Origin of the sequence: Promicromonospora sp. NPDC059942, from assembly GCF_042731755.1 — a bacterium.
Classification (GTDB): domain Bacteria; phylum Actinomycetota; class Actinomycetes; order Actinomycetales; family Cellulomonadaceae; genus Promicromonospora.
Genome location: NZ_JBHWLR010000030.1, coordinates 1 through 47,179, shown reverse-complemented (window position 1 = coordinate 47,179; position 47,179 = coordinate 1). Strand labels below are relative to the sequence as shown.

The 47,179-nt window shown below is 71.3% G+C and carries 31 protein-coding genes; 26 read left to right on the top strand and 5 right to left on the bottom strand.

The window, feature by feature from the left end; all coding sequences use genetic code 11:
* The first annotated feature begins 317 nt into the window (after window positions 1-317).
* Window positions 318-521: a cold-shock protein gene (locus ACFV9Q_RS27420; RefSeq protein ID WP_020016705.1), complete on the top strand. Its 204-nt coding sequence runs from the start codon at window positions 318-320 to the stop codon at window positions 519-521.
* A gap of 68 nt (window positions 522-589) precedes the next feature.
* Here the strand turns inward: ACFV9Q_RS27420 and ACFV9Q_RS27415 are convergent, their stop codons facing one another.
* Window positions 590-1,576, bottom strand: a complete 987-nt coding sequence (locus ACFV9Q_RS27415; protein WP_377237055.1) for a spermidine synthase — start codon at window positions 1,574-1,576, stop codon at window positions 590-592.
* A 178-nt stretch (window positions 1,577-1,754) separates the two neighbouring features.
* On the opposite strand from ACFV9Q_RS27415, the gene ACFV9Q_RS27410 reads away from it, so the two are divergent.
* The 3 genes from ACFV9Q_RS27410 to ACFV9Q_RS27400 all read left to right on the top strand — a co-directional run bounded on the left by ACFV9Q_RS27410 (window position 1,755) and on the right by ACFV9Q_RS27400 (window position 4,054).
* Window positions 1,755-2,222 (top strand): SAV_6107 family HEPN domain-containing protein, encoded by a 468-nt coding sequence (locus tag ACFV9Q_RS27410; protein WP_377237054.1) that lies wholly within the window; start codon window positions 1,755-1,757, stop codon window positions 2,220-2,222.
* A 58-nt stretch (window positions 2,223-2,280) separates the two neighbouring features.
* Window positions 2,281-3,522 carry a DNA polymerase IV gene (locus tag ACFV9Q_RS27405; protein ID WP_377237053.1) on the top strand — a complete coding sequence of 414 codons (1,242 nt, stop codon included), beginning with the start codon at window positions 2,281-2,283 and terminating at the stop codon, window positions 3,520-3,522.
* A 106-nt stretch (window positions 3,523-3,628) separates the two neighbouring features.
* Window positions 3,629-4,054 carry a DUF3040 domain-containing protein gene (locus tag ACFV9Q_RS27400; protein ID WP_377231349.1) on the top strand — a complete coding sequence of 142 codons (426 nt, stop codon included), beginning with the start codon at window positions 3,629-3,631 and terminating at the stop codon, window positions 4,052-4,054.
* Window positions 4,055-4,207: 153 nt separating this feature from the next.
* On the opposite strand, the gene ACFV9Q_RS27395 is transcribed toward ACFV9Q_RS27400, so the two are convergent.
* From ACFV9Q_RS27395 to ACFV9Q_RS27385, 3 genes are read right to left on the bottom strand one after another with little or no spacing between them, the layout of a single operon-like run.
* A complete protein-coding gene (locus ACFV9Q_RS27395) occupies window positions 4,208-6,499 on the bottom strand; it encodes a transglutaminaseTgpA domain-containing protein (protein WP_377237052.1) in 2,292 nt (763 codons plus the stop codon).
* A complete protein-coding gene (locus tag ACFV9Q_RS27390) occupies window positions 6,496-7,809 on the bottom strand; it encodes a DUF58 domain-containing protein (protein WP_377231919.1) in 1,314 nt (437 codons plus the stop codon). Before ACFV9Q_RS27390 ends, ACFV9Q_RS27395 begins: the two co-directional genes overlap by 4 nt.
* 20 nt (window positions 7,810-7,829) lie before the next feature.
* On the bottom strand, window positions 7,830-8,879 hold the full coding sequence (locus ACFV9Q_RS27385; RefSeq protein ID WP_377237051.1) for an AAA family ATPase: 1,050 nt from the start codon (window positions 8,877-8,879) through the stop codon (window positions 7,830-7,832).
* 397 nt (window positions 8,880-9,276) lie between these two features.
* Between ACFV9Q_RS27385 and mraZ the strand changes: the two genes are divergently transcribed.
* From mraZ to ACFV9Q_RS27365, 4 genes are all read left to right on the top strand, one after another.
* A complete protein-coding gene (gene mraZ, locus ACFV9Q_RS27380; RefSeq protein WP_357484605.1) occupies window positions 9,277-9,747 on the top strand; it encodes a division/cell wall cluster transcriptional repressor MraZ in 471 nt (156 codons plus the stop codon).
* A 181-nt stretch (window positions 9,748-9,928) separates the two neighbouring features.
* The gene (rsmH, locus tag ACFV9Q_RS27375; protein ID WP_377231917.1) at window positions 9,929-10,972 is read left to right on the top strand and encodes a 16S rRNA (cytosine(1402)-N(4))-methyltransferase RsmH; all 1,044 of its coding nucleotides are present in this window, start codon (window positions 9,929-9,931) and stop codon (window positions 10,970-10,972) included.
* Window positions 10,969-11,397, top strand: a complete 429-nt coding sequence (locus tag ACFV9Q_RS27370; protein ID WP_377231916.1) for a hypothetical protein — start codon at window positions 10,969-10,971, stop codon at window positions 11,395-11,397. Before rsmH ends, ACFV9Q_RS27370 begins: the two co-directional genes overlap by 4 nt.
* Window positions 11,394-13,460, top strand: coding sequence for a penicillin-binding transpeptidase domain-containing protein (locus ACFV9Q_RS27365; protein WP_377237050.1), 2,067 nt, complete (start codon window positions 11,394-11,396; stop codon window positions 13,458-13,460). The genes ACFV9Q_RS27370 and ACFV9Q_RS27365 overlap by 4 nt, the downstream gene beginning before the upstream one ends.
* 12 nt (window positions 13,461-13,472) lie before the next feature.
* Here the strand turns inward: ACFV9Q_RS27365 and ACFV9Q_RS27360 are convergent, their stop codons facing one another.
* The gene (locus ACFV9Q_RS27360; RefSeq protein ID WP_377237049.1) at window positions 13,473-14,117 is read right to left on the bottom strand and encodes a TetR/AcrR family transcriptional regulator; all 645 of its coding nucleotides are present in this window, start codon (window positions 14,115-14,117) and stop codon (window positions 13,473-13,475) included.
* 91 nt (window positions 14,118-14,208) lie between these two features.
* Here ACFV9Q_RS27360 and ACFV9Q_RS27355 point away from each other — a divergent pair, with 91 nt between their 5' ends.
* From ACFV9Q_RS27355 to murC, 18 genes are all read left to right on the top strand, one after another.
* Window positions 14,209-16,806: a beta-glucosidase gene (locus ACFV9Q_RS27355; protein ID WP_377237048.1), complete on the top strand. Its 2,598-nt coding sequence runs from the start codon at window positions 14,209-14,211 to the stop codon at window positions 16,804-16,806.
* Window positions 16,807-16,853: 47 nt separating this feature from the next.
* On the top strand, window positions 16,854-18,524 hold the full coding sequence (locus tag ACFV9Q_RS27350) for an ABC transporter substrate-binding protein (protein WP_377237047.1): 1,671 nt from the start codon (window positions 16,854-16,856) through the stop codon (window positions 18,522-18,524).
* The gene (locus tag ACFV9Q_RS27345) at window positions 18,524-19,624 is read left to right on the top strand and encodes an ABC transporter ATP-binding protein (protein WP_377237046.1); all 1,101 of its coding nucleotides are present in this window, start codon (window positions 18,524-18,526) and stop codon (window positions 19,622-19,624) included. The genes ACFV9Q_RS27350 and ACFV9Q_RS27345 overlap by 1 nt, the downstream gene beginning before the upstream one ends.
* The gene (locus tag ACFV9Q_RS27340; protein WP_377231268.1) at window positions 19,621-20,604 is read left to right on the top strand and encodes an ABC transporter permease; all 984 of its coding nucleotides are present in this window, start codon (window positions 19,621-19,623) and stop codon (window positions 20,602-20,604) included. Before ACFV9Q_RS27345 ends, ACFV9Q_RS27340 begins: the two co-directional genes overlap by 4 nt.
* Window positions 20,601-21,518, top strand: coding sequence for an ABC transporter permease (locus ACFV9Q_RS27335; RefSeq protein WP_377231269.1), 918 nt, complete (start codon window positions 20,601-20,603; stop codon window positions 21,516-21,518). Before ACFV9Q_RS27340 ends, ACFV9Q_RS27335 begins: the two co-directional genes overlap by 4 nt.
* Window positions 21,515-22,624, top strand: coding sequence for an ABC transporter ATP-binding protein (locus tag ACFV9Q_RS27330; protein WP_377237045.1), 1,110 nt, complete (start codon window positions 21,515-21,517; stop codon window positions 22,622-22,624). Before ACFV9Q_RS27335 ends, ACFV9Q_RS27330 begins: the two co-directional genes overlap by 4 nt.
* 318 nt (window positions 22,625-22,942) lie before the next feature.
* The gene (locus tag ACFV9Q_RS27325) at window positions 22,943-23,581 is read left to right on the top strand and encodes a hypothetical protein (protein WP_377237044.1); all 639 of its coding nucleotides are present in this window, start codon (window positions 22,943-22,945) and stop codon (window positions 23,579-23,581) included.
* On the top strand, window positions 23,578-24,060 hold the full coding sequence (locus ACFV9Q_RS27320; protein ID WP_377237043.1) for a hypothetical protein: 483 nt from the start codon (window positions 23,578-23,580) through the stop codon (window positions 24,058-24,060). Before ACFV9Q_RS27325 ends, ACFV9Q_RS27320 begins: the two co-directional genes overlap by 4 nt.
* Window positions 24,061-24,420: 360 nt before the next feature.
* Window positions 24,421-27,570 (top strand): hypothetical protein, encoded by a 3,150-nt coding sequence (locus tag ACFV9Q_RS27315; RefSeq protein ID WP_377237042.1) that lies wholly within the window; start codon window positions 24,421-24,423, stop codon window positions 27,568-27,570.
* Window positions 27,571-27,692: 122 nt separating this feature from the next.
* Window positions 27,693-36,638, top strand: a complete 8,946-nt coding sequence (locus ACFV9Q_RS27310) for a polymorphic toxin-type HINT domain-containing protein (protein ID WP_377237041.1) — start codon at window positions 27,693-27,695, stop codon at window positions 36,636-36,638.
* 1 nt (window position 36,639) lies between these two features.
* Entirely contained in the window at window positions 36,640-37,050 is a 411-nt protein-coding gene (locus ACFV9Q_RS27305; RefSeq protein WP_377237056.1) for a DUF4279 domain-containing protein, read from the top strand.
* Between the two features lie 340 nt (window positions 37,051-37,390).
* Entirely contained in the window at window positions 37,391-38,968 is a 1,578-nt protein-coding gene (locus ACFV9Q_RS27300) for a UDP-N-acetylmuramoyl-L-alanyl-D-glutamate--2,6-diaminopimelate ligase (RefSeq protein WP_377237040.1), read from the top strand.
* 70 nt (window positions 38,969-39,038) lie between these two features.
* The gene (gene murF / locus ACFV9Q_RS27295; RefSeq protein ID WP_377237039.1) at window positions 39,039-40,502 is read left to right on the top strand and encodes a UDP-N-acetylmuramoyl-tripeptide--D-alanyl-D-alanine ligase; all 1,464 of its coding nucleotides are present in this window, start codon (window positions 39,039-39,041) and stop codon (window positions 40,500-40,502) included.
* Complete coding sequence (mraY, locus tag ACFV9Q_RS27290) at window positions 40,499-41,581, top strand: phospho-N-acetylmuramoyl-pentapeptide-transferase (RefSeq protein ID WP_377237038.1); 1,083 nt, start codon at window positions 40,499-40,501, stop codon at window positions 41,579-41,581. Before murF ends, mraY begins: the two co-directional genes overlap by 4 nt.
* A complete protein-coding gene (gene murD, locus ACFV9Q_RS27285; protein ID WP_377237037.1) occupies window positions 41,578-43,071 on the top strand; it encodes a UDP-N-acetylmuramoyl-L-alanine--D-glutamate ligase in 1,494 nt (497 codons plus the stop codon). The genes mraY and murD overlap by 4 nt, the downstream gene beginning before the upstream one ends.
* Before the next feature lie 20 nt (window positions 43,072-43,091).
* Window positions 43,092-44,342, top strand: coding sequence for a putative lipid II flippase FtsW (gene ftsW / locus ACFV9Q_RS27280; RefSeq protein WP_377231466.1), 1,251 nt, complete (start codon window positions 43,092-43,094; stop codon window positions 44,340-44,342).
* A gap of 93 nt (window positions 44,343-44,435) precedes the next feature.
* Window positions 44,436-45,590 (top strand): undecaprenyldiphospho-muramoylpentapeptide beta-N-acetylglucosaminyltransferase, encoded by a 1,155-nt coding sequence (gene murG, locus ACFV9Q_RS27275; RefSeq protein ID WP_377237036.1) that lies wholly within the window; start codon window positions 44,436-44,438, stop codon window positions 45,588-45,590.
* Window positions 45,587-47,089, top strand: coding sequence for a UDP-N-acetylmuramate--L-alanine ligase (murC, locus tag ACFV9Q_RS27270; RefSeq protein ID WP_377237035.1), 1,503 nt, complete (start codon window positions 45,587-45,589; stop codon window positions 47,087-47,089). Before murG ends, murC begins: the two co-directional genes overlap by 4 nt.
* The last annotated feature ends 90 nt before the right edge of the window (window positions 47,090-47,179 follow it).

Genomic DNA, 47,179 nt, shown 5'->3' with positions numbered 1-47,179 from the left:
GGTCGGCACAGACCTGTGCCGACCTCGACGCAGACTGCCGACCTCCAGGCCGGTGCCCAGGAGAGTGCCGACTTCGGCGCCTGAAAACAGGCTCTGAGCTGGGTTTGCAGGTAACTCTGCGGCCCGGTGTGTCATAGCTGCGGCAGAAATGTGCGTGTTCCATGGCACATTTGAGTGGTCCATGCCACACTGGCGCACGTTGCAGTGACGTACCAAGGCCACGTCCGGCGTGTCGTGAGCAAGTCGGGAAAGCATTGCGGCACGGGGGCGGGCAACGGGCTCGCCGTCGGATCCCGGACGGAAGGTCGAAGGACAGCATGGCGCAGGGTTCTGTGAAGTGGTTCAACGCGGAAAAGGGCTACGGGTTCATCGCCCAGGACGGCGGCGGCGCCGACGTCTTCGTGCACTACTCCGCAATCCAGTCCAACGGGTACCGGTCTCTCGAGGAGGCCCAGCGGGTCGAGTTCGAGATCACGCAGGGTCCCAAGGGTCCGCAGGCGGAAGCAGTCGTGCCGCTCTGACGTAACTCGTGAGAAGGCCGTCCTCCCTCCGGGGAGGGCGGCCTTCTTCGCGCGCCCCGAAGGACGTGTCAGGCCGGGTCCGGGGCGGCGGTCACCAACGGGGCGGCCGTACCGGCGAACGCCGCGGCGTCGTCGCCCGCCAGGAGCGTGGCCGGCACCGCCAGGGTGCGCAGGGCGCGTCCCAGGCGCGCGTCCCGGAGGTCGGGGAGCTCGACGGCGTCGCGGGTCCCCAGAGGGCCCTGTGCGGCGTCCTGGGCGGCCTCGTGCGCGCCCTCCGCCCTGGCGTCGTGCCGGGTGCCGCCCGGGCCGTCCTGGTGGCTTTCGCCCGCGTGGCCGCCGTCCGGGCCGTCCGGCCGGACGTCGTCCCGCGGCGGGTCTTCGGGCAGCCCGCGGACGGCCGCGAGGACCAGGTTGCCGTACCGGCGCCCCTTGAGGATCGCGGGCTCGGCGACGGCGGCGAGCCGGCCCTGCGCCGCGGCGTCCGGCCCGAAGGCCTCGGCGAGGCTCGCGACCTCGCGCCGGGCGGTGGTAAGCGGCGGACGGTCGGCGCAGTTCACCAGGAGGACGCCGCCGGGCCGCAGCACGCGGTGGGCCTGCGCGGCGAACCCCGTGCCCACCAGGTGTTCCGGCGTGCGGTCGCCCGCGAAGACGTCCCGGACCACCACGTCGTAGGAGGCGTCGCGCGCGGCGGCCAGGGCGCGCCCCGCGTCGTCGGCGCGCAGGCGCAGCAGGGGCGAGCGCGGCAGGGCGAACCATTCGCGCACAAGCTCCAGGAGGCGGGGATCGAGGTCGACGCCGAGCTGGCGGGAGCCCGGCCGCTCGTGCTCCACGTGCCGCGCGAAGGCGCTGCCGGCGGCGCCGAGGTGCAGCACCCGCAGCGGCCCGGGCGGCAGGAGCGCCACGAACGCGGCCATCTGTTGCATGTACTCGAAGTCGAGAAAGCCGGGGTCGGCCAGGTCGAGGCTGGAGCTCGGCACGCCGTTGACGTGCAGCGTCACCCGCTGCGGGAAGTCGGGGTCGCGGACCACCTCGGCGGTGCCGGTGCTGATCGGCACGGGGCCGACGGGCAGCTCGGCGGGGAGTGTCAGTGGTGCGGAGGAAGATGGGCGGCGTCGGGCGGAGCGGCGGGCCATGAGCACAGTGTCTCCCGGACCGGCGGTGCGCTTGACAGGATAGAACGTATGTTCGATAGTGTCGCACAAGGGGTTCGATCGGAGGTTCGAGATGGGCACCATGCAGTCTCAGAGCGGGCGGGAAGTGGTCTCGGCACGCATGCTCGTGCCACGCGCCGTCCCGCCGGGCGTCAGCGCCCTGCTGCGCAAGGCGGACGCGGAGCTCGCCGAGGCCGCGCGTGCGGCCGACCCGGGTGACCGGTTCGTGCACGCGCACCTCGCGGCAATCCGGTCGGCCGCGGCCGTCGTGGCCCTGCGGGGCCGCCCGTCGGCGCGCTCCGGCGCACGGACGGTGTGGGACATGCTTGCGCACGCCGAACCGGACCTCGCGGCCTGGTCGGGCTACTTCGCCTCCGGCGCGCCCCTGCGGGCCGCGGTGGACGCCGGGCGCCCGGAGCAGGTGGAGCCTGCGCGGGCGGACGAGCTGCTCGCGTGCGCCGAGGACTTCCGGGACGAGGTGGCGATGCTCGTGGACCCGGACACGGGGTTCGCGACGCAACGCCTGTCCCTGGTGCCCGAGGCGTCCTGACCGGCGCCGGCGGGGCCGGCAGACAAGCACTGGGCAAGAGCGGGAACGGAGCACGTTCGTGAGCAAGGGGCCGCGGTCAGCGGCGGCGAGACGGGACTGGGGGTCGGACGAGTCCGGCTGCTCGGTGCTGCACCTGGACATGGACGCGTTCTTCGCGTCCTGCGAGCTGGCACGGCGGCCGGAGCTGCGTGGCCTGCCGGTCATCGTCGGCGCGCAGGAGCGCGGCGTCGTGCTGGCCGCGACGTACGAGGCACGCGCCTTCGGCGTCCGGTCCGCGATGCCGATGACGCGGGCGCGCCTGCTGTGCCCGCAGGCCGTCGTGGTCCGACCCGACCACGAGCTGTACCGCGACGTGTCCCGCTCGGTCATGGGCATGCTGCAGGAGGTCACGCCGCTCGTGGAGCAGATCAGCGTGGACGAGGCCTTCCTGGACGTCAGCGGTGCCAGGCGGCGCCTCGGCCCGCCCACCGTGATCGGCGCGGAGCTGCGCCGGCGCATCGCGGCCGAGCACGGCGTGACGGCCTCCGTGGGCATCGCGCGGAACAAGTTCGTGGCCAAGCTGGCCTCCACGCACGCCAAGCCGGACGGCCTGATGCTCGTCCCCGTGGACGCCACCGTCGACTTCCTCCACACGCTGCCCGTCGGCGCCCTGTGGGGCGTGGGGGAGAAGACCGAGAAGTCGCTCGCCGCGTGGGGGATCACCACGGTCGCGGAGCTGGCCCGCACGGACCTGCCGAGCCTGCAGGCGGCCGTCGGCCGGGTCAGCGGCGCGCACCTGCACGACCTCTCCTGGGGCCGGGACCCGCGCCCCGTCGTCCCCGAGCAGCGCGAGCACAGCATCGGCGCCGAGACCACCTTCGGCACCGACCAGGACGACACCGATGCGGTCAACCGCAAGGTGCTGGAGCTGTCCGACCGGGTGGCGGCGCGCCTGCGGCACCAGGGCGTGCTGGCCCGCACGGTCTCGGTGAAGGTGCGCTCCAGCGACTTCGCGACGTTCACCCGGTCGCGAACGCTGGACGGGCCCACGGACGTCGCCCGGGAGATCTACCTCGTGGCGCGGGAGCTCGTCGCGGCGGTCGATCTGGGCGGTCTCCCGGTGCGGCTGGTCGGCGTGCGGGGTGAAAATCTCCGGGAACGCGACGGTTCCGCCCAGCAGCCCACGCTGGAGGAAGCGGTCGATCCGCGCTCCGGAGCACAGCGCGAGGCCGAGCTCGCGCTCGACGCGGTGCGTGAGAAGTTTGGGAAAACGGCGATCGACCTGGGTGTACATCGCAAGAACGGCACGCATCTTTACTGATCTGCCCCTATAGTCATGGGTATGCCCGGGATGTCGACTACCAACGACGGCCGGGTCGTCCTATCCTGGAAGGGACACTGTTCCTTTGCGAGATCCGGGGGTCTCGATGCCTCTGTCCGAGTACGAGCAGCGGGTGCTGGAGCAGATGGAGCGCGCTCTGACGTCAGACGACCCGCGGCTGGCCAACACGCTCCAGTCCACAGGCCGTGGTAACGCGCTCCGTTATGTGCTGTCCGGGGCCGGCGTAGTCGTCGGCCTGCTTCTTCTTGTCGTCGGTGCAGCGACGTCGCGTACGTGGCTCGGGGCCATCGGCTTCGTGCTGATGTTCGCGGGTGTGGTCTTCGCGTTCCTCGGACCGCGCAAGAAGCAGCAGGAGGGTCCGGTCGGCGTCGTCGGCGAAGACGGCACCGTCCAGCCCTCGAACGGGGGAGCACGCAAGGCCCGCAAGCGGCAGGGTGGTGGTGGTCGTTCCGGCTTCCTCGCCCGCCTCGAAGAGCGCTGGGAGAACCGGCGCAACCAGGGCGGCCGCTAGCCGGCCAACCGTTCCCGGTGGTCCTGACCGGACGACCGCACATGACAGGAGCCGGGCCCCGAGGGGCCCGGCTCCTGTCTTTCGTCCCACCTTCTTCGTTGAGTGCTGGCTATTTGTGGCTCTCAAGGCTTGAGAGCCACAAATAGCCCGCACTCAACGGGGGCGGGTGAGGGCTTCCGTCAGTTCTGCCGTCACCGTCGCAGTCAGCTCCTCGAGCTCGGCGGCCGTCGGCGGCGTCGAGTCGCGGGCGTAGCGCTCGTCCTCGGCGGCGTCGGCCAGGGCGGTGAGCCGTTCGGCGACGTCGTCGGGCAGGGGTGTGCCCGTCCTGGCGCGCACCTGGTCGGCGATCACCTCCGGCGCACGCCGCAGCGTGACCGACGGGCCGAGCCGTACCTCCCGCTCGGCGAGCAGCGCCAGGACGCGGGCCCAGGCGCGCTCGGGGTCGAGCTCCTCGACCTCCGTCCGACGGCGCAGCAGCAGCCACGCGGCACCCCCGAGCACCCCGAGGGCGAGGATGACCGCGACCACCCAGGCCCAGCCGGGCAGGGTCTGGTCGGACATCTGGCTGCCGGACGACGTGTCGTTCGTGGCGCCCGCCTCGGACTGGTCCGGCCGCTGGGTCGGCTGCTGCGGGGGCACCTCGTTGGCGCGCGACGGCGTGGGCGAGGCGCTGGGTGCGGTGCCCGTGCCGGGGTTCGCGTACGAGGGCAGCGGGCCGGTCTGGACCTGCGGCGTCGGCTCGAAGCGGACCCAGCCGACGGACGGGAAGTAGATCTCGGGCCAGGCGTGCGAGTCCTGGCCGGTGACCCGGTAGCTGCCGTCGCCGTCGGGCCGCCCGGGCAGCCAGCCGACGCCGATCCGGGCCGGGATGCCGAGGCTGCGGGCCATCACCATCATCGAGAGGGCGTACTGCGTGCAGTACCCCTCCTTGTTCTGCAGGAAGTCCCAGACGGTGTCCGACGAACCCCGGTAGTCGGCGTCCGGGTTGTACACGAACCCGGCGCCCGAGCGCAGGTGGTTCTGGAGCGCGACCGCCGCGTCGAACCGGGTGGGCGCGTCGCCGACGACCTCCTGGGCGTAGGCGGCGATGTCGTCCCGGTGCTCGGTGTCCGGCACCTCCGTGTAGCCGGCCGACCGGGGATCGCCCGACATGGGCGCGGCCCGCAGCAGCTCGGGGGTCAGTCCGCGCTCGACGATCTCGACGGTGTACGGCGCGCCCTGCTCGGTGCCCTCGCCGCTGCGCACCTCGTCCCGCAGCGGGTCGTAGGCCCAGTCGCCCTGGACGTCCACGGTGCGGGGCTCGAGCGGCAGGGGCAGCTCCGCGCCGTCGAGCTGCCCGATTCGCAGGTCCATCCGGAGGCGCTCGCCGTCGGCGCCCTCGCCGGGCGGCGCGAGGACCGTCGACGGGTCGAACTCGGCCAGGCCGCCGGTGGGCACGTTCCGGTTGGTCTGGACGCCGTCGAAGGCCGTCAGCGTCATGACGCGCAGGGGGCCGGCCGGCTCGCCCTCGGCCATCGTGTACGTCAGCACGGTGTTCGAGGACCGGGCGCTCAGGGGCTGGCGCATGTCCAGCTCGGAGGACAGCTCCACCGTGTCGGACGGCGTGGAGATGAGCTGGTTCCACGTCCCGGCCAGCGCCGGCAGGGACGCCATGCCGGTCGCGACGCCGAGCGAGGTGGCGGCGACCGCCACGGACGTCAGGGCCGTGATCCCGGAGCGGAACCGCTGCGCCCGGCGTACCGCCGCGGAGTCGGCGTCGCTGCGCCGGCCCGGGGTCAGTCCCACCGGGTCGACGGTGAGCAGCAGGAGCATCGCGGTGACGCTGATGACGAAGACCTGCCACTGCACGTCGCCGATGAGGGTCAGCGACGGCGTCCACAGGAGCAGCAGCGGCACCCCGGCGAAGCCCGGCATGCGGGCGCCGGCGAGGGAGTCCACCACGAGCAGAACCAGCAGGGTGCCGCCGACGGCGACCATGCTGATGGCCGGCCCGGGGTCCACGGGCGCCACCTGCGTGCTCATCAGCTCGGTGGCCTGGCGGAACCGTTCGAGGGCCTGCTCCACGGAGTCGGGCCCCACGAAGGGCTCGAACCGCTGGCCCGGTCCGCCGTAGCGGGCCAGGACGAACCAGACTGCGACGAGAAGGCCCGCCGTCGTCGCGAAGAACGAGGCGCTGCCGGCCGCGCGGTCGGCGGCCCGGTCCGCGCTCGGCCCCTGGCCCGCCGCCCGGCGGGCGGCGGCGCGGTCTACGGCGTTGCGCAGCAGCAGGTACCGCACCACGCAGGTGGTGGCCGAGACGAGGACGACGCCGGTGGTGCCGGCCGTGAGCCAGGGTCCGGGGTCGATGACGAGCGTGAGCGCGTGCATGGACGCGATCACGGCGATCGCGACGAGCACGCCGGACGCGACGGTGCGGACCAGCGGGCCGCGGTGGGCGGGGATCACGGCGCACGCTCCGCGAGCAGGGCCCAGGCGCGCTCCGGGTCGGTGCGGGCCTCGCAGGTGCTGACGTGCCAGCCGGAGGCGCGCAGCTCGGCGGCCGTCTGGTCCAGCTCGTGCTGGAACCCGGCGCCGCGCGGCGCCACCAGCAGCCCCCAGCAGGTGCCCTCGGCGCCGAGCGCGGCGAGGTCGTGCCGCGCGTCGGGTGCCTGCGGGCCGAGCACCGCCACGACGATCTCCCCCGGGGCGCGGGCGAGCCGGAGCGCCCGCGCGGTGGTGCTCGTCGCGTGCTGCCCCTCCGACGCGCCGCGGTGCCCGCGGATGTCGACGCACGCGTCCAGCAGGGCGGACCTGCTGGCGCGGGTGATGGCGAAGCGGACGCCGTCCACGCTGGGCGCCACGCTGGTGGTCACCAGGCGGGACGGGTGGCCGGCGTCGAGGAACGAGGTGGCGATCGACGCGGCGAGCTCGACGGCCCACTCGCCGTCGTCCACCGCCGCCGGACGGCGCAGGCTCCCGGACTCCTGCCAGTGGGGCAGCAGCGAGCGGTCGAGCAGGACGGTCACGGGGCGCACCCCGGCGCTCTCGTCGGCGCGGACCATGAGCTGGCCGCGGCGTGCGGCGCTCGCCCAGTGGACACGCCGTGGGTCGTCGCCCGCGACGTACTCCCGCAGCACGGAGTCGTCGCTGGACTGCAGGCGCGCGCCCGTGGCGGAGTGGTCGACGTCGCCGACCGACCGGGTGCGCACGGCGAGCTCGACGGTGCGGGGCCACACGGGGACGTGCGTGGCGCTGCCGAGGGGCTGGGTGGCGCGGACCAGGCCGAACACGTCGGTCCGGGTGGTCAGCAGCGGGCCGAGCGACCAGCGCCCGCGCCGCATCGGCGTGAGCGAGTAGTGCACGGTGATCCGGTCGGCCCGCGCGGAGACCCGGGCGCGGATGCCCTGGTGCCCGGCGAGCTCGTGCGCCGCCTGCTCGGACAGGCGCAGGCGGGACAGCCGCTCGTACGCCGCGCCGGAGGCCTGGTGCGCGGCGACCAGGAGGCTCACGTCCGCCGTCCGGTCGCGCACCACGGGGTTGGGCGCGACGGACCGTGTCACGTGCAGGGCGCCCCGGCCGGACTCCAGCCGCTGGGTGCCGATCACCAGCCAGGCCACGCCCACGGCGATGAGCGCCGCGGCGCCCAGGCCGACCAGGTCGGGCAGGGTGAGGACGAGCCCGAGCGGGATCAGCACACCGCCGACGCACGCAGCGCCGATGCCGCGGGGGGTGAGCCGGACCCGGCTGATCCGTGCGAGCGTGTCACGCCACTTCATGACCGTGCCGCCCCGGCCGCTCAGAACTGGCGCCGGTCGGCGGGCTCGAGCGCCGGCACCGGTGTGCGCTGCACGATCTCGTCGACGAGCGTCTCGGGGGTCACGCCGCCGAGGCGCGCCTCGGTGGTGAGGATGAGCCGGTGGGCCAGCACGGGCCGGGCGAGCCGCTGGATGTCGTCGGGCAGCACGTGGTCGCGGCCCGCCATGGCGGCGATGGCCTTGGCGGCGCGCAGGAGCTGGAGCGAGGCGCGCGGCGAGGCGCCCAGCCGCAGGCCCGGGTGCTCACGCGTGGCCCCGACGAGGCCCACGACGTACCGCTTGACCGAGGGGGACGCGTACAGCGACCGCACGAGCGCGGAGAACCGCAGCAGCGTGTGCCCGTCGGTCACGGCCTCCAGGTGCGCCAGCGGCGTGCTGGCCTCCTGGCGGTCGAGCATGAGCATCTCGGCGTCGATGTCCGGGTACCCCACGGTGATGCGGGCCATGAAGCGGTCCCGCTGCGCCTCGGGCAGCGGGTAGGTGCCCTCCATCTCCACCGGGTTCTGGGTGGCGACCACGAGGAACGGCCGGGGGAGCTGGTGGGTGGTGCCGTCGACCGTGGTCTGGCCCTCCTCCATGCACTCCAGCAGCGCGGACTGGGTCTTGGGCGAGGCGCGGTTGATCTCGTCGCCGATCACGATGTTGCTGAACACCGGGCCCGGCCGGAACTCGAACTCGTGGCTGCCGGTGCGGAAGATGTTGACGCCCGTGAGGTCGCTCGGCAGCAGGTCGGGCGTGAACTGGATGCGGCCCACGTGGCAGTCGATGCTGCGCGCGACGGCCTTGGCGAGGGTGGTCTTGCCGACGCCGGGCACGTCCTCGACGAGCAGGTGGCCCTCGGCCAGCAGGACGGCGAGGGTGATGTCGGCCAGGCCGGGCCGGCCCGTCACGACGGACTCCACGGCGCCCCGGACGCGGGCCATGGTCTCCACGAGCTCGTCGAGCGCGGCTGGTCCGGGCTCTCCCTGCGGAGCGGGCGCTCCGCCGAACCGAGGATCCGTGAGGCCGGACGTGGCGCGTTCCGTGTGCACTGGGGGACCTCCATCGGGCCGGGAGTCAGGCCGGTTTCTTGCGCGTGTACGCGCTGTTCGGAAGCCGGGGCGACTGTCGCTCGCCCGGCTGGACCAGCCTAGTAGAGATGTAAAGCACTCTGTTGTGTGCATCACGCGGTCTTCACACATCCCAGGGCTTGTTTCGCCCTGGTGAAACGACGTCTCGCCGGGCGGGGGACCCGCACGAGACTGCGGACCGGAGGCACCTACCGGGACATTCCACGCCACGCCGGACATGAATTTACTCCACCTGCTCTTTACCTCTTTGACCTGCGCATTGAGGGCGGGTGGGCAGTTCTCCCCATGGTTTTTCCGAGTGCGGTGGTGGAAAGTGGAGTAGCGTGGAGTATGCGGGAGCGGAAGGAGGTGTCGGCCCATGACTGCGATGGCAGAAGGTTTCGCAGGTCTGGGTCTGCTCCTCGGCACGTACACCCCGAAGCTCGACGAGAAGGGGCGCCTGATCCTTCCCGCCAAGTTCCGGGGGCGACTGTCCGGCGGTCTGGTGATGACCAAAGGGCAGGAGCGGTGCCTCTTTCTTCTTCCGATGGACGAGTTCCAGCAGATCTACACCCAGATCCGGCAGGCGCCGGTGACGAGCAAGGCAGCACGGGACTACACGCGAAACTTCCTGGCGGGAGCGAGCGACGAGGTCCCGGACAAGCAGGGCCGGGTCTCCATCCCGACGCACCTGCGGGCGTACGCCGGTCTCGACCGCGATGTGGTCGTGATCGGGGTGGGAACCCGCGTGGAGGTGTGGGATGCGCAGGCGTGGGCCACATACCAGGAACAGACCGAACCCGACTACATCGATCAGGCCGAGGAGATCTTCCCCGGGCTGAGCTTCTAGGCAGGGCGAGGGGACGGCCGTACGGCCAGGCCTCCTCCCGCAGGATCCGGCGCACTTCCCCGCCGCCGGAACCGTGCGGAGGGAGACCTGACCGGACGGCGGTACCGGCACCAGACACGACGCACCACGCATGACGCACGAGGCATGACGCAGGACAGCACCACGCAGGAGGGAGACACCGATGAACGCGACCGACGACCGCCCCGGCACCGGCAGTGACGCCGCCGACCGCCACCTCCCGGTGCTGCTCCAGCGCTGCGTCGACCTGCTGGCCCCCGCGCTCGCCGAGCCCGGTTCGGTCCTGGTGGACTGCACGCTCGGCATGGGCGGCCACACGGAGGCCGTGCTCGAGCAGCTCCCGTCGGCCCGCGTCATCGGCATCGACCGCGACCCCCAGGCCCTCGCCCTCGCGGGCGAGCGGCTGGCCCGGTTCGGCGACCGGTTCACGCCGGTGCACGCGGTGTACGACGAGATCACCGAGGTGGTCGACGCGCACGCCGGCGGCGCCGTGCAGGGCGTGCTCATGGACCTCGGGGTGTCCTCGCTGCAGCTCGACGAGACCGACCGCGGTTTCGCCTACGCGCAGGACGCCCCGCTCGACATGCGCATGGACTCCACCCAGGAGCTGACGGCGGCCGTCGTGCTCAACACGTACGACGAGCGCGACCTCGCGCGGATCCTGCGGGAGTACGGCGAGGAGCGCTTCGCGGGCAAGATCGCGCGGGCGATCGTCCGGCGTCGGGCCGAGCGGGAGTGGGACCGCAGCGGGGAGCTCGTCGACCTGCTGCGCGCCGTCATCCCCGCCGCGACCCGCAAGACGGGCGGCCACCCCGGCAAGCGCACCTTCCAGGCGCTGCGCATCGAGGTGAACGGTGAGCTCGAGGTCCTCGAGCGGGCCGTGCCCGCCGCGATCGAGGCGCTCGCGGTGGACGGTCGCATCGTCGTGGAGTCGTACCAGTCGCTCGAGGACCGGATCGTCAAGCGGGCCATCGCGCAGGGCACCACGTCGTCGGCCCCGCCCGGGCTGCCCGTCGAGCCCGAGACCCACCGGCCCTATCTCGAGGCGCTCACCCGGGGCGCGGAGGAGGCCGACGCCGAGGAGCTGGAGCGCAACCCGCGCTCGGCGTCGGTCCGGCTGCGCGCCGCACGGCGCGTGCGCCCCACGCCCGAGCACCTGCTGAACCGCACCAACAGGCACCACACAGCGAAGGAGGACCGCCGATGAGTGCAACCAACGCCGCGACGGCCCGCGCAGTCCGTCCGGCCGAGCTGCCCCGCACCCGCAGGGCACCGCTGACCGCGATCTCCGGGGGCGCCGCGCAGCGCGGCCGCCGCCTGGACGTGGTCCGCGCGCCGCTGCACGCGAAGAGCCGGGTGCCCTTCTTCGTGCTGTGCGCCACCCTGATGGTCGGTTCCCTCGTGGCGGTGCTGGTGCTCAACACCACGCTGGCGCGCGGTTCCTACGAGATGTCGCAGCTGCAGGGCGACGTGGCGCAGACCGCGCAGGACGTCCAGGTGCTGCAGGAGGACCTGAGCGCCGCCCACACGGACCTCCCGGACAAGGCCCGCAGCCTCGGCATGGTGCCGGCGGAGAACCCGACCATGGTCAGTGTCCGTACCGGCAAGGTGGTGAAGGGTACGGACCAGTGACGGGTCCGACCTCGGGCTCGGGCCGGCAGCGCAAGCAGACCGGCACCCCGCCGCAGAAGGCCCGGCCCGCCAAGGCCCAGCCGCCCAAGGCGCGCTCGGCACAGGCCCGGCCTGCCAAGGCCCAGCCGGCGAAGGCCCGGACCTCCAAGGCCAAGGCCCAGCCGGCCAAGGCCCAGCCCACCAAGGCCCAGCCGCGTGCGACCAGCACCCGGCTGGGCCTTCAGGCACCCGGCGCCCCGCGCCCGGCGTCCGCCCCGTCCCGGCCCGCCCGGTCCCGGGTGGCGCGCCCGCTGCCGCCCCGGCCGGGCCGGCCGGAGGTGCGGCAGCGCTGGCTGGTCGGCATCGCGGCCGTGGTGGTCCTCGTCTTCCTGGTGCGCCTGGTCCACGTGCAGCTCATCGAGGGGCCGAGCCTGGCCGCCAAGGCCGAGGCGGCGCGCACGGCCACCGCGGTCACGCCCGCGCACCGGGGCGACATCACCGACGCGAACGGCGTCGTGCTCGCGACCTCGGTGGACCGGTACACGGTGGTGGGCGACCCGGTGGCGATCGAGGACTTCCGCGGCTCGAGCCGCGGGCTGGACGCCGAGGGCAACAAGGTGCAGGACGGCGCCCTGGGCATCGCCCAGCTCCTCGCGCCGATCCTCGACGAGCCCAAGAACGAGCTGGCGGCCAAGCTCGTGGGCGAGTCCCGCTACAAGGTGCTCGCCAAGAACGTGGTGCCGCAGGTGCAGCGCGCCATCGCCGACCTGCAGATCCGGGCGTACATCCGGACCGACCTCACCTCCCGGCGCACGTACCCGTCCGGCACCGTCGCGGGCTCGCTGGTCGGTTTCGTGGACGACGAGCAGACCGGGCAGGGCGGCATCGAGAAGGCGTACGACGACCTGCTGGCGGGTACCGCGGGCTCGGACACGTACGAGCGCAGCCTCGACGGCCTGCGCATCCCGGCCGCCGGCCAGGAGTCGGTCCCGGCGGTCCCGGGCGACAGCATCCAGCTCTCGCTGGTGCACGACATCCAGTGGAAGGCGCAGGACTCCATCGACGAGGCCAAGCGGACCACCGGCGCCGAGTACGGCATCGCCATCGTGCAGGACGTGCGCACGGGCGAGATCGTGGCGCTCGCGGACTCGGGGTCGGTGAACCCGAACGACCGGTCGACGTCGGCCGTCGCGGGCGGCTCGCGCGCCGTGAAGGACGTGTTCGACCCGGGCTCGACCGGCAAGGTGATCACCATGGCCGCCGCGCTGGAGGGCGGCTACTGGAACCCGAACAGCCGGTTCACCGTCCCCTACACCTACACGACGCCGAACGGCCAGAGCTTCCGCGACTCGCACGAGCACCCGGTGCAGCGGCTGACGCTGACGGGCGTGCTGGCGCAGTCGTCGAACACCGGCACCGTGCAGGCCGGCGAGAAGATCCCGCTGCAGACCCGGCAGGACTACCTGTACAAGTTCGGGTTCGGGCAGCCGACAGGCCTGGGCCTGCCGGGCGAGTCCGTGGGCCTCATGCCGCCCGCCGACGTCGCCGACTGGGACGGCCGTACGCAGTACGCGGTGCTGTTCGGGCAGGGTCTGTCCGTCAACGCGATGCAGGCCACGAGCGTGTTCTCGACCGTGGCGAACGGCGGCGTGCGGATGACGCCGACGCTCTTCGAGGGCTCCACGAGCCCCGACGGCGTCACGACGCCGGCCGAGCAGGAGCCGGGGGAGCGGGTCATCTCGCAGGAGACCGCCGACACCCTGGTCGAGATGATGGAGACCGTGACCGAGGACGGCGGTACGGGTACCAACGCGGCCGTGCCGGGCTACCGGGTGGCGGGCAAGACCGGTACCGCGCAGATGCCCGCGGGCGGCGGCTGGACGTACATGGCGTCGTTCATCGGCGTCGCGCCGGCCGACGACCCCCGGTACACCGTGGCCGTGTTCCTCAAGAGCCCGCACAGCTCGATCTTCGGCGGCGACGTCGCGGCGCCGGTGTTCAGCGACGTCATGGGCTTCACGCTGCAGAAGATGGACGTGCCGCCGAGCGAGGACCCGAAGCGGCGGCTCAAGACCGAGTGGTGATGCGGTCGCTGGTCAGCTCGCGATCCGCACCGTGCTGCCGAGGGTGGCCGTCAGGATCGACTCGATGGCGAAGCCCGTGGCCGACGCGAGGTCGACGGCCTCCGGGTCGAGCAGCCACTGGAGCTGGAGGCCGTCCATGACGGCGATCACCGCGGCGGCGGCGCGCTCCGGCTCGCCCTCGGGCAGGGTCACGTCCCGCTCGGCGGCCAGCTCGCGCACGGCCTGGGAGATCTCGCCGCGCAGCACGGAGAACCGCTCGGCGACCCAGGTGGACGCCGGGTGCCCGTCGGTCACGGACTCGCCGGTGAGCACCGCGTAGGCCTGCACGATGCCGCGCCGGTCGGCGTTCAGCTTCGCGGTGGTGACCAGGTGCCGGAACAGCTCCATGCCACCCGGGATGTGCTTGCCCTCCAGGTGCTGCACGTCCACGCGGTCGCGGTACTCGAGCACCTCCCACAGCAGCTTGTCCTTGCTGCCGAAGTGGTGCAGCACTCCCGCGTGCGTGATGCCCACCTGGGCGGCGACGTCGACGAGCGAGCCCTGGTGGTAGCCCTTGGACCCGAAAACACGTGTCGCGGCGGCGAGGATCTCCTCCCGCCGCTGGTCGCGCGTGGGCCGCTTGGCCTTCGGGGCAGCCTGCCCTGTCGCTTCTGGCATGGACTCACGATAGCCGAGAATCCGGGCTTACTAACCAGTAAGTAAGTGTGGTTGAATGCGCTCAGCCGTCCACCGCCGAACGGAGAAGCACTTGTCATCGCAGGCAGTTACCGCGCAGGTCATCGCCACGGAGCCCGAGCTGCTCCGGCTCCTGGACCAGCTCTCCGCCGAGGAGAAGGTGTCGCTCGTCGTGGGCGCGTCCATGTGGACCACCACGGGGGTGCCGCGGATCGGCCTGGAGCCGGTGGTGCTGTCCGACGGGCCCGTCGGCGTGCGTGGCCCGGACGGCGGGACGTCGGCGATGTTCCCCGCACCGTCCGCGCTGGCCGCGACGTGGGACCTGGAGCTGGCCCGCCGCGCCGGCCTGCTGTTCGCCGCCGAGGCCCGCCGCCACGGCGTCGACGTGGTGCTGGCCCCGCAGGTCAACCTCCAGCGCACGCCCGTGGGCGGCCGTCACTTCGAGTGCTACTCCGAGGACCCGCACCTGACCGCCGAGATCGCGGTGGCGCTCGTGGGCGCCGCGCAGGAGCGGGGCGTCGGGATGTGCGTCAAGCACTACGTCGCCAACGACTCCGAGACCGAGCGCACGCGCTACCTCGCGCGCCTCGACGAGCGGACGCTGCGCGAGGCCTACCTCGCACCCTTCGAGCGCCTGGTGCGCGACGTCAACCCGTGGTCCGTCATGGGCGCCTACAACGGCGCCGACACCGAGGGCCTCGCGGCGCCCCTGCTGGAGCACCGGCCGCTCGTGGTCGACCTGCTCAAGGAGGAGTGGGGCTACGACGGCCTGTTCGTGAGCGACTGGGTCGCCACGCAGTCCGTGGTGCCCGCCGTGCGCGGCGGCCTGGACCTGCAGATGCCCGGGCCCGACGGTGCATGGGGCGACGGCCTGCTCGACGCCGTCCGCTCCGGCGAGGTCGCCGAGTCGGAGCTGGACGACAAGGTGCTGCGCCTGCTGCGGCTCGCCCGCCGCACCGGCCGGCTCGTGCTGCCCGGCGCCGCCGACGCCGACGGCGCCGCGGGCGCGCACCTCGCGCTCCAGGCCGTGCCGGACCAGCCGGCCGCCGCGACCGCGACGTCGAGCGCGCTCCTGCGCGAGCTGGCCGCCCGCTCCGTGGTGGTGCTCAAGGACGACGCCGGCCTGGTGCCGCTGGTGCAGGACGGCGCCCGCCCGCTGCGGGTCGCGCTGCTCGGCCCCGCAGCGGTCGAGCCCTTCTTCCAGGGCGGCGGCTCCTCGTTCGTGCAGCCCGACCACCTGACCTACCCCGCCGACGAGCTGCGCGCCGCGCTGCCGGCCGGCTCCGAGCTGACCGTGCTGGCCGGCGCCCGCGCGCTGCACAACCCGCCGGAGCTCGACATCGACCGGTGCACCGACCCGGTCTCCGGCGAGCCCGGCCTGCGCGTCGAGCTCCTGGCCGCCGACGGCAGCACGCTCGAGGAGCGCACCGCCACCGGGTGGACCGGCTGGCTGGAGGACGTGCGACCTGACGCGGACGCCGTCCGCCTGCGGGCGACCGTCCGGCTGGACGAGGCGGGCGCCCACGAGCTCGGCGTCGGCACCGTCGGCGTACACCGGGTGCTCGTCGACGGCGCGGAGGTCGCGACCGGCAGCACCGTGGTGAACGAGGACGTCGTGCTCTCCTCCGGGCACAACCACCCCATCGCGGCCCTCGCGCAGGCGAGCGGCGTCGCCGAGCTGGACGCGACCGTCCAGGTGGTGCACGCCGTGGGTTACGGGCACTTCGTGCGCGCCGCCCTGGTGCACCGGCTGCCCGGCCCCTCGGCCGCCGACGAGCTGGCCGCCGCCGTCGAGGCCGCTGCCGCCGCCGACGTCGCCGTGGTGCTGGTCGGCACCACCGCCGAGGTCGAGTCGGAGGGCTACGACCGGCCGGACCTGGACCTGCCCGGCAACCAGGACGAGCTCGTGCGGCGCGTCGCCGCGGCCAACCCGCGCACCGTCGTCGTCGTCAACGCGGGCGCGCCAGTGCTGCTGCCCTGGCTGAACGACGTGCCGACCGCGCTGTGGGGCTGGCTGCCCGGGCAGGAGGCGGGCACGGCGCTCGCCGACGTGCTCACGGGCGCCACCGAGCCGTCCGGCCGCCTGCCGTGGACGCTCCCGGCGCGCTTCGAGGACGTCCCGGTGCCGCACGCGCGGCCGGTGGACGGCGTCGTCGAGTACACCGAGGGGACCGACGTCGGCTACCGCGCCTGGGAGCGGCGGCTGGCCGCCGGGCCGGACGCCGCGGGTGCGGGCGCGCCCGTGCCCGCCGCGCCGTTCGGGCACGGCCTGGGCTGGACCACCTGGGAGTACGAGGACGCCGTCCTCGCCTGGGGCCAGTCCCACGACGCGCCCGCGACCCTGACCGCGTACGTGACCGTCCGGAACACCGGGTCCCGCGCGGGCCGCGAGGTGGTCCAGGTCTACGTCGAGGCGCCCGCGGGCGGCCCGAGCCGCCCCGTGCGGTGGCTCGGCGGCTTCGCGGTGGCGGACGTGCCCGCCATGGGCAGTGCGACCGTCCGCGTACCAGTTCCCACCCGGGCGCTGCAGGTCTGGGACCCGCAGGCCAAGGGCTGGACCACGCCGCCGGGCACCTACCGGCTGCGTACCGGCAGGTCCGTCGCGGACCTGCGCCTGACCAACGAGCTGACCGTCCGGCCCGGGGAGGAACCCGGCGCCGGAACCCAGTGATCACACCCCATCTGTCCCGTCGGGGGACAAGTGCAAGGAGGCACACCGTGAGGATTCACAAGCACGTCGCCGTCGTGGCGGCCGCAGCAGCCGTCGCGCTGCTGGCAGCCTGCAGCGGCGGTGGTGGTGGCGGCACCGCCACCGAGGCCGGCGGCGGGGAGACCCTGACCGTCGGCATGCCGAACGGCGTCCAGACCGAGAACCACAGCCCGTTCGCCACGGGCTCGTCCGCGCTCTCGCTGGGCTACGCGTTCACGATCTACGAGCCGCTGATGATGCGCAACCAGGCCCGGCCCTCCGAGGACCCGGAGCCCTGGCTCGCCGACAGCGTCGAGTGGAACGAGGACTTCACCGAGGCCGTCATCACGCCCCGCGAGGGCGTCACCTGGTCGGACGGGGAGGAGTTCACCGCCGACGACGTCGCGTTCTCCATCCAGCTCCGCAAGGACTTCGAGGCGCTGAACACCGGCGCCCTGCCCTACGACAGCGTCGAGACCGACGGGTCCACCGTCACCGTCTCGTTCACCACCGGGCAGTTCGTCAACCAGTCCAAGCTGTACGACCTGGTCATGGTGCCCGAGCACATCTGGGCCGACGTCAAGGACCCGACCACCGACACCAACCCCGACCCCGTGGGCACCGGCCCGTACACGCTGGAGTCGTGGACCCCGCAGGCCGCGACCGTCGTGGCGCGCGACGACTACTGGGGCGGCAAGCCCGCCGTCCCCGAGATCCGGTACTCGTCGTACAACGACAACAACGCCCTGACCACGGCCCTGACCACCGGTGAGGCGCAGTGGGGCTGGACGTTCATCGCCGACTACGAGAACGTCTACATCGCCCAGGACCCGGAGCACTACCACCAGTACGCCGCCGGCGGACTCGGCATCGACGTGCTCTACCTGAACAACGAGACCAAGCCGTTCGACGACAAGGCGTTCCGCCAGGCCCTGAACATGGTCATCGACCGCCAGGAGCTCGTCGACGTCGCCACCTCGGGCGTCAACCCCGCCCTGACCAGCGTCACCGGCCTGCCGCTGCCCGCCGGCGAGGAGTTCCTCTCCGCCGAGTACGCCGACCAGGAGTACGCGGTCGACGTCGAGGGCGCCCGCGCCCTGCTGGAGGACGCCGGCTACACCTGGGAGGGCGAGAAGCTCGTCGACCCCGACGGCGACGAGGTGACGTTCGAGCTGGTCAACCCGGCCGGCTGGAACGACTACCTGACCGCGCTCGACCTCATCAAGAACTCCGCCGCCGAGCTCGGCGCCACCGCCACCGTCAACCCCGTCAACCAGGACGGCTGGTTCGCCGACATCATCCCCGGCGGCGACTTCCAGGCCACCCTGCACTGGACCGACGGCGGCGCCACCCCCTGGGACATGTACTCCGACATCCTGGACGGCGCGCAGTACAAGAAGCTGGGCGAGCCGGCCACGTGGAACTTCGGCCGCTTCCAGAACGACGACGCCACGCAGGCGCTCGCCGACTACGCCGCCGCGCAGGACGACGGCGCGCGTACCGAGGCGCTGGACACCATCCAGAAGGTGTTCGTCGAGGAGGTGCCGGGCATCGCCATCTGGACCCGCCCGGCCACCGCGCAGTACTCGACGCAGAACTACGTGGGCTGGCCGTCCGAGGAGGACCCGTACAACCAGCCCCAGCCCACCGGTGTGCAGGCCGCCCAGATCCTGATGCACCTCAAGCCTGCGGAAGGCTGATGAGCGAGACGACACCGGTGCTGGCCGCGCACGGCCTCACCAAGCACTTCCGAGCGGGCGGGCGCCGCGTCAGCGGCCGCTCGCCCGCCCGGGCGATCCACGCCGTGGACGGCGTGGACCTCGAGCTCCACCGCGGCCAGGTCCTGGCCGTGGTGGGGGAGTCGGGGTCCGGCAAGTCCACGGTCGCCCGGCTGCTGGCCGGACTGATCCCGATCACGGGCGGGCAGGTGCTGCTCGACGGCGCCGCAGTCCGCCTGCGGGGCCGGCGGGCGTTCCGCGCGTACGTGCGACGCGTGCAGATGATCTTCCAGGACCCGTTCGGCTCCCTGAACCCGGTGCACCCCGTGCGCTACACCCTGACCAGGGCGCTGCGCCTGCACCGCAAGCAGTCCACGGGCGGCACCCTGCGCGGGCCCGAGCTGGAGGCGGCCCTCACCGAGCTGCTGGAGCGCGTGCACCTCACGCCCGCGACGCGGTACGTGGACAAGTACCCGCACGAGCTGTCCGGCGGGCAGCGGCAGCGCATCGCCATCGCGCGGGCCCTGGCCGCCGACCCGGAGGTGCTGCTCGCCGACGAGCCCGTCTCCATGCTGGACGTCTCGATCCGGCTGGGCATCCTCAACCTGCTGGCCGACCTGCGCGACCGGCTCGGGATCGCCGTCCTGTACATCACTCACGACATCGCCTCGGCCCGGTACTTCGCCGACCGGACCACCGTGCTGTACGCGGGTCAGGTCATGGAGACCGGCGACTCCGAGTCCGTGACCCAGGAGCCGCTGCACCCCTACACGCGGCTGCTCATCGCGTCCGCGCCCGACCCCGACGACCTGGCGGGGATCGGCGCCGCGGCCGTGCGGGAGCAGGGGACCGGCGGCGAGCCGCCGAGCCTCGTGGACCCGCCGCCCGGCTGCCGGTTCGCGCCGCGCTGCCCGTACGCGACCGACCTGTGCCGCAGCGAGACCCCCGAGCTGATCGAGGTCGCCCCCGGGCGGTCCGCCGCCTGCTGGGGGTACGGCGAGCGGGAGGGTCGGCCCGACGTCGGGCCCGCCGTCCGCCACGCCGGTAGCGGCGCCAACGGGAACGGGGAGGTGGCCGCATGAGGTTCCTGCTGCGCAGGGTCGTGTTCTACGCGCTGACCGCGTGGGCCGCGATCACCATCAACTTCTTCATCCCGCGCCTGCTGCCTGGCGACCCCGTCACGGCCCTGCTGGGCCGCATGCAGGGCCGCATCGACAGCAACGCCGAGCACTCGCTGCGCGTGCTGTTCGGCCTGGACCAGGACACCAGCCTCTGGCAGCAGTACGTCGACTACTGGGGCCTGCTCCTGAAGGGCGACCTCGGCCTGTCCTTCACGCACTTCCCGACGCCCGTGGCCGACATCGTCAACCAGTCGCTGCCGTGGACGGTCGGGCTGGTCGGCGTCGCCACGATCATCGCGTTCGTGATCGGCTCGCTCATCGGCACGTTCCTCGGCTGGCGCCGCGGCACCTGGGCCGACGGGCTGCTGCCCGTGGCGACGTTCTTCCAGGCCGTGCCGTACTTCTGGCTGGGCCTGATCACCATCGCCGTGCTGTCCGTGAACCTCGGCTGGTTCCCGTCCAGCGGCAGCTACGACCGTGGCCTCGTGCCCGCGTTCAGCGGTGAGTTCATCGGCTCCGTCATCTACTACGGGTTCCTGCCCGCGCTCACCGTCGTGCTGTCCTCCGTGGCCGGCTGGGTGCTCGGCATGCGCAACATGATGGTGACCGTCTCCTCCGAGGACTACGTCACCGTCGCGCACGCCAAGGGCCTGCCCGAGCGGCAGGTCATGCTCGGCTACGCCGCGCGCAACGCCGTCCTGCCGCAGGTCTCCAGCTTCGCGCTGTCCCTCGGCTTCGTCGTCGGCGGCACGCTGATCATGGAGATGGTCTTCTCCTACCAGGGCATCGGCTACACGCTCTACCAGGCCGTCTCCACGCACGACTACCCGCTGATGCAGGGCTGCTTCCTGGTCATCACCCTGTCCGTCCTCGTGGCGAACATGGTGGCCGACCTCGCCTACGCCCTGCTCGACCCCCGCACCCGGACGGAGGACCGATGAAGAACCAGCTGCTGTTCCTGCGCAACGGCAAGGTCATCACCGGCCTGGTCATCCTCGGCTTCTTCACGCTGCTCGCCCTGGTGGGTCCCTGGCTCTCGCCGTACGACCCCAACCAGGTGAGCGACGCACTGCTCAGCCCGCCGTCCGTCACCCACTGGCTCGGCACCGACCACACCGGGCGCGACATCCTGTCCCAGATCATCGTCGGCGCTCGCGGCGTGCTCGTCGTCGGCCTGGTCGCCGGCGTGAGCGCCACCGTGGTGGGCGTGCTCGTGGGCGTGACCGCCGGTTTCGTCGGCGGCATCGGCGACGAGTCGCTGTCCGCGCTGTCGAACATGTTCCTCGTCATCCCGCAGCTGCCGCTGATCATCCTGATCGCCGCGCAGCTGCCGTCCGCCGGCGGCCTCACCGTCGCGCTGGTCATCGGGGCGACCGGCTGGGCCTGGGGCGCTCGCGTGCTGCGCGCCCAGACGCTGTCGCTGCGCAAACGCGACTTCGTCGAGGCGGCCCGGGCGAACGGGGAGCGCACGTGGCGCCTCGTGCTCGCCGAGGTCATGCCCAACCTGACGGCCGTCATCGCCTCCGGGTTCGTGGGCACCGTGACGTTCGCGGTGCTGTCCCAGGTCACGCTGTCGTTCATCGGTATCACGCCGGTCAGCGACTGGAACTGGGGCACCATCCTGTTCTGGGCGCAGAACAACCTCGCGCTGCAGCGTGGCGCGTGGTGGTGGTTCGTGCCGGCCGGGGCGTGCATCGCGCTGCTCGGCATGGCGCTGACCCTGGTCAACTTCGGTATCGACGAGATCGTCAACCCCCGCCTGCGGTCCACCGGCCTGCACGCGCGCTCGCTGCGTCGCCGGGGCATCCGGCCGCGCGTGGGGTTCACCCCGGTGGTGCGGGAGGTGCGGTCATGAGCGCAGGTGCTGTTACCGGTCCGGGCGCGGCTCCGGCCGTCGCTGCCGGCGGTCTTGCTGCCGACGGCGGGCCGACGGCGGAGGACCCGGTCCTCGAGGTCCGGAACCTGAGCGTCGACTACGGGTTCGGCGACGACCCGACGCACGTGCTGCGCGACGTCTCCCTGACGCTGCGCCGCGGCGAGGTGCTGGGGCTCGCGGGGGAGTCGGGCTGCGGAAAGTCGACCCTCGCCTACGCCGCGACCCGGCTGCTCGCCCCGCCGGGCCTCATCACGGGCGGCGAGGTGTGGCTCACGAACCGTGACGGCAAGCGGGCGGACCTGCTCGCCCTGTCCGACGCCGAGCTGCGGGCCGCGCGCTGGCGCGACATCGCGATCGTGTTCCAGGGTGCGATGAGCTCGCTCAACCCGGTGTTCCGGGTGGAGAAGCAGCTCGTCGACGGCATCCTGGCGCACCGCCCGCGCATGGGTCGCGGGGAGGCCCGGGAGCGGGCGGCGGAGCTGCTGCGTCTCGTGGGCATCTCGACCGACCGGCTGCGGGCGTACCCGCACCAGCTCTCCGGCGGCATGCGCCAGCGCGTGATGATCGCGATGGCGCTGGCCCTGGAGCCGCAGGTGCTCATCATGGACGAGCCCACGACGGCGCTCGACGTGGTGATGCAGCGCCAGATCCTGGAGCAGGTCATGGAGCTGCGCGAGCGGCTGGGCTTCTCCGTGGTGCTCATCACGCACGACGTGTCCCTGCTGGTCGAGGTCGCCGACCGCATCGCCGTCATGTACGCGGGCGAGATCGTGGAGACTGCCGCCGCGCGCGACGTCTACACGCAGCCCCGGCACCCGTACTCCGCGGGCCTGCTCGGCTCGTTCCCCCCGCTGCACGGGCCGCGACGCGACCTCTCGGGCATCCCCGGCGCCCCGCCGGACCTGTCCCAGCGCGAACCGGGCTGCCCGTTCGCGCCGCGGTGCCCGCACGTCATGGACGTGTGCCGCACCGAGCTGCCGGTGCTGGGCCGGACGGCGCAGGCCGAGGACGGGCGGCTGGTGGCGTGCCACCTGCACGCTGCCGACGTCGCGGGCTCGGCGTTGCCGGATCTGGTGGCGCGGTAGGGCCGGCGCCTGCGAGCAGCGGCCGGGCGGCGCGATTTGCTCGACCGCTGCTCTGTGCTGGGGGTCAGGCGTGGGAGTAACGCTAGCGGGCTGCTTGGCCGACCCTGCGCCGCGTCAGCCTCGACCCAGCACGCACCACCGAGATCACCGCCGCCGCACTCGTCCTGCTACATGTTCAGCGGCCCATCAAGGAATGAGGCGAGAATACCTCACTACGCGAAGGATCGGGTTATCATGCGGTTGCATTCATGGTCATGAAGACATTTCGCAAAAATTGAGGGCTGGTGGACGATGAGGATTTGGGGAGAACTGGGTGGCATGGGCGTCGCGTCCCTGGCGGCGGTCCTGATGGTCATGTCAGGCGCGGTGCCGGCAAGCGCATCCGAACCGTCGTTCGGGGCCGAGCCGAACGAACCAGTTGCCATTTTTTCCGATCAGGTGGCGGCAGGTATCTCGATGGACTCAGAGCTCTACGACACCATCGTGAATTCTCCGGGGTTCCATTACGCTCCAGCCCCCGGTGCCGACAAGCAGACAGTCACAGGTTCGGCTAGCGGCGCGGACCTCACGTCTCCGGTGATGGCTCCGGATGTCTGGGCTGGGAAGTGTGAATACACCGGTAGGGGGGACTATCCCCACGTCACGAACCGCGAGGCCTCCGTTCACGGCTACTGGGTGCGTCTTTCCGGCACCTGCCCATCGAAAGCCAGAGTCACGGTCGATCTGCAGGCTTACGGGTGCGGCAGTATCGGTTGCGCCTGGATTACCCAGAATACCGCTGAGGGCACGTTCGCTCCTGGAAGCGGCACCGGGCGCTGGGCGACGCCGCACAAGGCGTGCGCGAGCACGGCCACGGTCGGGTGGCGCGGTCGCGTGGACGTGGACCTGAGTGGCAAGGTTGACCCGTTCGGCTATCAGTACTCGGTCGAGCGCGATCTCATGTGTACTCCGGCATGACCGGCGAGAACGAGCGGTTTCACTACGCTCCGATCCATGGAAAGCCGGGGGATGCTGAACCCGCTCAGCGTCTGCCGTTCGACCTGGCCGGCCTTCGTGTGATCGGGACGCTTGCTATCTGCGGTATCGATGAGACGGTGACAACGGCTAACGTAGGGCCGAGCGTCAGCGTCAGTATCACGCAGTACGTGCGCTTGTCCGACGAGTCCTTGATCCGTCTCGACATGGACCGTGGCTTCACCGATGTCCGGTCCGGAGCCCGCGAGGACGTCTCGTGGAAGCGCACGGCGGACGATCTGATCGCAGAGATTCTGGATCTGGTGCAGGGGGACGACCGCCACAATCCTGGTGTCCATCCGTGGGAGGACCTCGCAGAAGCGGCCCGGATGCGGGGCGTCGATGTGGACGGCTCGACACTGCGCGAGCTGCCGTACCAGGTGCTGCTGACGGACGAGCTCATCGTCCACTTCGAACTCTGACCTCGTCCGGCGGGGACATCTCGTGCGACGCGCGCACGGGACACCCTCAGATCGCCCTCGGCGTCGTGGCCTCGAGGAATGGTCGGCGTCGGGCCGGATGCGTGCGGCGGCGGGTGGGGCCGTAGTGCCTGATGTCGAGCTCGGTGCCACCGATCCGCTCGGTAGGTCGTGTCGAACCCGGTCACGGGGCGAACCACGTCACGTAACCGGAAAGATCACCCGCTATTTGGTCAAGGGGTGGTGATTCTCGCCCATACCCTCCTCTCTGTGGATATTCCGGACCTGGGTGGGTTGCGTCGATCGGCGGCGACGGTGTGGGGACGTGCGGCACGGGGTATCCGGACGCGCGCGGGTAGTGCGGTGGCCGCGGTGACGGCGCTGGTGGTCCTGGCGACAGGTGCCTCCGCCCTCGTGACGACCGGAGCCGTCGACGGCGTGCTGGCGGCGATGGGGGAGGAGCCCGTCCAGGAGTGCCCGGTCGAGGAACTGACGCTGACGGAAGCGCTGGCGACGGCCGCCCGCTGCGGGCACGAGGTCGAGGCGCTCGACGAGAAGACCCCCTGGCAGTCGTCGTTCGGGCAGCCGTCGGGCCAGGTGCGGCTGGAGATCGGGAGCAGCGCGGACGCGTCCGACGCCGATGGCGACGGGGTGTTCGAGCCGATCGAGACCGCGGTGGCCGAGGACGAGTCCGGGCGCCTGAGCCCAGCCGCTCCCGCGGTGGACATGAGCTTCTCCGCGGGTGGCGACGAGGCCACCTCGGAGCCGGACGTCCTCGCGCGGATGACCTCGGCGGACGGCCAGGTGGTCGACGTCGAGGCGCCGTTCGAGCTGACCGACCCGGTCGTCGAGGGCGACCGGATCGTGTACCCGGACGTCATGTCTACCGGCGGCGAGCCCTCCGGAGTCGACCTGGTCGTCGCGGTGAACACCGACGGGTCGGGGTTCAGCCAGGTGCTGCGCTTCGCGGACGAGGCGGCGGCACGGAATCCGCACGTCGCTGAGCTCGATGCCGACCTCGGATTCGACGTGAGCGCCAAGGACGCCTCGGGCACCGGTCTGGAAATCGCGCGCGAGCACGGTGCCTTCACCGTCACCGATCCGCACGCGGCTGAGGTGGATGCCGACGGTGAGGACCCCGAGGTGTTCCGGTCGTCCCGTCCCCTGGTCTGGACCTCCGAGGTTCCCGCGGAGGAGCCCGCCGCCGCGACCGCAGGGCGGGCGGCAATCTCGGAGACCGCCGCTCCCTCCGCCTCGACCACGGTCGACCAGACGGACCCGGTCACGGGTCCGTTGACCCCCGGCGCGGTGGTCGAGGTGTCCACCGGCGGCGGCGAGGAGACAGCAGAGGGCGCTGTCGGCGCCGCGATCGCAGCCGCTGCAGAGGACGAGTCAACGGCCTTCCCGATGTTCGCGGCGCTGGCCGTCTCGGGAACGCTGTCCGAGGTCACCGCGGTGCGGAGTGCCTGGCCGGACAGCGCCTCCTCGTACCAGTTCGACGGTGACGCAGGTGTCGGTCGTTGCCTGGCACCCGACCCGTATGCCGGCTATCAGTGCGGCCTGACCAGTACCCACCGGATCCTCTACGAGTTCGGCGGGCTGGGCGGAGTGGGGAGCCTCGCGTCTGCGGACGTGACGAAGGCGGTCTTCAACATCAACGCCACCTTCTCGTACAACTGCGACAAGACCGGTGTCTGGGTGTACCAGACCGGCTCGAACGCAGTCAGCAGCGCGACGACGTGGAACAACCGCGGGTCCTGGTCGACGCGCCTTGCCGGGGAGCTGGTGACGCACCGCACGGGATGCGCGGGGATGGTGCGATCGGTCGGGTTCGACGTCACGGCGGGTGCGAAGAAGGTCGCGTCGTCGAACTGGTCGTCGCTCACACTGGGTGTGCGGTCGGCGAACGAGTCCACGATGGTCGGCTGGAAGCGATACATCGGTCGGAACGACGGTAACGGCAGCACCAGCCCACGCGCGACGCTGTCCGTCACCTACAACCGAGCCCCCGGTATCCCGTCGAGCCTGACGACGTGGCACAGCAAGGAGGACTACTCGTGCAAGACGGGTACGGACCGTCCCGTGCTGCGCACGACCATGCCGCGGCTGTCCGCGTTCATCCGGGACCCGGACGGCAACGCGACCAAGGCGCGGTTCCAGATCTTCCGGGTCGACAGCGGCGTCCAGGTCTGGGGCGCCTATATGCCCTCCTACCTGGCCTCGGCGCGCACGCACAAGATCCAGGTGCCGGAGAACGAGCTGTTCTCCAACGTCGTCTACAAGTGGCACGTCCTGGCCAAGGACTCGACCGGCCGCGAGGGCGGCTGGTCGAAGTGGTGCGAGTTCACCGTGGACATCACCAAGCCCGAGAAGCCCAACATCTACGCCGTGACGAGCGGCGAAGGTGTGGAGGCGGTCTACACCAACGAGAACATCGAGGCCGGCGGCATCGGGCTGACGGGCAAGTTCCGGTTCGGCTGGGCGGGATCCAAGGACGTGGTCCGGTTCAAGTACGGCTTCACGGACACCGCGACGCCCAAGTCGGTCGCGACCTCATCGGCCGGAACGGCGGTGGTGTCGTTCACGCCGACCAAACCGGGGCCAGCCACGGTGTACGTCCGATCCGTCGACCGGGCCGGCAACATCTCTGACATGTCGGCGTTCTTCATCGACATTGCTGCCCCCCAGGAGTCACACATCTGGCGGATGGACGAAGGCACCGGCACCAGCGTGGCGGACGGGTCCTGGGTCACGGTGAAGGAACCCTTGGCGCTCAAGGACGACGGTCTGGGCACCGCGCCGGCGTGGGTGGCCGGCCCGCACGAGCTCTTCGGGTCTCGAGCCGGAGACAAGGCGCTCTCGCTGGACGGTGTGGACGACCGGGCTGCGACTGTCGGGGCGGGCCTCGACACGACAAAGAGCTTCGTCGTGTCGGCTCATGTGCGGCTTCCGCAGGACGCGGACCTCGCGGGCAACGACATCGCGGTCTCGCAGAACGGAACCGTTCAGTCGCCGTTCGCCCTGATGTGGTGGGGATCGTGCAGGACCGACGGCGGTTGCTGGTCGTTCAACCTGTATCAGACGGACGCCCTCAACTCGGGGATCGTGCGCGCCACGCAGTCCTCCGCCGTCACCTACACCCCGGGTGAATGGGTGCACCTGACGGGCTCGTGGAACAAGGACACCGGCAAGGCGTCCCTGTGGGTCTGTCCGATCGGAACGCCGGACAACCCCGCACCCGCGAACCCGATCCGGAGCGACTCCACGGCAACCATCACGTCGATGTGGCGCGCGACGGGCGCGACCGTCATCGGACGCGGCAAGTGGAACAGCGCATCCGCCGACTTCTTCGACGGTGAGATCGACAACGTGCGTGTGTTCGAAGGAACGGTTATCGCCGAGAACAAGGTTCGGCGGCTCTGCCAGGGCGCTGACAGCACCGACTTCGTGACGGGGCTTCCGGCCCTTGACCCGACGGTGGGCGACAAGTCGATCGAGGAGTCGGGCCAGTGACCGCGCGAGCTACGGGTGACGGCAAGCGGCGACTGACGAACCAGATGGGAACACGAGTGACCGGGTTGGGTGGACGAGTGGGTGGCGGTGTTGCCGCAGCGACCCACCGCACGGTGCGGACGATGCGATCCGCATGGCGTACCGGAGCGCGACGCGCAGGCGTGATCGCCGTCGCGAGTGGCCTTGCACTTGCCCTCGTGGGCCAGCCGGCGCTCGCCGTCGGCCCGATCGCCACGGTCGAGTGCCAGGCTCTCGCAGCGACGGCAACGGCAACGGCACCGGATCAGGACACCGCGCTCGATCTGGCGCAGTCCTGTGGGCAGGACGTCGAGATCGCCTCTGCTCGATCGCCGTGGTCGACGTTCACCGCAACCGAGAACGGCACCGTGACCCAGGAGGTCACCGCCACCGCGACGCGTACCGCGGTCAACGGCGCATGGGGTCCGGTCTCGAACCGGATCACCGACCCGACGCCGGGCGACGGGACGCTGTCGGTCTCGGCACCGGTGTATCCGATCACGCTCTCGGACGGGACCGCCGGCGTACCGCTGGCGACGATCAACCGTGACGGGCACACCCTGACCTACGACAGCCCGTTCGACCTGACGGATCCCGTGGTCGACGGCGAGTCGGTGACCTACCCGGCAGTTGCGGGTGAGGGCGCGGACCTCGTCGTCACGATCAACCCGGACGGAACGGGCATCTCGACCGCGCTGCGCCTGGCCGACCGCGCCGCGGCCAAGCGTGCCGACCAGAAGCTGGGGCTGGAGGAGCTCACCTTTCCGGTCACCACCTCGGCCGGTTTGACGGTCACACAGAGTGCCGCCGGCGGGTTCGACGTCGTTGACGCCTTCGGGCAGCCGATCTTCCGCGCGCCGCAGCCGAAGATGTGGGACTCCGCGGCCTCCGGGGACGCCCCGGCGGATGCTGGCACGTCCGGGCTGTTCAGCGCCAGCGGCACTCCGACGACCAAGGACGCGCTCGGCCCCACCCGCGCCAGCCATTGGGATCAGGTCAGCGGCGAGGACGCCGCCGACCCCAAGGCCCGGGCGACGGCTCCGCTCCTCGGCGACCAGGAGCTGCCGATGCCGGTGGATCTCGTCCCGGCCAGGGCGCGTTACACCACCGACGCCGCGACCGAGACGACGCCGGGTGCCGTCCCTGGATTCGACCCGTCGGGCAGCACCGCGCCGGGCGTGGACCTCACGAGCGGGCTTTCCGTCGGTGGTGATCCCCTGGACATGGAAGGTGGGTTCGGCGCGGCAGGCGCCACCGAGTCCTCGACAGTCGGTGTGCGGATCCGGCCGGACCGGGACTTTCTGCTCTCGGACCCGGACACGGTCTTCCCCGCACTGATCGACCCGACCGTGACGTCCGCCGGCAACGAGTGGCTCATGGTGCACGAGGGCACGCCCGACGAGGCAAGCGGGTACATGTTCGAGGGGAACCAGGGCCTGGGGCTGTGCGACGTCGCCAGGGTCCCTGAATGCCTTCAGACCATCAAGTTCCGCCTGGGCTGGCAGTTCACCGGCCTCGACCACCTCGGTCTGCTCGAACCCGACGCGATTACGTCGGCCACGTTCAGCGTCTTCGGCGAGCACAGCTGGGACTGCACCGCGCGGACCGTGCGGCTCTTCAGCACGAGGCCGATCGACGCGGCGTCCACCTGGGACACCTGGGGCATCGCCCCCTTCGGTACGGAGCTGTCCCGTGTGACGGTCGCGCACAAGGAGGCGTGTGACAACGCCGGGTGGGTCGACCTCGACGCGACAGCCGGGGTGAAGAACCTGGCCTCGACCGACACCGGCACGCTCAGCCTGGGCCTCGCGGCCCTCAACGAGACCGACATGACGCAGGGATGGAAGCGGTACCGGCACGACGCCAAGCTCACCGTCGAGTACGAGCCCCCGGCTGCCTCGGCGGACGCCGAGGGCGCCGACCTGGCGGCACGTACGAAGAACCTCGACCCGGCCAAGCAGGCCGCGGACGACGCCGCCCCGGACGCCGCCACGCCGACACCCGTACCCGTGGCAACTCCGCCGGAGCCCACCGCGGACCCGGCACTCGTCCCCGTGCAGGAGACGCCGGAGGCCGCCGAGGCAACCCTCCCCGTGCCCGAGACACTGACCGCGGTCCCGGAGGGCGCGCTGGGCGGACTCGACCTGAAGATCGGGGCCCCCGCACCCGCTGCGGGCACGCCGGAGGCCGCCTCAGAGGTGCACGTCGAGGTCGCTGACCAGGCCACGGCCGTCGGCGCCGGGATCTCCGGTGTGCTCCTCGACGTCACCGACGCCTCGGCAGAGGCCCCGCCGGCCAGCGGAGTGCGGCAGGTGGATGTCCAGGTGGACTACGACGAGTTCACCGACCTTGCGGGCGCCGACTGGTCCGGCCGCCTCGGCATCGTCCGCATCCCGGAGTGTCACGCCACGACGCCGGACCTGGAGGAGTGCTCGCCCACGCCGGTCGAGTCGACGAACGACGTCGAGCAAGGCACCGTCACCGCGACGCTTGACCTGGCCGCTGCCGGGACCTCGGCCGCTGCCGGAGTCACCGCGGAGAAGTCCGCCGACTCGATGAAGGGCGCTGCCGTCGAGACGCAGGCGAGCACGCTCGCGGCTGGTGGTGGGGACACGTTCGCCGTCACGGCCGGTACCAGCTCGGGAGCCGGCGACTGGGGTGCTACTCCGCTGTCCTCGGCCTCCTCGTGGTCGGTGAGCGGCGGCACGGGTTCTTTGGGTTGGTCGTACCCGATCCAGGTCCCGTCCCCAGCCGCTGGCCCCTCGCCAGAGCTCGCGATCGGGTACTCGAGCGCGGCCCTGGACGGGCGGGTGTCCAGCACGAACAACCAGTCCTCGTGGGTCGGGGACGGGTGGGACATGACAAGCGGGTTCGTGGAGCGCCGGTACGTGCCGTGCTCCGAGGACCGCGACGAGGTCGGCGGACAGTCGCCGAACAACTCCTCCCGTAAGACCGGCGACCTGTGCTGGGACAGCGACAACGCGTTCCTGGTGTTCAACGGGACGTCCTCGGCACTGGTGAAGGACGACGACGCCGGGACGACCGACGCCATCGAGTGGCGTCCCGAGTCCGACGACGGCACGCTCGTGCAGCAGTACGGACGGCCGACGGGTCAGGCCGCCAAGTCCGACGCAGGCTGGGCCGGAGAGTACTGGAAGGTCACCACGACCGACGGCACCACCTACTTCTTCGGCAAGGACGAGCGGTACTCCGGCGACACGCTGGCCCAGAACTCCCGATGGACCGTGCCGGTGTACTCCAACCACCCGAGCGAGCCCGGCTACGAGACCGCGTTCAAGGACTCGGGTCGGCAGATGGGCTGGCGGTTCAACCTCGACTACGTCCGCGACACGTCGGACAACACGATGACCTACCGGTACGCGAGCGAGACCAACCGGTACGGCTCGAACAACAACACGGGCGCGACACGCGCCTACACGCGCGGTGGCACGCTGGACTGGATCAGCTACGGCACGCGCGCCGGGTCCGAGCCGGTCGACGCGGGCGGCGCAGGCTCAGCGAACCTGGTCGACTTCGCGGTCGCCGAGCGCTGCCTGGTTGCGGCGACGGACTGCGAGATCACCGATCGCGGCACGACGGCGGGTGCGGTGCGCTGGCACGACACGCCCGTGGACCTGTTGTGCTCGTCGACGACCAGCTGCCCGGACGTCCGGAGCCCGGCCTTCTTCTCGACCATGCGGCTAACGACCGTGGTGACGAAGGTCAATGTCGGTGGCACGCTGACGGCCAAGGACACGGTCGCACTGACCCAGAAGTGGCGTGACCCGGGCGACGGCACGGGCCGGATCCTCTGGCTGGACGCGATCAAGCGCACCGCGAACGGTCCCAGCAGCGCGACGACGGACGACGTCGTCTTCGACCCCATCAGGTTCACGGCCGGGGATCAGCTCCCGGGTCGTGTCGCGGACACCGTCGCTGACGGTCTGCCTGCCATGAACCGTGCCCGGGTCGCGGAGATCACCACCGAGACCGGTGCGAAGATCTCGATCGAGTACACCCCGATCGAGTGCACGGCCGGCACACATCCCGCCGTCGCGCAGGGCTATATCCCGATCGCGAACCAGTCGGCGAACGCGTCGCGGTGCTTCCCCGTGGTGTGGCATCCGTGGGGCATGCCCAAACCCCGGAGTGAGTACTTCCACTCCTACATGGTGTCCAAGGTGACCCAGTCGCCGGGGGAGAGCGGGCTCGACCTGCCTGTCGTCACTTCCTACACCTACAGCGACGGGATTAAGTGGGCGCGGATCGACGACCCCCTGACGCCCAAGAAGGACCGGACGTTCTCGGTCAACCGCGGGTACAAGACCGTCACCACGACGACGGGGACGGGCTCGATCGCGGCGAAGTCCCGGACCCAGTATCTGCAGGGCACAGGCGCGGTGATCAACCTGCCCGTGGACTCGATCACCACCCGTGACGTCACTGATCACGAGCGGTTCGCCGGGATGCCGGTCGTCAACACGGTGCTCAACGGCTCTGCCGAGGTCTCCAAGACCATCACGATTCCCGAGGCCAAGCAGACGGCGAGTACCGGGAGTGCCGGGACGGACGACCTGCTCGTTGCATCGCGCACCCTTCGGGTGGACACGTACAACGCCACGTACCTGGCCGACGGGTCCCTTGAGTACGTGACGCGAACTGACACGGACTACAACGAGAATGGTCAGGTCACCGAGGTTGACGACTACGGGGCGTTCTCCGAGTCCGCCGAGGACAACACGACATCGGACGACCTGTGCACCAGCACCAGCTATCTGACCAACGGCAACCACCTGGTGGTGCCGAAGGAGACCGAGACCCTCAGCGTGAGCTGCGCGACGACGGCGTCCAAGCCGGCCGACCTGGTCGGCGTGTCGCAGATCAGCTACGACGGGCTCGCCTACAACACGGTGCCCACCAGGGGCCTACCCACGAGCGTGAAGACGAACGACAAGGACGGCGCGCTCAGCGCGGCGTCCCCGGTGGTGGGTACCACCTATGACACCCGTGGCCGGACGACGAGTTCGACGGACCCGCTGGGGCGCGTGTCCAAGACGGGGTACATCGAGGCCAACGGGGTGCTCACCCAGGTGACCACCACGAGTCCGGACCCGGACGGTACGGGCGACGGCGACGGTGACGGCGTCACCCTGACCGAGCACGTCTCCACCACAACGCTGCACCCGCTGCTCGGCGTCCCGACCACGGTGAGCGACCCGAACACTCGCCCGACGACGGCGACCTACGACGCCGCCGGCCGTCTGCTCTCCGTGACGTACCCGGACCGCGAGGGCAAGTCGGCGAACGTCACCTACGCGTACTCGACCTCACGCAACGGCGTGAACACGGTGACCACCAAGACGCTCGCAGCGGACGGCGCCAGTTATCACACGTCGGTCGCCCTGTATGACGGTCTGCTTCGTCCGGTCCAGACGCAGACGGAGTCGCTGGACGGGGACGACGAGGCCACCCATGGTCGGATCGTCACGGACACGGAGTACGACGCCAACGGGCGGGTCTCGTTCGTCACCTCCGGCTGGTTCGCGACCGGCAACCCGAGCACGACCCTCGTGGGCGCGGCCGTGCAGCCGGATGCCACCACGGTCTACACGTACGACGGCCTGGGGCGGGTCCGGACCGAGGCCCTGTTCACCGGGACGATCACGAACCCGACCTACGAGCAGTGGCGCACCACCACGTACTACGACGGTGCCACGACCACGGTCATCCCTCCGGACGGCGCGACCCCGACCCAGTCCGTGGTCGACGCCCGGGGCCGGACCGTGGCGCTGAGCCAGTTCCTGCGCGACCCCGTCGAGCATGTGGCGGTCCGCACGCTGGCTGGCGTGCTGGACCTGGACGAGCAGACGACCCGGTACCGCTACGACAAGGCCGGGCGGTTGTCCTCGGTGCTGGACACCGAGGACAACACTTGGACCTACACCTACGACAAGCTCGGTCGGCAGATCGAGGCCGTCGACCCGGATGCCGGCAAGACGGTCACCGAGTACGACGCCGCAGGCCAGACCACGTCGGTAAGCAACGGCGCGGGCCAGAAGCTCTTGTACACCTACGACAAGCTCGGACGCCGCACGGCCGTCCGGCAGGACTCGACCACTGGCGCGGTCCGCGCCAAGTGGACCTACGACGTCCTGACGCCTTACGCGGGTACGAACCCGCCAAGCGCGAAGGGACAGGTCACCAGTTCCACGCGCGTCGCGACATCGGCTGACGGTGGCGGGGAGTTCGTCACTGCGCTGACCGGTTTCGACAAGGCGTACCGGCCGACCAGCACGGTGACTGTCATCCCGAGCACCACCAAGATGGCCGGACTGGCAGGCACCTACGAGCAGAAAGCCACCTACACCGCAGACGGCCAGCTCGCGTCGACCACGTACCCGGCGGCGGGCGGTCTGCGCAAGGAGACCGTGACCACCCACTACGACGACGAAACGAGCGTCGCCGAGTGGATGGGCGGCGGTTTCGGGTGGGGCACGTATGTTGCGTCCAGCCGCACCGACGTCTTCGGCAGACTGGCGTACCTCGACCTCGGCAACACCTACGGCACGGTGGTGTCGTACGGGTACGAGACGGGTACCAGCCGGCTGCAGCGCGTGAAGCTGGATCGGGAACGGATCGGTGGTACCGAGCTCGATCTCACCTACGCGTACGACGACGCCGGGAACGTGCTCTCGGTCAAGGACCGGCCCACAGCTACGGGCCGCGCCGCAGACCGGCAGTGCTACCAGTACGACTCCATGCGCCGTCTGACCGAGGCGTGGACCCCGGCTTCCGGCAACTGCGGACTGGCGAAGTCGATCGCCGCGCTGGGCGGGGCCGCTCCCTACTGGGCGTCATTCTTGTACGACGCGATCGGCAACCGAACCGACGAGTTCTACCGCACTCGCGGCCTGGCCGGCGACATCGACGGTGGGCAGATCACCTCGATGGACTACTCCTACGCGGGCAGCCGGGACCTCAACGGAAACGGCAACGCTACTGACGCGGGCGAGTTCGCCGGACCGCACGCGGTCACGTCGATCACGACGGATGGGCCCAGCGGGTCCACAGCGTCGACGTTCACATACGACAACGCCGGCCGGACGCTGACCCAGACCCAGGACAGCGACTACCTGACCACCCAGTTGTCGCTGTCCTGGGACCACGAGACCGAGCTGGCCTCGACGAGCCTTGCAACCACCACCTACGCGGAACCGGACCCGGGCTCCGGGGACGACGACACCGACGGCGACCAGTCCTCGGGGACGGGACCGGACCGTGGCACGGGCACGATGACGACTGCCGCCGGCCGCAACCTGTACACCGCTGACGGGGACCGCATCGTGCGGACCGCGCCGGACGGCTCGATCACGGTGTACCTCGGTGGTCAGGAGATCACCAAGGCCGCCAACGGCACGGTCACGGGAGCGCGCTACTACAGCTTCGGCGGGCAGACGGTCGCCATGCGCACTGTCAACGGGCTCGGCGGTGTGACGTCGCTGATCAACGACCCGCACGGCACGCCGCTGGCGTCGGTGCACAACACCAACTGGACCACCACGAGCGTGGACAAGCACTACACGCTGCCGTTCGGTGAGCAGCGCGGTGGAGTCTCGGCACCGGGTGACCACGAGTTCCTGGGCAAGGTCCGCGACGAAGCCATCGGTCTGACGCTGGTTGGGGCGCGCTGGTACGACGAGACCACTGGCCGGTTCCTCACCGTTGATCCTGTGATGGACCTGACCGATCCGCAGCAGTGGAATGCTTACGCTTACGCCAACAGCAACCCGATCACCTACTCCGACCCGACGGGGCTGTGGTGGGAGGCGCTGCCGGTCTCCAACATGGTTCAGAACAGCGGAACCGTTGCGTCTGCGTCGAGCTCGTCCGGCCTGCTGGGTGGGCCCAGTTGTCGGTATGCCGCATGTGACGGCACGAAGTTCGGTAGCGAGGACTGGTACTTCGATCACGACGGTCACGACTTGGGCGTTGCAGTGAAGGCTGCTCGGGTTGCCGATTTCTACGCGGGGATGACTCCTGAAGAGCTCGCGGGCCAGCTCCACCTTGAGCAGGAGATCAAGGACAACGCGAACCTGTTCAGTCAGAAGAATCTGAACAGCTACGCGCAGTTCGGCTACTACATGGTCCTAGAAGACCCAGTGAACTGCATCAAGGGCGACATGTCCGGATGCCTCTGGTTTGCAGTCGGGTTCATCCCATTCGGCAAGGCTGGAAAGCTCGTCAAGGGCCCAGCGTCGGAAGCAGTCGAAGCGATCGTCACCGCAACGAAGAAGGGTGACGCACAGGGCGCAGCAGAAGCCGCTAACGCCGCGAGCAGAGGAGCTGACGATGCCCTTGAGGGGGTGGGCGCGGCATGCCGACGTAACAGCTTCGATGCCGGGACCCTCGTGCTCATGGCCGACGGCAGTCGCAAATCAATCGAGGACGTCGAGCTTGGTGACGAGGTCATTGCGACTGACCCCGAGTCCGGTGAGCAAGGGCCTCGCAAGGTAGTCGACCTGATCCGTCACGGTGGACTGCACACGATGGTCGATGTCGAGCTGTCCGACGGCAGCCACGTCGACGCAACTGACGAGCATCCATTTTGGGTGCCGTCAGAACGCGAATGGGTTCACGCGATCGATCTGAATGCCGGCGACGCCGTCACTACGACGGAGGGCTCGACCGTGACCGTGACCGGCATCGCGGTCAGTCAAACGGACCTCACCGCCTACAACCTGACGATCGCGGACCTCCACACCTACCATGTTGGCACCGCCGACGTATTGGTGCATAACGCGGGCGAGGCGCCGGTACCCGATATGTCAGCTTTGAAGAAGATGAAAGACGGCAAGCTTAAGGAAGCCGTCGGAGACGTGCATGCCTTCAAGGAGGAGATCTTGGGGCGCGGAGCACCGGTCGCTCATTTCGACGTATACGTCGACAAGAATTCGGGCTATCTTTATCTAATGCGCAAGGGCGGTCAGGGTGAGGCAATATTCACCTACACGGATCGTGACGGTGGCTACTACACTCCTGATTGTGACTGAGATGTCTGCAAATCGAGTTGAACTTGTACTGGCAAGCGATCAGATTGATCCGACGGCGATGATTAGTCTCCTCGGCCAACCGGCAGATGAGTCAATCTGGCGCGGCGAAGTGTTGCCGTCGAGTCGAAGCCGGCGGCCTGCGAGGGAACATGCGTGCGTGTTTCGAGAGTCTGCGCGTTCGACTGACGATTTCGCGTACGCCCTCTTGTCGAGGTTGCGTTCCAGGGTCGATCCAATGTTGGAAGGTTTGCAAGGGCTCGCCGAACAAGGCTGTCGTGTTAAGCTCTCGGTGGTTCAAGAACTGTCCGACGGTAACGCAAGCGACGGTTCATTTATGATGGGCCAGGAATGGATCGACATTCTGGCCCGTGTGGGAGCCACAGTGGATGTCGAACTTATCTCGGCGGGTTGAGCCTGGCGCGGCGCCCGGTGCAAAGTGTTCATTTTGCCGATCTATTGCGGGCTGTTGCATCCAATTATCGGACTTCGGCGCTCATTCCATGGATATCTGTTCTTTCCGCATCTCGGTTGGCTGATAGCACCTTCGACCGCGGGCAGCGGACCTCTTGGCGACGCCGCCCGCGACTACGTGTGAAGAGTCGGTCCATCGAAGTCGTCGTGTGTCGATCGCACACGTGTCCAGCTTGGTGCCGGCGCGTACTTCACGCCGCCACCCGGACCACCCCACAACCACCACCCAAGGCCCACACCCAGGACGAGACCCCGTCCCCAGAGACGGTAGGTTCTTCTCCGTGACATCCCCGATCGACCGGATCCGACCGGCCGCCACGACAGCGCGTCAGGTCTCGGACCTCGCCGTCGCGTTCGGTCTCACCATCGCCCCAGGTCAGCCCGCTGACGCCGCGGTCACCTGCGTCGCCTCGGACAACCGGGTCGCGCAGCCGGGGGACCTGTTCGTGGCCCTGCCCGGCGCCCGGGCGCACGGTGCGCAGTTCGCCGCGGACGCCGTCGGGCGCGGGGCCACCGCGATCCTCACGGACGCGCGCGGGGCCGAGCTGATCGGGGCCGGCGGCACCACACCGGTGCTCGTCGCCGACGACCCCCGCGGCATCCTCGGCCAGGTCGCCGCCTGGGTGCTGGGCAATCCCGCCGAGGACCTGATGACGTTCGGCGTCACCGGCACCAACGGCAAGACCACCACGACCTACCAGCTCGACCACCTGCTGCGGGCCCTGGGCTGGACGGGCGGCCTGATCGGCACCGTCGAGACCCGCTCCGGCGACCGCGTGATCGCCAGCACGCTGACGACGCCCGAGGCCGCCGACCTGCAGGCGCTGCTCGCCGCGATGCGCGAGGACCACGTGCGCACCCTCGCCATGGAGGTCTCCTCCCACGCGCTGGCGCAGCACCGCGTGGACGGCATCGTCTTCGGCGTCGCCGGGTTCACCAACCTGACGCAGGACCACCTGGACTTCCACGGCGACTTCGAGTCCTATTTCGCCACCAAGGCCGACCTGTTCACGCCCGCCCGCGCCCGCCGAGGCGTCGTCACCGTCGACGACGCCTGGGGCGAGCGGATGGCCGAGGCCGCGCAGATCCCCGTCGCCACCCTGACCACGCTGCCGGGCAAGGCCGCCGACTGGGTCGTGACCGACGTCGCGCCGTCCGGCACCGGGTCCGCATTCACGCTGACGCACCGTGACGGGCGCACGCTGCGCACCTCCACCTCGCTGCCGGGCGGCTACAACGTGGCCAACGCGGCCCTCGCCGTCGCGATGGTGCTGGAGGGCGGCTCGGACATCCGCGACGTCACCGACGCGCTGGCCGCCTTCGACGGCCTGAGCGCCACCGTGCCCGGCCGCATGGAGGTGCTGGCCACGGCCCCGCGCGTGGTCGTGGACTTCGCGCACAACACCGAGGCCCTGGAGCTCTCCCTCGCGGCCCTGCGCCCGACGACGGAGGGCAAGCTCGCCGTCGTCTTCGGCGCCACGGGCGACCGCGACCCCGGCAAGCGCCCCTTCATGGGCGCGGCCGCCGTGCGCGGCGCCGACGTCGTCTATGTCACGGACGACGACCCGCACGACGAGGACCCCGCGAAGGTGCGGGTCGAGGTGCTTGCCGGCACCGGCGTCGCCGCGCCGGGCGGCACCGTCGAGACCGTGGACGACGACGGCTCGCGTACGGTGGAGGTCCACGAGGTCGCCCCGCGCGCGGATGCCATCCGCACCGCGATCCTGGCGGCCGGTCCGGACGACACCGTGCTGGTGGCGGGTCGCGGGCACGAGACGATCCAGGAGATCGCCGGCGTGGACCACGTGCTCGACGACCGGGTCGAGGCGCGCGCCGCGCTGGCGGCCCGCGGCGCGTGACCCGGCAGGCAGAGCAGTACCCAGCACGCGCAACCCCAGCAGGACCCACGCAGGAGAGGACGACACAGGCATGATCGAGCTGACTGCGGCACAGGTCGCCGCAGCCACCGGCGGGCGGCTGCATGCCGACCCGGACGTCACGGTCACGGGGGCGGTGATCATCGACTCGCGCGAGGCCGGGCCGGGCACGCTGTTCGTGGCCCTGCCGGGGGAGCGGGTGGACGGGCACGACTTCGCGGCCCGCGCCGTCGCGGCGGGTGCCGCGCTGGTGCTGGCGGGCCGCGAGCTCGACGGCCTCCCGACCGTCGTGGTGGACGACCCGCAGGAGGCCCTGGGCGAGCTCGCCCGGTACGTGCTGGCGACGGTCCGCGAGGCGGCCGCCGACGGCGAGGCGCCCCGGGTGGTCGGCGTGACCGGCTCGGTCGGCAAGACCACCACCAAGGACCTGCTGGGCCAGCTCCTGACCCCGGAAGCGGGAGAGGGCGACGACGCGATCATCGTCCCCACGGGCTCCTTCAACAACGAGATCGGCCTGCCGCTCACCGTCCTGCGGGTCACCGGGCGCACGCGCTTCCTGGTGGCCGAGATGGGCGCCGACCACATCGGCAACATCGCCTACCTCACGCGCATCGCGCCGCCCGACGTCGGCGTCGTGCTCGCCGTGGGCGTGGCCCACGTGGGCCACTTCGGCAGCGTCGAGGCCATCGCCAAGACCAAGGCCGAGATGGTCTCCGGCGTGGTCGACGGCGGCACCGTGGTGCTTAACGCCGACGACCTGCGCGTCGCCGCCATGGCCGGCCAGGCCGCTCCCGGCACGACCCTGCGGACCTTCGGCACCATCCCGTCCGCCGACGTGCGCGCCGAGGACATCACGGTCGACGCCTCGGGCCGCGCGAGCTTCACGCTCCGCGTCGCGCAGGACGGCGCCGCGAGCGAGCGGCGCGCCGACGTCGCCCTCCAGCTCGTCGGCCCCCACCACGTGAGCAACGCGCTGGCGGCCGCCACGGTCGCCCTGCGCCTCGGCGTGCCCGTGGCCGACGTCGCGCAGCGGCTCTCGGCCGCCACCGCCCGCAGCCCGCACCGCATGGCCGTCACCGAGCGGCCGGACGGCGTCACCGTGATCGACGACGCGTACAACGCGAACCCCGACTCGATGAAGGCCGCCCTGCGCACCCTCGCGGTCATGGCGGGGCGCACCCGCCGCTCCGTCGCGGTGCTCGGCGAGATGCGAGAGCTTGGTGACGGTGCGCGCGCCGCGCACGACGAGATCGGCCGCCTCGTGGTACGGCTGAACGTCAAGCAGCTCGTCGTCGTGGGCGACGGCGCCTATCACATCCATGAGGGCGCCATGCAGGAGGGGTCCTGGGGGTCGGAGTCGATCTTCGTGCCCGACCTGGACGCCGCCCGCACCCTGCTGGACGAGTCGCTGGAGCCCGGCGACGTCGTGCTCGTGAAGTCCTCGCTCGGCTCCGGACTCTGGGAGCTCGGCGACCACCTGTCGATGGCTCTGACCGCTAAGGACAACAACAAGTGATCGCGATCCTGGTCAGCGCCGCGGTGGCGCTGCTCGTGGCCCTGCTGGGCACACCGGTCTTCATCCGGTTCCTGGTCCACAAGAACTACGGCCAGTTCGTCCGCGAGGACGGCCCCACGGGGCACTTCACCAAGCGCGGCACCCCCACCATGGGCGGCGTCGTCATGATCGCGGCCACCCTGATCGGTGTCGCGGCCTCGATGCTGGTCTCGGGGCGGCTGCCGAGCGTGTCGGCGCTGCTGGCGCTCTACCTCATGGCGGGCCTCGGGCTGGTCGGTTTCCTCGACGACTTCACCAAGATCCGCAAGCAGCGGTCGCTCGGCCTGACGGCGCGCGCCAAGCTGATCGGCCAGGGCATCGTCGGCATCTCGTTCGCCGTGCTTGCGCTGCAGTTCCCCAACGAGAACTCGCGCACCCCGGCGTCGACCAAGATCTCGTTCCTGCGCGACACCGAGTTCGACCTGGCGTTCGCCGGCGCGACCGTGGGCCTCATCCTCTTCGTGATCTGGGCCAACCTGCTGGTCTCCGCCTGGTCCAACGCGGTGAACCTGACCGACGGCCTGGACGGCCTGGCCACCGGCGTCTCGATCATCACGTTCGGCGCCTACGTGCTGGTGGGCATCTGGCAGCTCAACCAGTCGTGCCAGTTCCTGGCCACGGCCGGACCACGCTGTTACGAGGTGCGCGACCCGCAGGACCTCGCGATCGTCGCCGCCGCCGTCACGGGCGCCTGCGTCGGCTTCCTGTGGTGGAACGCCAACCCCGCCAAGATCTTCATGGGCGACACCGGCTCGCTCGCCCTGGGCGGCGCCCTCGCCGGCCTGTCGATCCTGAGCCGCACCGAGCTGCTCGCCGTGCTCCTGGGCGGCATGTTCGTGCTCATCGTCTCGTCCGTCGTGATCCAGGTGAGCTTCTTCAAGATGACCGGCCGGCGCGTGTTCAAGATGGCGCCGCTGCAGCACCACTTCGAGCTGTCCGGGTGGGGCGAGGTGACCATCGTCATCCGGTTCTGGCTCATCGCGGGCCTGCTCGCCGGACTGGGCATGGGTATCTTCTACGCCGAGTGGGTGGCATCGTGACCGAGGCCCCCGGCGCCTCGAACGGCACGGACACCTACGGCACGGTCGAGCCGCGCGTCCCCCTCGCGGAGGCGCGCGTCGTCCTGGCCGGGCTCGGCGTCACCGGCCGGTCGCTCCAGCGCGTCCTCGAACCCCGGGTCGCGTCCCTGGTCACCGTGGACGACAAGGCGCACGACGCCGACCACGGCGCGCTCGACGCCGACGGCGCGTCCGCCGTCCTCGCCGGGGCCGACCTGCTCGTCGCCTCGCCGGGCTTCCCGCCGCACCACCCCCTCGTCGCCGCGGCCCTCGCCGCGGGCGTGCCCGTGTGGAGCGAGGCCGAGCTCGCGTGGCGCCTGCGCGCGAACCGCCTGGGCACCGACGAGCCGGCCGCGTGGCTCGGGATCACCGGCTCCAACGGCAAGACGACCACCGTCGAGATGCTGGCGGCGATCCTGCGGGCCGCGGGCCTGCGCACCGCCGCCGTCGGGAACGTGGGCCGTTCGCTGGTGGAGGCGGCCATGGACCCCGCGCTCGACGTGCTCGCCGTGGAGCTGTCCAGCTTCCAGCTCCACTTCACGCACACCATGTCGCTCCAGGCCGGCGCCGTGCTGAACGTGTCCGCCGACCACCTCGACTGGCACGGCTCGCTCGCCGCCTACACCCGCGACAAGGGCCGCATCTTCGAGCGCGTCCAGGTCGCCTGCGTCTACAACGTCGCGGACCCGACCACCGAGGACCTCGTGCGCGAGGCCGACGTCGTCGAGGGCGCCCGCGCCGTCGGCTTCGCGGTGGGCACGCCCGGCCCGGGCGACCTCGGGCTGGTCGACGACGTCCTCGTGGACCGCGCCTTCCACGCCGACCACGACGACCCGGACCGCCGCAAGACCGCCGCGGAGCTCGGCACGCTGGCCGACCTCAAGCAGCTCGGCGACCACAACGGTGTCGTGCCCACGCACATCGTCGCGGACGCCCTGGCCGCCGCCGCGCTGGCCCGCGCGCACGGCGTGCCCGCGTCCGCCGTCCGCGACGGGCTGCGGTCCTTCGGGCCCAGCGAGCACCGCATCCAGCGGGTCGCGGAGGCCGGCGGCGTCACCTACGTGAACGACTCGAAGGCGACGAACGCGCACTCCGCGGCCGCGTCCCTGGCCGGTTTCGCCCACGGCACGGTCGTGTGGATCGCCGGCGGCCTGGCCAAGGGCGCCACGTTCGACGACCTCGTCTCCTCGCGCGCGGACCGGATGCGCGCCGCCGTCGTGATCGGGGCAGACCCGGGGCCGCTCGCCGACACGCTGGCCCGACACGCGCCCAAGGTCCCGGTTGTGGTGATCGATCCCGGTGACACTGAGACCGTGATGCGTCGGGCGGTGACGGCCGCACGCGACCTCGCCCAGGCGGGCGACACCGTGCTGCTGGCCCCGGCGGGCGCGTCGCAGGACCAGTTCGTCTCGTACGCCCAGCGCGGCGAGGAGTTCGTCCGCGTGGTGCGTGACCTCACCACCACGCGCTGAGCGCGGGGAGGGGGCAGGGGATGGCCACGACGACGACCACCAGCCGCAAGGCGCCCGACCGGAAGGCACCCGACCGGCCCTGGCTCGGGCAGTGGAACTCGACGGTGACCAGCTACTACCTCCTGGTGGGCACCACCGGTCTGCTGACCGTGATCGGCCTGATCATGGTGCTCTCCAGCTCGACGGTGACCTCCATCGCGGAGGGCCAGTCGCCGTATGCGGCGTTTCTGGTCCAGGCGCAGTACGCGCTGATGGGCCTGCCCGTGCTGCTGGTCGCCGCCCACCTGCCGATCCGCTGGTACAAGCGGCTCGCGCTGCCCGCTCTCGTGGTGGCGCTCGGTCTGCTCGTCGCGGTGATCTTCCTCGGCTCCATCCGCAACGGCCAGCAGAACTGGCTCGAGCTCGGCCCGTTCTCGTTCCAGCCCTCGGAGCTGGCCAAGCTCGCGCTCGCGGTCTGGCTCGGTACGGTGCTGGGCCGCAAGCAGGCGCTGCTCGGGAGCTGGTCGCACTCGATCCTGCCCGCGGTGCCCGGCGCCGTCGCCGTCATGGGTCTGGTGCTCGCCGGTGGCGACCTCGGCACGGCGCTGGTGATGGGCCTGCTCGTGGCCGGCGCCTTCCTGGTCGCGGGCGTGCCGCTGTCCCTGATGGGGCTGGGCAGCGCGCTGGCGGCGTTCGTGGTCGGGTACGTGTTCATCCTGCAGCAGGGGTCGGGCGACCGGCTCCAGCGCATCATCGCGACCTACGGCGCCGAGTGCGACGAGACCTCGGAGTGCTACCAGTCCCTGCACGGCCTGTTCGGCCTGGGCACCGGCGGCCTGTGGGGCGTGGGTCTTGGCGGCAGCCGCGAGAAGTGGAACTACCTGCCCGAGGCGCACAACGACTTCATCTTCGCCGTGATCGGCGAGGAGCTCGGCCTGTTCGGCACGGTGCTGGTGCTCGCGCTGTTCGCCGTGCTGGGCCTGGCGATGAGCCGCGTCATCCAGCGGCACAAGGACCCGTTCGTCAAGGTGACCACGGCCGCCGTCGGCTGCTGGATCGTGGGCCAGGCGTTCGTGAACATCGGCGTGGTCATCGGGGTGCTGCCGGTGATCGGCGTGCCGCTGCCGCTGGTGTCCGCGGGCGGTTCGGCGCTGATCACCACGATGGCCGCGCTCGGGATGGTCATATCCTTCGCCCGGACGGAACCGGGGGCTGCCAAGGCCCTCGCTGCACGCGGTAGCGTCGTCCGCAAGTCACTGGCCGTGCTGGGCGGCGCGGTCCGGAGACGGTAGAAATGTGCACGGCGGCCTGATCTGTGACCAGATCCTGCACGGCAGGCCGCGTCGCGATCGATTCGCCCGGGCCCGGGCGACGACGAGAAGGTGATGATGAGCTCAGCAGTTGTGTCGGTGGTGCTCGCCGGAGGCGGCACCGCGGGACACGTGAACCCCCTGCTCGCGGTGGCCGACGAGGTGCGGCGCCGGGAGCCCGGCGCGCGCGTGCTCGCGCTCGGCACCACCACCGGCCTGGAGGCCGACCTCGTGCCGTCGCGCGGCTACGAGCTGCGCCCGATCCCGCGCGTGCCGCTGCCGCGCCGCCCCAGCCCTGAGCTGCTGCGGCTGCCGGGCCGGCTGACGGCCGCGGTGCGCGCCGCGGAGGACGCGATCGACGAGATCGACGCGCAGGCCGTGATCGGGTTCGGCGGGTACGTCGCCACCCCGGCCTACCTCGCGGCCAAGCGCAAGGGTGTGCCCATCGTGATCCACGAGCAGAACGCCCGGCCAGGCCTCGCCAACCGCCTCGGCGCGCGGTGGGCCTCGCGCGTCGGCCTGACCTTCGCCGGCACGCCGCTGCGCGGCGGCATCCTCACGGGCCTGCCGCTGCGGCAGGCCATCGCGGGCCTGGTCCAGGAGCGGGAGGCCGACGCGGCGGGCGTGCGCGGCCGGGCCGCCGCCGAGCTCGGGCTGGACCCCGCGCTGCCCACCCTCGTGGTCACGGGCGGCTCGCTCGGCGCCCTGAGCCTGAACCGCGCCGTCTCGGGCGCCGCCGCCCAGATCCTCGCGGCCGGCGCGCAGGTGCTGCACCTGACGGGCAAGGGCAAGGCCGACGAGGTGCGCGAGACGGTCGCCGGCGTCGACCCCGCGCGCTACCAGGTGCGCGAGTACCTCGAGCAGATGGAGCACGCCTACGCCGTGGCCGACCTCGTCGTCTGCCGCTCCGGCGCCGGCTCCGTCGCCGAGCTGGCCGCGCTCGGCATCCCCGCCGTCTACGTGCCGCTGCCGATCGGCAACGGCGAGCAGCGGCTGAACGCCGCCCCGCTGGTCGAGGCCGGTGGCGGCCTCCTGGTGGACGACGCCGACGTCACGCCCGCCTGGGTGGCCCAGAACGTTCCCACGCTGCTCGCGGACCGCGAGCGGCTCGGTGTCATGGCGAAGGCCGCGGGGTCGGCCGGCACCAGCGACGGCGCGGCTCGTGTCGTCGATCTCGTCGAGCAAGCCGTACGGTCAGCAGGTACCGACACCACGGAGGTCAGGTCATGAGCACCACGGTCACGGATCAGATGACGGATCAGGTCGCGAAGCTCGGCCGCGTCCACATGATCGGCATCGGCGGGGCGGGCATGTCCGTCGTCGCGCGGCTGCTCGCCGGGCGCGGCGTGGCCGTGCAGGGCTCCGACGCCGCCGAGTCGGACACGCTCGCCGCGCTGCGCGCCGAGGGCGTCCAGGTGTGGGTCGGGCACGACCCGGCCCACCTGAGCGGCGTGGACACCGTGGTGATCTCCAGCGCCGTGCACGAGGACAACCCGGAGCTGTCCGCCGCCCGGACCCGCCGTCTCAACGTGCTGCACCGCTCCCAGGCCCTTGCCGCGCTGATGGAGGGGTCGCGCGGCGTCGCGGTCGCGGGCGCCCACGGCAAGACGACGACGTCGGCCATGGTCGCGACCATCCTGCGCGAGGCGGGGCTCGACCCGTCGTACGCGATCGGCAGCACGGTGCGCACCGCCAACGGCTCGACGCCGGGCGGCCACCTGGGCTCGTCCGACGTGCTCGTGGCGGAGGCCGACGAGTCGGACGGCTCGTTCCTCAACTACACGCCCACCATCGCGGTGGTGACCAACGTCGAGGCCGACCACCTGGACCACTACGGCACCCCGGAGGCGTTCAACGGCGCGTTCATCCGGTTCGCACGCCGCCTGGTGCCCGAGGGCTGGCTCATCGCCTGCGCCGACGACGAGGGCTCGCTGTCCGTGGGCGCCACGATCTGCGCCACCGGCGGCCACGTCATCACCTACGGCACCAACGACACCGCCCGCGTGCGGGTCACCGACATCTCCACGACGCCGGAGGGCACCACGGCGGTGCTGCGCGGCGACGTGCTGGGCACCAACGAGCAGGTGGCCGACGGCGCCGGCGTGTCCGGCACGGTGCCCGGAATCCTCATGCGGCTGTCGGTCCCGGGCAAGCACAACGTGCTCAACGCGACCGCCGCCGTCATCGCGTCGGTGCTGCTCGGCGTGCCCGCCGAGCAGGCGGTCGCCGGGGTCGAGGCCTTCATCGGCACGGGCCGCCGCTTCGAGGAGAAGGGCCGGGCCGACGGCGTGCTCGTCATCGACGACTACGCCCACCACCCCACGGAGATCAAGGCCGTGCTGACCGCCGCCCGCGAGATCGCCGACGGCGGCCGCGTGCTCGTGCTGTTCCAGCCGCACCTGTACTCGCGCACCAGGACGTTCGCCGACCGGTTCGCGCAGGAGCTGTCCGCCGCCGACGAGGTGGTGGTCACGGACATCTACGGGGCGCGCGAGGAGCTCGACCCGACGGTCACGCCCAACACGATCGTCGACCTCATGACCGACCACGGCGCCGCCTACGCGGTGCCGGACCGCCTCGACGCCGCGCACGTGATCGCCGACCTCGCCCGGCCGGGCGACGTCGTGCTCACGGTGGGCGCCGGCGACGTCACCCAGCTCGGGCCGGCCGTCCTGGCACGCCTCGCGGGCCGCGTGGCGACCGGTACGCCGGGGCTGGGCGAGGACTGATGCGCCCGCCCGCGCGCCCTCGCGCCGCGGGCACGGCACGGCCGCGCCCGGCGGACCAGGGCGCGGCCGCGCAGGACCAGGCACGGGAGG

Coding starts and splice junctions, on each gene's coding strand:
- ftsW (WP_377231466.1), top strand. CDS start 43,092: ATGGCCACGACGACGACCACCAGCCGCAAGGCGCCCGACCGGAAGGCA.
- ACFV9Q_RS27390 (WP_377231919.1), bottom strand. CDS start 7,809: ATGAAGTGGCGTGACACGCTCGCACGGATCAGCCGGGTCCGGCTCACC.
- ACFV9Q_RS27410 (WP_377237054.1), top strand. CDS start 1,755: ATGCAGTCTCAGAGCGGGCGGGAAGTGGTCTCGGCACGCATGCTCGTG.
- ACFV9Q_RS27400 (WP_377231349.1), top strand. CDS start 3,629: ATGCCTCTGTCCGAGTACGAGCAGCGGGTGCTGGAGCAGATGGAGCGC.
- ACFV9Q_RS27360 (WP_377237049.1), bottom strand. CDS start 14,117: ATGCCAGAAGCGACAGGGCAGGCTGCCCCGAAGGCCAAGCGGCCCACG.
- ACFV9Q_RS27420 (WP_020016705.1), top strand. CDS start 318: ATGGCGCAGGGTTCTGTGAAGTGGTTCAACGCGGAAAAGGGCTACGGG.
- ACFV9Q_RS27325 (WP_377237044.1), top strand. CDS start 22,943: ATGGGCGTCGCGTCCCTGGCGGCGGTCCTGATGGTCATGTCAGGCGCG.
- ACFV9Q_RS27330 (WP_377237045.1), top strand. CDS start 21,515: ATGAGCGCAGGTGCTGTTACCGGTCCGGGCGCGGCTCCGGCCGTCGCT.
- ACFV9Q_RS27310 (WP_377237041.1), top strand. CDS start 27,693: ATGCGATCCGCATGGCGTACCGGAGCGCGACGCGCAGGCGTGATCGCC.
- ACFV9Q_RS27340 (WP_377231268.1), top strand. CDS start 19,621: ATGAGGTTCCTGCTGCGCAGGGTCGTGTTCTACGCGCTGACCGCGTGG.
- murG (WP_377237036.1), top strand. CDS start 44,436: ATGATGAGCTCAGCAGTTGTGTCGGTGGTGCTCGCCGGAGGCGGCACC.
- ACFV9Q_RS27370 (WP_377231916.1), top strand. CDS start 10,969: ATGAGTGCAACCAACGCCGCGACGGCCCGCGCAGTCCGTCCGGCCGAG.
- ACFV9Q_RS27320 (WP_377237043.1), top strand. CDS start 23,578: ATGACCGGCGAGAACGAGCGGTTTCACTACGCTCCGATCCATGGAAAG.
- ACFV9Q_RS27305 (WP_377237056.1), top strand. CDS start 36,640: ATGTCTGCAAATCGAGTTGAACTTGTACTGGCAAGCGATCAGATTGAT.
- ACFV9Q_RS27345 (WP_377237046.1), top strand. CDS start 18,524: ATGAGCGAGACGACACCGGTGCTGGCCGCGCACGGCCTCACCAAGCAC.
- rsmH (WP_377231917.1), top strand. CDS start 9,929: ATGAACGCGACCGACGACCGCCCCGGCACCGGCAGTGACGCCGCCGAC.
- murF (WP_377237039.1), top strand. CDS start 39,039: ATGATCGAGCTGACTGCGGCACAGGTCGCCGCAGCCACCGGCGGGCGG.
- ACFV9Q_RS27335 (WP_377231269.1), top strand. CDS start 20,601: ATGAAGAACCAGCTGCTGTTCCTGCGCAACGGCAAGGTCATCACCGGC.
- mraZ (WP_357484605.1), top strand. CDS start 9,277: ATGACTGCGATGGCAGAAGGTTTCGCAGGTCTGGGTCTGCTCCTCGGC.
- murC (WP_377237035.1), top strand. CDS start 45,587: ATGAGCACCACGGTCACGGATCAGATGACGGATCAGGTCGCGAAGCTC.